55 protein-coding genes, 9 tRNA genes, 2 riboswitches and 1 other annotated feature (1 of these 67 running past the window's edge) are annotated in these 57,671 nt (G+C 37.2%); of the genes, 56 read left to right on the plus strand and 8 right to left on the minus strand.

Features of this window, described 5'->3' with window-relative positions:
- Positions 1-6 precede the first annotated feature (6 nt).
- The 20 genes from AS180_RS05985 to AS180_RS06080 all read left to right on the plus strand — a co-directional run bounded on the left by AS180_RS05985 (position 7) and on the right by AS180_RS06080 (position 8,277).
- Positions 7-90, plus strand: a tRNA-Tyr gene (locus AS180_RS05985).
- Between the two features lie 6 nt (positions 91-96).
- Positions 97-170, plus strand: a tRNA-Trp gene (locus tag AS180_RS05990).
- A gap of 9 nt (positions 171-179) precedes the next feature.
- Positions 180-255: transfer RNA gene (locus AS180_RS05995), tRNA-His, on the plus strand.
- A 7-nt stretch (positions 256-262) separates the two neighbouring features.
- Positions 263-337: transfer RNA gene (locus AS180_RS06000), tRNA-Gln, on the plus strand.
- Positions 338-345: 8 nt separating this feature from the next.
- Positions 346-420, plus strand: a tRNA-Gly gene (locus tag AS180_RS06005).
- Positions 421-435: 15 nt separating this feature from the next.
- A tRNA-Cys gene (locus AS180_RS06010) sits at positions 436-509 on the plus strand.
- 18 nt (positions 510-527) lie between these two features.
- Positions 528-616, plus strand: a tRNA-Leu gene (locus AS180_RS06015).
- 28 nt (positions 617-644) lie between these two features.
- Positions 645-726, plus strand: a tRNA-Leu gene (locus AS180_RS06020).
- Between the two features lie 117 nt (positions 727-843).
- Positions 844-1,257 carry a phage integrase N-terminal SAM-like domain-containing protein gene (locus tag AS180_RS06025; protein ID WP_025911186.1) on the plus strand — a complete coding sequence of 138 codons (414 nt, stop codon included), beginning with the start codon at positions 844-846 and terminating at the stop codon, positions 1,255-1,257.
- 160 nt (positions 1,258-1,417) lie between these two features.
- Positions 1,418-1,798: a hypothetical protein gene (locus AS180_RS06030; RefSeq protein WP_139109158.1), complete on the plus strand. Its 381-nt coding sequence runs from the start codon at positions 1,418-1,420 to the stop codon at positions 1,796-1,798.
- Positions 1,782-2,033 (plus strand): hypothetical protein, encoded by a 252-nt coding sequence (locus tag AS180_RS06035; RefSeq protein ID WP_025911188.1) that lies wholly within the window; start codon positions 1,782-1,784, stop codon positions 2,031-2,033. Before AS180_RS06030 ends, AS180_RS06035 begins: the two co-directional genes overlap by 17 nt.
- 98 nt (positions 2,034-2,131) lie before the next feature.
- Positions 2,132-2,368: a hypothetical protein gene (locus tag AS180_RS06040; RefSeq protein ID WP_025911189.1), complete on the plus strand. Its 237-nt coding sequence runs from the start codon at positions 2,132-2,134 to the stop codon at positions 2,366-2,368.
- Positions 2,369-2,381: 13 nt separating this feature from the next.
- Positions 2,382-2,756 (plus strand): hypothetical protein, encoded by a 375-nt coding sequence (locus tag AS180_RS06045; RefSeq protein ID WP_025911191.1) that lies wholly within the window; start codon positions 2,382-2,384, stop codon positions 2,754-2,756.
- A 13-nt stretch (positions 2,757-2,769) separates the two neighbouring features.
- Positions 2,770-2,973, plus strand: coding sequence for a hypothetical protein (locus AS180_RS06050; protein ID WP_025911192.1), 204 nt, complete (start codon positions 2,770-2,772; stop codon positions 2,971-2,973).
- 414 nt (positions 2,974-3,387) lie between these two features.
- A complete protein-coding gene (locus AS180_RS06055; protein WP_025911195.1) occupies positions 3,388-4,236 on the plus strand; it encodes an HNH endonuclease in 849 nt (282 codons plus the stop codon).
- A gap of 20 nt (positions 4,237-4,256) precedes the next feature.
- Positions 4,257-4,706 (plus strand): SMI1/KNR4 family protein, encoded by a 450-nt coding sequence (locus AS180_RS06060; protein ID WP_035321231.1) that lies wholly within the window; start codon positions 4,257-4,259, stop codon positions 4,704-4,706.
- A 264-nt stretch (positions 4,707-4,970) separates the two neighbouring features.
- The gene (locus AS180_RS06065) at positions 4,971-5,282 is read left to right on the plus strand and encodes a hypothetical protein (RefSeq protein WP_025911198.1); all 312 of its coding nucleotides are present in this window, start codon (positions 4,971-4,973) and stop codon (positions 5,280-5,282) included.
- 14 nt (positions 5,283-5,296) lie between these two features.
- Positions 5,297-5,623: an Imm8 family immunity protein gene (locus AS180_RS06070; RefSeq protein ID WP_025911199.1), complete on the plus strand. Its 327-nt coding sequence runs from the start codon at positions 5,297-5,299 to the stop codon at positions 5,621-5,623.
- 499 nt (positions 5,624-6,122) lie between these two features.
- Positions 6,123-8,051: a fructose-bisphosphatase class III gene (locus AS180_RS06075; protein WP_062686542.1), complete on the plus strand. Its 1,929-nt coding sequence runs from the start codon at positions 6,123-6,125 to the stop codon at positions 8,049-8,051.
- A 152-nt stretch (positions 8,052-8,203) separates the two neighbouring features.
- Positions 8,204-8,277, plus strand: a tRNA-Gly gene (locus AS180_RS06080).
- 122 nt (positions 8,278-8,399) lie between these two features.
- On the opposite strand, the gene AS180_RS06085 is transcribed toward AS180_RS06080, so the two are convergent.
- Entirely contained in the window at positions 8,400-9,065 is a 666-nt protein-coding gene (locus AS180_RS06085) for a B3/B4 domain-containing protein (protein WP_025908455.1), read from the minus strand.
- A 109-nt stretch (positions 9,066-9,174) separates the two neighbouring features.
- On the opposite strand from AS180_RS06085, the gene queG reads away from it, so the two are divergent.
- The 11 genes from queG to AS180_RS06140 all read left to right on the plus strand — a co-directional run bounded on the left by queG (position 9,175) and on the right by AS180_RS06140 (position 19,686).
- Complete coding sequence (queG, locus tag AS180_RS06090; protein WP_025908456.1) at positions 9,175-10,311, plus strand: tRNA epoxyqueuosine(34) reductase QueG; 1,137 nt, start codon at positions 9,175-9,177, stop codon at positions 10,309-10,311.
- 75 nt (positions 10,312-10,386) lie between these two features.
- The gene (locus AS180_RS06095) at positions 10,387-11,277 is read left to right on the plus strand and encodes an amidase domain-containing protein (RefSeq protein ID WP_025908457.1); all 891 of its coding nucleotides are present in this window, start codon (positions 10,387-10,389) and stop codon (positions 11,275-11,277) included.
- A 58-nt stretch (positions 11,278-11,335) separates the two neighbouring features.
- Positions 11,336-11,836 (plus strand): tRNA (uridine(34)/cytosine(34)/5-carboxymethylaminomethyluridine(34)-2'-O)-methyltransferase TrmL, encoded by a 501-nt coding sequence (trmL, locus tag AS180_RS06100; RefSeq protein WP_090752733.1) that lies wholly within the window; start codon positions 11,336-11,338, stop codon positions 11,834-11,836.
- Between the two features lie 334 nt (positions 11,837-12,170).
- Positions 12,171-14,066 carry a PrkA family serine protein kinase gene (locus AS180_RS06105; RefSeq protein WP_025908459.1) on the plus strand — a complete coding sequence of 632 codons (1,896 nt, stop codon included), beginning with the start codon at positions 12,171-12,173 and terminating at the stop codon, positions 14,064-14,066.
- A 226-nt stretch (positions 14,067-14,292) separates the two neighbouring features.
- Positions 14,293-15,471, plus strand: coding sequence for a sporulation protein YhbH (gene yhbH, locus AS180_RS06110; protein ID WP_025908460.1), 1,179 nt, complete (start codon positions 14,293-14,295; stop codon positions 15,469-15,471).
- 120 nt (positions 15,472-15,591) lie between these two features.
- Positions 15,592-16,035, plus strand: coding sequence for a MarR family winged helix-turn-helix transcriptional regulator (locus tag AS180_RS06115; protein WP_062686543.1), 444 nt, complete (start codon positions 15,592-15,594; stop codon positions 16,033-16,035).
- A gap of 8 nt (positions 16,036-16,043) precedes the next feature.
- Positions 16,044-16,601 carry a TVP38/TMEM64 family protein gene (locus AS180_RS06120; RefSeq protein WP_062686567.1) on the plus strand — a complete coding sequence of 186 codons (558 nt, stop codon included), beginning with the start codon at positions 16,044-16,046 and terminating at the stop codon, positions 16,599-16,601.
- 17 nt (positions 16,602-16,618) lie between these two features.
- A complete protein-coding gene (gene asd / locus AS180_RS06125) occupies positions 16,619-17,467 on the plus strand; it encodes an archaetidylserine decarboxylase (protein WP_025908463.1) in 849 nt (282 codons plus the stop codon).
- Between the two features lie 91 nt (positions 17,468-17,558).
- Positions 17,559-18,587, plus strand: coding sequence for a spore germination protein (locus tag AS180_RS06130; RefSeq protein ID WP_062686544.1), 1,029 nt, complete (start codon positions 17,559-17,561; stop codon positions 18,585-18,587).
- A gap of 23 nt (positions 18,588-18,610) precedes the next feature.
- A complete protein-coding gene (locus AS180_RS06135) occupies positions 18,611-18,856 on the plus strand; it encodes a hypothetical protein (RefSeq protein ID WP_025908465.1) in 246 nt (81 codons plus the stop codon).
- 386 nt (positions 18,857-19,242) lie between these two features.
- The gene (locus tag AS180_RS06140; RefSeq protein ID WP_025908466.1) at positions 19,243-19,686 is read left to right on the plus strand and encodes a VanZ family protein; all 444 of its coding nucleotides are present in this window, start codon (positions 19,243-19,245) and stop codon (positions 19,684-19,686) included.
- A 38-nt stretch (positions 19,687-19,724) separates the two neighbouring features.
- On the opposite strand, the gene thiC is transcribed toward AS180_RS06140, so the two are convergent.
- Together thiC and AS180_RS06150 are read right to left on the minus strand one after the other, a co-directional pair.
- A complete protein-coding gene (gene thiC / locus AS180_RS06145; protein ID WP_025908467.1) occupies positions 19,725-21,491 on the minus strand; it encodes a phosphomethylpyrimidine synthase ThiC in 1,767 nt (588 codons plus the stop codon).
- A gap of 117 nt (positions 21,492-21,608) precedes the next feature.
- Positions 21,609-21,721, minus strand: a riboswitch (TPP riboswitch).
- Between the two features lie 54 nt (positions 21,722-21,775).
- A complete protein-coding gene (locus tag AS180_RS06150; protein WP_025908468.1) occupies positions 21,776-22,063 on the minus strand; it encodes a hypothetical protein in 288 nt (95 codons plus the stop codon).
- A gap of 173 nt (positions 22,064-22,236) precedes the next feature.
- Positions 22,237-22,479: a binding site (T-box leader), on the plus strand.
- A gap of 105 nt (positions 22,480-22,584) precedes the next feature.
- Between AS180_RS06150 and brnQ the strand changes: the two genes are divergently transcribed.
- The 6 genes from brnQ (at position 22,585) to AS180_RS06180 (ending at position 29,566) form a co-directional block, all read left to right on the plus strand.
- Positions 22,585-23,925 (plus strand): branched-chain amino acid transport system II carrier protein, encoded by a 1,341-nt coding sequence (gene brnQ, locus AS180_RS06155; RefSeq protein WP_025908469.1) that lies wholly within the window; start codon positions 22,585-22,587, stop codon positions 23,923-23,925.
- A gap of 148 nt (positions 23,926-24,073) precedes the next feature.
- Positions 24,074-24,898, plus strand: coding sequence for an undecaprenyl-diphosphate phosphatase (locus AS180_RS06160; protein WP_025908470.1), 825 nt, complete (start codon positions 24,074-24,076; stop codon positions 24,896-24,898).
- A 171-nt stretch (positions 24,899-25,069) separates the two neighbouring features.
- A riboswitch (cyclic di-AMP (ydaO/yuaA leader) is annotated at positions 25,070-25,216 on the plus strand.
- A 96-nt stretch (positions 25,217-25,312) separates the two neighbouring features.
- On the plus strand, positions 25,313-26,593 hold the full coding sequence (locus tag AS180_RS06165; protein ID WP_062686545.1) for a cation:dicarboxylate symporter family transporter: 1,281 nt from the start codon (positions 25,313-25,315) through the stop codon (positions 26,591-26,593).
- A gap of 236 nt (positions 26,594-26,829) precedes the next feature.
- Complete coding sequence (gene ytvI / locus AS180_RS06170; RefSeq protein ID WP_025908472.1) at positions 26,830-27,861, plus strand: sporulation integral membrane protein YtvI; 1,032 nt, start codon at positions 26,830-26,832, stop codon at positions 27,859-27,861.
- 242 nt (positions 27,862-28,103) lie between these two features.
- A complete protein-coding gene (locus AS180_RS06175; protein WP_062686546.1) occupies positions 28,104-28,694 on the plus strand; it encodes a DedA family protein in 591 nt (196 codons plus the stop codon).
- Positions 28,695-28,765: 71 nt separating this feature from the next.
- A complete protein-coding gene (locus AS180_RS06180) occupies positions 28,766-29,566 on the plus strand; it encodes an EcsC family protein (protein ID WP_062686547.1) in 801 nt (266 codons plus the stop codon).
- Between the two features lie 87 nt (positions 29,567-29,653).
- On the opposite strand, the gene AS180_RS06185 is transcribed toward AS180_RS06180, so the two are convergent.
- Positions 29,654-31,102: a GntP family permease gene (locus tag AS180_RS06185; protein ID WP_062686548.1), complete on the minus strand. Its 1,449-nt coding sequence runs from the start codon at positions 31,100-31,102 to the stop codon at positions 29,654-29,656.
- A gap of 253 nt (positions 31,103-31,355) precedes the next feature.
- On the opposite strand from AS180_RS06185, the gene AS180_RS06190 reads away from it, so the two are divergent.
- The 11 genes from AS180_RS06190 (at position 31,356) to AS180_RS06240 (ending at position 43,863) form a co-directional block, all read left to right on the plus strand.
- Positions 31,356-32,834, plus strand: coding sequence for a sigma-54 interaction domain-containing protein (locus tag AS180_RS06190; RefSeq protein WP_226372935.1), 1,479 nt, complete (start codon positions 31,356-31,358; stop codon positions 32,832-32,834).
- Positions 32,835-33,246: 412 nt separating this feature from the next.
- Positions 33,247-34,245: a biotin synthase BioB gene (bioB, locus tag AS180_RS06200; RefSeq protein WP_062686551.1), complete on the plus strand. Its 999-nt coding sequence runs from the start codon at positions 33,247-33,249 to the stop codon at positions 34,243-34,245.
- A gap of 113 nt (positions 34,246-34,358) precedes the next feature.
- Complete coding sequence (locus AS180_RS22335) at positions 34,359-34,523, plus strand: hypothetical protein (RefSeq protein ID WP_156413454.1); 165 nt, start codon at positions 34,359-34,361, stop codon at positions 34,521-34,523.
- Positions 34,524-34,784: 261 nt separating this feature from the next.
- Positions 34,785-35,372 (plus strand): glycerol-3-phosphate responsive antiterminator, encoded by a 588-nt coding sequence (locus AS180_RS06205; protein ID WP_025908478.1) that lies wholly within the window; start codon positions 34,785-34,787, stop codon positions 35,370-35,372.
- A gap of 37 nt (positions 35,373-35,409) precedes the next feature.
- Positions 35,410-36,531 carry an ABC transporter ATP-binding protein gene (locus AS180_RS06210; protein ID WP_025908479.1) on the plus strand — a complete coding sequence of 374 codons (1,122 nt, stop codon included), beginning with the start codon at positions 35,410-35,412 and terminating at the stop codon, positions 36,529-36,531.
- Positions 36,528-37,457 (plus strand): carbohydrate ABC transporter permease, encoded by a 930-nt coding sequence (locus AS180_RS06215; protein ID WP_025908480.1) that lies wholly within the window; start codon positions 36,528-36,530, stop codon positions 37,455-37,457. Before AS180_RS06210 ends, AS180_RS06215 begins: the two co-directional genes overlap by 4 nt.
- Entirely contained in the window at positions 37,454-38,266 is an 813-nt protein-coding gene (locus tag AS180_RS06220; protein WP_062686552.1) for a carbohydrate ABC transporter permease, read from the plus strand. The genes AS180_RS06215 and AS180_RS06220 overlap by 4 nt, the downstream gene beginning before the upstream one ends.
- 13 nt (positions 38,267-38,279) lie before the next feature.
- On the plus strand, positions 38,280-39,620 hold the full coding sequence (locus AS180_RS06225; RefSeq protein ID WP_062686553.1) for an ABC transporter substrate-binding protein: 1,341 nt from the start codon (positions 38,280-38,282) through the stop codon (positions 39,618-39,620).
- Positions 39,621-39,688: 68 nt separating this feature from the next.
- On the plus strand, positions 39,689-40,417 hold the full coding sequence (locus tag AS180_RS06230; RefSeq protein ID WP_061784705.1) for a glycerophosphodiester phosphodiesterase: 729 nt from the start codon (positions 39,689-39,691) through the stop codon (positions 40,415-40,417).
- Between the two features lie 394 nt (positions 40,418-40,811).
- Complete coding sequence (locus tag AS180_RS06235; RefSeq protein WP_025908484.1) at positions 40,812-41,687, plus strand: cation diffusion facilitator family transporter; 876 nt, start codon at positions 40,812-40,814, stop codon at positions 41,685-41,687.
- A gap of 154 nt (positions 41,688-41,841) precedes the next feature.
- Complete coding sequence (locus AS180_RS06240; protein ID WP_062686554.1) at positions 41,842-43,863, plus strand: methyl-accepting chemotaxis protein; 2,022 nt, start codon at positions 41,842-41,844, stop codon at positions 43,861-43,863.
- Positions 43,864-43,910: 47 nt separating this feature from the next.
- Here the strand turns inward: AS180_RS06240 and AS180_RS06245 are convergent, their stop codons facing one another.
- Both AS180_RS06245 and AS180_RS06250 read right to left on the minus strand, forming a co-directional pair.
- Positions 43,911-45,101 (minus strand): dicarboxylate/amino acid:cation symporter, encoded by a 1,191-nt coding sequence (locus AS180_RS06245; RefSeq protein WP_062686555.1) that lies wholly within the window; start codon positions 45,099-45,101, stop codon positions 43,911-43,913.
- A 143-nt stretch (positions 45,102-45,244) separates the two neighbouring features.
- Positions 45,245-46,150: an RluA family pseudouridine synthase gene (locus AS180_RS06250; RefSeq protein ID WP_062686556.1), complete on the minus strand. Its 906-nt coding sequence runs from the start codon at positions 46,148-46,150 to the stop codon at positions 45,245-45,247.
- Positions 46,151-46,301: 151 nt separating this feature from the next.
- Here AS180_RS06250 and AS180_RS06255 point away from each other — a divergent pair, with 151 nt between their 5' ends.
- From AS180_RS06255 to AS180_RS06285, 7 genes are all read left to right on the plus strand, one after another.
- Entirely contained in the window at positions 46,302-46,703 is a 402-nt protein-coding gene (locus AS180_RS06255; RefSeq protein WP_025908490.1) for a DUF5365 family protein, read from the plus strand.
- Between the two features lie 125 nt (positions 46,704-46,828).
- Positions 46,829-48,367 (plus strand): bifunctional GNAT family N-acetyltransferase/carbon-nitrogen hydrolase family protein, encoded by a 1,539-nt coding sequence (locus AS180_RS06260; RefSeq protein ID WP_025907832.1) that lies wholly within the window; start codon positions 46,829-46,831, stop codon positions 48,365-48,367.
- Positions 48,368-48,457: 90 nt separating this feature from the next.
- Positions 48,458-49,012 (plus strand): glycerol-3-phosphate responsive antiterminator, encoded by a 555-nt coding sequence (locus AS180_RS06265; protein WP_025907831.1) that lies wholly within the window; start codon positions 48,458-48,460, stop codon positions 49,010-49,012.
- Positions 49,013-49,229: 217 nt separating this feature from the next.
- The gene (locus tag AS180_RS06270) at positions 49,230-50,057 is read left to right on the plus strand and encodes an MIP/aquaporin family protein (protein WP_025907830.1); all 828 of its coding nucleotides are present in this window, start codon (positions 49,230-49,232) and stop codon (positions 50,055-50,057) included.
- Positions 50,058-50,122: 65 nt separating this feature from the next.
- Positions 50,123-51,613 carry a glycerol kinase GlpK gene (gene glpK / locus AS180_RS06275; protein ID WP_025907829.1) on the plus strand — a complete coding sequence of 497 codons (1,491 nt, stop codon included), beginning with the start codon at positions 50,123-50,125 and terminating at the stop codon, positions 51,611-51,613.
- Positions 51,614-51,838: 225 nt separating this feature from the next.
- Positions 51,839-53,518, plus strand: coding sequence for a glycerol-3-phosphate dehydrogenase/oxidase (locus AS180_RS06280; RefSeq protein ID WP_062686557.1), 1,680 nt, complete (start codon positions 51,839-51,841; stop codon positions 53,516-53,518).
- Positions 53,519-53,710: 192 nt separating this feature from the next.
- A complete protein-coding gene (locus AS180_RS06285; protein WP_061784701.1) occupies positions 53,711-55,462 on the plus strand; it encodes a phospho-sugar mutase in 1,752 nt (583 codons plus the stop codon).
- A 31-nt stretch (positions 55,463-55,493) separates the two neighbouring features.
- On the opposite strand, the gene AS180_RS06290 is transcribed toward AS180_RS06285, so the two are convergent.
- Together AS180_RS06290 and AS180_RS06295 are read right to left on the minus strand one after the other, a co-directional pair.
- Positions 55,494-56,057, minus strand: a complete 564-nt coding sequence (locus tag AS180_RS06290; RefSeq protein ID WP_224840310.1) for a biotin transporter BioY — start codon at positions 56,055-56,057, stop codon at positions 55,494-55,496.
- Positions 56,058-56,246: 189 nt separating this feature from the next.
- Positions 56,247-56,504, minus strand: a complete 258-nt coding sequence (locus tag AS180_RS06295) for a YhdB family protein (protein WP_025907825.1) — start codon at positions 56,502-56,504, stop codon at positions 56,247-56,249.
- A 247-nt stretch (positions 56,505-56,751) separates the two neighbouring features.
- Between AS180_RS06295 and AS180_RS06300 the strand changes: the two genes are divergently transcribed.
- A protein-coding gene (locus AS180_RS06300; RefSeq protein WP_025907824.1) for a SpoVR family protein crosses the window boundary here: on the plus strand, positions 56,752-57,671 show its 5' portion. Its footprint extends 490 nt past the window's final position; 920 of the gene's 1,410 nt are visible here — the first part of the coding sequence; its start codon is at positions 56,752-56,754; its stop codon lies off the right edge, out of view.

Here is a 57,671-nt window from a genome sequence, read left to right on the forward strand (position 1 = left end):
TTTTCTGGAGGGGTAGCGAAGTGGCTAAACGCGGCGGACTGTAAATCCGCTCCTTCGGGTTCGGCAGTTCGAATCTGCCCCCCTCCACCATCTTATAGGGGTATAGTTTAAAGGTAGAACTACGGTCTCCAAAACCGTCAGTGTGGGTTCGATTCCTACTACCCCTGCCAATTAATACGGCGATTGTGGCGAAGTGGTTAACGCATCGGATTGTGGTTCCGACATTCGTGGGTTCGATTCCCATCAGTCGCCCCATTTTTATTGGGCTATAGCCAAGCGGTAAGGCAACGGACTTTGACTCCGTCATGCGTTGGTTCGAATCCAGCTAGCCCAGCCATACAATATGCGGAAGTAGTTCAGTGGTAGAACACCACCTTGCCAAGGTGGGGGTCGCGAGTTCGAACCTCGTCTTCCGCTCCATATTTTGAATAAAGTGGCGGCATAGCCAAGTGGTAAGGCAGAGGTCTGCAAAACCTTTATCACCGGTTCAAATCCGGTTGCCGCCTCCATTATTCACAATAAGTCCTGCCGGGGTGGTGGAATTGGCAGACACACAGGACTTAAAATCCTGCGGTAGGTGACTACCGTGCCGGTTCAAGTCCGGCCCTCGGCACCATTTATATTATTTCTGCCTTTTTTATTTTGCCAGTGTGGCGGAATTGGCAGACGCGCACGACTCAAAATCGTGTTCCTTCGGGAGTGTCGGTTCGACCCCGACCACTGGTACTTTAGCTTTACTTGAATCTTATAATGACAAGACTTCAACGAATACGTTGAAGTCTTTTTTTGTGTTTTTCTTAACACGACAAAAATAAACCAAAATCGTGTGTATAGGAGGTTTTTATGAGTAGACGTGGAGAGTTAAATGAAAAAGAGTTAAACATTATTAAAAAGAAAGTAAACGATGAAGAAGCATTTGAAAAGTTCTTTAGAGACTGTTATCTAAGAAATTTAAGACCTGCTACTGTCAAATATTATAAGAACGAATTTCAAGCGTTTAGAAGGCGTATCGATAAAGAACTTGTGGAATGTAATTACAAAGATATTGAAGACTTTATTCTAATGAGTAAACAATCTATTAAGATTACCACTATTAATACTCGATTGCGTGCACTTTGTTCATTTTATAATTTTTTGTTTAAAAATAAGCTTATTGATAAGAACCCCATGAAAAATATTAAATTGCTGAGAGATAGGCAAAAAAATATTGAGACTTTAGACAATAAGGAAATAGAGTTATTATCGGTAAAAAAATAGAGCAATTGCTTGGACAAGCGCTGTAAGAAAAGGGTATACAAAGTTACTAAAGGCACCTGTTCCACAACTATTCCCACAGCTTCTCCCACTTGGACCGTCTTTACCACAAAAAACAATGGAACAAGCTCTTAAAGATGCAAAACTTTCGTTTGTAAAGTTTATGAAAAACAGTAAAGACGTAAAAGAAGTGGATGGTGTAGAGAAAGCAAAAAAAGTGTCACATACAGACCAACTTTCCAAAACAAAGGATGCCAAAGCCGTTCATAAAGTAAATACTTCAAATATTACAATTAAAGATGGAAAACTGAAAAATCTAGATAATGTTGAAACTGTTAAGTCTATTGATGTATTTGATGAAGTTGAAGGGAAAATTAATGGAAAGTATCATCTTTATGACAACGGGCAGATTATTTTCGAACATCCTGCAAAAAATGGAAATGTTATTTATAAAGAAGTTCGAAAGGTTCCTAATGATCGCGTGGGTGAAGCAAAAGAGCTTGATTCTATGTTTTCAGGTACAAAACTTGAGATATTATATTAATCCAAAAAGCTTGGGTAAAAAAGCAGTTCTTGGTTTCACCAAAAAAATCTCTACAAAAGCAGCTAAAAAAGAAATTGGCAAGGTTACGAAAAAAACCTATAAAAATTTGCAGTCTGATGCTGAAACAAAACAATGGAAGTATGAAGATGGTAAGCCGATACGACCAAATGCGAAGAAAGTAGAGAACGTTAAACAGGAGAAAGCCACTCATGACAAATCCGTCCCTAAAAAATAGATTCACCTTCAGATTTTGCTGATAGAGAAAAGTTAGAGGGGCATTTTGAAAAACATGATGGTGAATTTGAAGGAATTTATAGTAATGTAGACGAATACTTGGAAGGCGCAAGATTTGTAATTGAGAATGGGATTAAAGTCAAATACAACTATAGAGGGGAAATTAGAACCGGGTATATTCAGAATATAGGAAGTAGTAGAAAAGGATTTGCAAAATTTGAGTTTGTTGGCACTAATAATAATGGTCAAATCACTACATATCATACTCAAAGTGGTAAAAAGTTTTGGAAAACTATTAACGGTAAGAATGTTCCGGTCATTAACCCTGCAGAGTAAAGGAGCTAATTAAATGAAATATTTCGCTAAAGTGAAGAAATTAGATGAACATTTGGAAGAAGAGGTTACTTTAGATATAGACGGTGTAGTATTTACAGCATTTATCGATATTTGTCCGTATGAAATTAAGGAAGGTCAAGATTATCCAGTAAATATAAGTTTTACAATTTTCAATGATTTACATATTCGTTTAATTGAAAATAGAGTCAAAGAGTTGGAGAGAATTCAGGAATCATATAGGTATCTAATTCGAGGAATTGTTCGCGAAGGTTTTGTTGATGCTGGTCTGCGCGTGGTAGATGAAGAGGGTTACCTTGATGATTATCCAGAGATAATTGGTGAATACGCGGAGATTAAAGTAGATCGAATCGGTGTGGAATTTTTATAATGCACATTAGTGGATGACACTCAATATAGAAACTGAAAAAATCCTATATAAAGGTAAAGCTTATTCTGTGTCTGCTGCTAATAAAGCTAAGGAAGATTTTTCTGGTAAAAATAACAATTCAACAAAAGGATGGAAGTTTTGGAAGTATATAACTGACTCCGGAGAAGAAAGATTTATGGATGACTATAGAAGAAACAAAGCCCCTGCTACTTTATAATTAAAGAGGCAAGGCTTTGTTTTTTTAAAGTAGTTATTGGAGAATAAATACAATATTAGAATCCATCATTTGAATAAACTAAATTGATATAAACAACAAACTTTCATAATAATCCACCATGTATATATTGTAGGGACTGATGAGAATTCATTGTAGTTATATAATTGTTCTACACGTAATGCTTTACATCCAAAAGTTGTTCAAAATTGGATGGCTCATACTTATGAAACAGTAAAAAATGGTGTTTTAGCTTGGAGTATTACGGTACAAAAAGAATATAGTAAAGTTGAGAATAAGATATTACCGAGAGCGCACCCCCCCCTTTAATGAATAACAATTTGTCTCTTGCACAAAAAAGAATGCAAGCAGCATTTCAAGACGTGAAATATATAGTTGGAAGAGGAAAGCAAGCTATTGAAAGTATATATGCTGCTGTTGATCCCAATATTCACCCAAGAGTATAGGAGTGCTAAGGCTGTAACAAGTACTTCAGATTCGAGCAAATCATCTCATCACAAGCACAAGAAACCAGATAAAAAGCCATCTGTCTGGAAGCAGATAACAACAGGAGCATGGGACGGAGCTAAAGGTGCTAGTGCGGTTGTCAAGGGTGGGTTGAAGCAAGCTGCAAAATCAGAAGCAGCAGCTGCTGTGAAGAAAGCTACTGTGAATGGAACAAAACATACCAAAACAAAACATACCAAAACAAAAGTACAAGCAGGTTACCAATCTCTTACTCAACAGCACTTAAACTATGAAGTGGCTGGTATTGAAAAAGTTAACATTCCTGATTTCCAACATGTAGAAACACCGGATACTAAAAATCAATTGTATCAGGCTGCACCATATACATACACAAATCTTCATACTGGGGAAGAAAAGACAGTTAGTCTTCGTATGGGACATAAAAAGAATCATGTTCATCCAATAACAGGTGTTCCTTACGATAGCGATGGTTTTCCAATTTTTGATTTTAAATTTCAAACTCATATTGATCCATCATTTTATTTGAAAAATGATACAGCTCAATTTAAGGAAGCTGCTAGACTACTATATGAGGAAACAAAAAAAGATCCAGTACTCGCTAGTAAATTCACAGAAAGAGAAATACAAATGTTTGGAAAAGGTATAAAACCTAAAGGTTATACCTGGCATCATCATCAAGACGAAGGTAAAATGCAATTAGTAGATGAGTTTATTCATAGTAAGACTGGTCATACAGGCGGAAGGCATATCTGGGGCGGCGGTAAAGAATACCGATAATAATTAGGAGGAGAAAATTAATGGATATAGAGTGGTTATTTTGTTCAGAACAAGAAGCTACATTGAAAGATGTACTTGAAGTAGAGAAGAAATTTGGTATTAAGTTTCCAATTGATTACATAGATTGTATTTTAGAAAACCATGAAGGTTATCCCTCTCTAAATGCGTTTGATTATGGAAAAGTAAAGGGCGCAGCATTTAACCATCTATTGAGCTTTAATCAACAAGAGATAGATTATCTGGTTCAAGTGCGTGAGAATATCGAAGATAGATTGATAGATAAAGTATATCCTTTCGCTGATACACCAGGTGGTGATTATCTTTGTTTTGACTATCGAACAAATGAAGCAAACCCATCTATTGTTTATTGGGATCATGAGTTGGCGTATGAAGACCCCGAAGAAGGGGTGTTCTTTGTAGCAAATACGTTTACCCAATTATTAAGTAAATTATATAGTGAGGAAGAATAATAAAAGGGGCCCAAGTTAATGCTTGAGGCTCCTTTTATTACTTCATATAAATTAACCGCGGATTTAGCTAGCGATTTGATTATCTGTATCTTTAAGAACATTTACATAATCATCTAAGAGTTTAGCAACTTTAGTAAGAAGGTTAGACATTTCTACTAAAATACCATTCAAAATCTTAGATTGCTAGATGAATTAGTAAAGGCTTATTTCTTTAATCAATAGGATAATACTAAACCTAAAAGTAAATGGTGGCACGAAGGTTATGTGGAAGACATGAGTTCGTACGATATACTGAATGGAGCAAAAAAATCTCCAAAAGGTTTATCGACATTAGGTAGTGCTACTCGAGAAAATGCAATAAATGCTGGAAAGGGTTGGGTAGGACCAGGTGCTCGAGAGATTATAGTAGATGGGAAAGTAATTGGTTATGGTACAAAAGATCGTGCTTTTAGAATACAATTTAAGCCAAAGGAAAATATGTGGAGAGCAAACTTTCAAGATAATAGTTTTGTAACCACTGTAGGTGGAAAGAAAACTGTTCAAATAAAGAATGTTCACGTAGACATTACTGATTAAGGAGTTGTATAGGAATGCTTGTCATTAAAGCCCTTACTAATATTCATGAAGATTGGGGAGAATCATTCGAAGATTTCTGTATTTATTATCAATTAGACGTTGGCTTAGAAGGTGTTGAGGGAGCTTCAGATATGTTTTCTTTTGAAGTTATAAGTCCTGCAAGACTCAACAACGTAATTGAAGATATCGAAATTGGTCGTGGATATTTAATAATGAAAGATTATGATCAAAATAAAGTAGAACAAACAGTGAAAAGACTAGTAGAAATGAGCAGAGAAGAAGATTTAGATGATGCTTTAAAAAATTTATCTAAATATTTTAGATGGGATATGGATAATTAAATTATAAAAAGAGTGTCTAATTGGATAGTAATTTAGTTAGAAGGCTCTCTTACTTTTTCAATAATTAAATGTGTGTATTTGTGTACTCTAATTGGGCTACTTATTTATTACTAACTAAAAAACTATAGTTAATTGAATAAATTAATTAAGTGAACACATATTTTTTTACGCAAATTTTACGCATAATTTTACAAAACCTTATTAAATCAATACTTTGACCGCCATTTCAACCCCGACCACCGGTATTAGTTTTACATAAAAGAACGTAATGTTAAGACTTCAACAGAGATGTTGAGGTCTTTTTTGTGTTTAGTCTTTTCAAAGCAACTGATTAAGTTTGAATTAAATAAAAATTGTAAATTAGTTAACAAAATGTAATTGATCTCTCTAGAAGTCGAGTGTGAAGAGGTGTACAATAAGTACTAAAGATGAAAGACTCACGCAGTAAGCTTCTGTAAACGCTGAGGTGATAAGTTAGTTTGAAAGGGGATACATAGTTTTGAACGTAAATTATTTAGATCTACTGGCTAAGAAGTATGACACAGAAGAGAAAGTGGTAACGGAAATTATTAACTTAGAAGCAATTCTAAATTTGCCAAAAGGAACAGAACACTTTGTAAGTGATTTACACGGCGAGTATCAGGCCTTTCAACACGTATTACGGAATGGGTCGGGAAACGTAAAAGAAAAGATTAAAGATCTGTTTAAGGATACATTATCTCAACAAGAAATTAATGAATTTGCGACGCTTGTTTATTATCCAGAAGAGAAGCTGAAGATTATTAAAGCAAACTTTACTCGCAAACAAGAACTACGTGATTGGTATACGACAATGATTAATCGCATGCTTGATTTAGTTTTGTATGCATCATCGAAGTATACACGTTCAAAGGTGCGTAAAGCACTCCCTGAGCAGTTTGCTTATATTATTGAAGAGCTTTTATATAAGACAGATGAATTTACAAATAAAGAGCATTACTATCATAAAATTGTGCAGCAAATCATTTCATTAGGACAAGCTGATAAACTTATATCAGGACTGGCTTATACCATTCAGCGGTTGGTTGTCGATCATTTGCATGTCGTTGGAGATATTTATGATCGTGGTCCAGAACCTGATAAGATCATGGAAACTCTTATTAACTATCATTCCGTCGATATTCAGTGGGGAAACCATGACGTTCTTTGGATTGGAGCTTTTGCAGGTTCGAAAGTATGCTTAGCTAATATTGTTCGTATTTGTGCACGTTATAATAACTTAAATATTATTGAAGATGCGTATGGTATTAACTTACGACCACTTCTAAACCTAGCAGAAAAATATTATGATGATAATCCTGCATTCCGTCCAAAAGAAAATGTAGGTTCGCAACTATCTGAGCATGAACGTTTACAGATTACAAAAATTCATCAAGCTATTGCGATGATTCAGTTTAAGCTTGAAATGCCAATTATTAAAAGACGTCCGTATTTCAATATGTCAGAACGACTTTTGCTTGAGAAAGTTAATTATGAAACAAATGAAATTACACTTGGAGATAAAACGTATCCTATTGAAAATGGATGCTTTGCAACGGTAAACCCTGAAAATCCACAAGAGCTCTTAGAAGAAGAGGAGCAGGTTATTGAGAAATTATTGTTTTCAGTTCAACATTCTGAAAAGCTAGCAAGACATATGAACTTTCTTATGAATAAAGGAAATCTCTATTTGAAATACAATGGGAACTTACTCATCCATGGATGTATTCCTTTAGATGAAGAAGGAAATATGGAAAAGATGGTGATTGAAGGCAAGTTTTATTCAGGTCGTCAACTGTTAGATGTGTTTGAGCAGTATTTGCGTTCGGCTTTTGCAGGCCCGGATAAAACGGATGATTTAGCAACTGACATGGTCTGGTATTTATGGACGGGCGAATATTCATCTCTATTTGGAAAACGAGCGATGACGACGTTTGAGCGCTATTTCATTAAAGATAAAGCAACGCATAAAGAAAAGAAAAATCCATATTATTACCTTCGTGAAAAAGAGGATATGTGCCGTCGAATATTAGCTGATTTTGGATTAAATCCAGATCATGGTCATATCATTAATGGTCACACGCCTGTTAAAGAGATAGAAGGTGAAAACCCTGTTAAAGCAAACGGTAGAATGATTGTCATTGATGGCGGGTTTTCAAAAGCATATCAATCACAAACCGGAATTGCAGGATATACGTTATTGTCTAATTCTTATGGCATGCAGTTAGTTGCTCATAAGCACTTTAACTCCAAAAAAGATATCTTATTGGACGAAGCTGATGTACTATCCGTTAAGCGACTAGTTGATAAAGAATTGGAACGAAAAATGGTAAAAGAAACAAATGTAGGTGAACAGATATTAGAAGAAATTTCAGTTTTAAAAGCTTTAAGAGATTATCGATATAGCTAAGAAATAGGCTTTGCAAGGTAACTTGTAAAGCCTATTTGTTTATGAAAACTTAATAGTTCGTTAATATTTTCACATAAATTTAACAGAAGGGTTGCAATTTATGTCGAAAGATACTATAATGAATGTTGTTAAGAGATAGCACAACTTCATTTGCGGGTGTAGTTTAATGGTAAAACCTCAGCCTTCCAAGCTGATGTCGTGGGTTCGATTCCCATCACCCGCTCCATACATATTGTGATCACAACGCAGTATCTTGTTTACCAAAAACAAGGTGTTGCGTTTTTTATATTTTTAGGGTTATAGTGAATAAAAAAGACGTTTATCTAAATTAGATAAACGTCTTTGTGGTTAGTTGATAAGCGAATACGAAGCTTCTCCACCATGAATTTGTGTAAACATGGTGCTGAGAGATTCAGTTAGTTTTAAGGAGCTTTCAGTAGATAGAGAAGGTTTTAAGAAGATTATCTGAAGTGCTTCAGATGTCTGTTCAGAAACTGGAGCTCGGTTGGAGTCAACATAAGGACTTCCAAAAGGACCTTGTTCATCTGCTAATACAAGCTTATTGTATAGAGACACTTCTCGACCATTAATTGCAAGGTAACTTTCATCTTCATTCCCAAGTCGTAACGAAATGTCTCCATTTAAACAGCTTTTATCGTAAATGCCTAAAGGAACTTCGTACTGAAGGGAAAAGAAGTTATTTAAGTCTACAGCTGAATTAATTGTGGGTAAGTACGTTTGTTTTTGAATTCGACGAAATAATGCTTCAATGGATGGACGATATTTGCTTGGATCGGTTCCAAACTCCTTAAATATGCATCTCCACTCCTTGATTCCTTCAAAAGAAGTGATGGTTCTATCTTGTAAATCAAAATAAATGGATTCTTGAAAGAGTCGTAACCTTCCTTTTAACATTTGTGGAGCTTCGCTTACTTCGATATTTCGATAATGAATAATGCCTAGTTTAATATCATTATTTTTTTCTTTAATTTCTGGTGAAATGATAACGTTCATATAAAATACCACCTTTTCATTAGTGAGTTATGTATAGAGTAGAATTGTTCCAGTGAAAATGATAGTAAAAGCAATTCTACGCATTGAATTTTAAAGGAGAATAGCATAAATGGATTTTCAACAGTTAAAAAAAGAAGTGATTGCCTATAGTAAAGAAATAGGTATTGATAAAATTGGTTTTGCTAGTGCGTCAACGTTTGAGACGTTAAAAGATCGTTTATTAAGACAACAAGAATTAGGCTACGCTTCAGGGTTTGAAGAACCAGATATTGAGAAGCGTACGAATCCAACGCTTTTGGTTCCAAAAGCGAAGTCAATCATTGCTATTGCTCTTGCATACCCTTCTAAAATGCCTAATGCACCAAGAAGTACAAAGGAAGACCGAAGAGGCATTTTTTGTCGTGCTTCTTGGGGACAAGATTATCATACCATTTTACGAGACAGGCTCCAAAAACTTGAATCGTTCTTAAAAGAAAAAGTTCAAGGTGTTGAAGTGAAATCTATGGTAGACACGGGCGAGCTCTCTGATCGAGCCGTTGCCGAGCGAGCTGGGATTGGCTGGAGTGGAAAGAATTGCGCGATTATTACGCCGGAGTTTGGTTCATACGTATATTTAGGTGAAATCGTCACGAATATTCCATTTGAACCGGATCAACCAATTGAAGACCAGTGCGGTACTTGTAATAAATGTGTTGAAGTATGCCCAACAGGTGCATTAGTTACAGGCGGACAGCTTAATTCTCAGCGTTGTATTGCATTTTTAACACAAACAAAAGGTTTTTTGGTAGATGAGTTTCGAGATAAAATTGGCAACCGCTTATACGGCTGCGATACGTGCCAAACGGTATGTCCTGAGAATAAAGGTAAAGACTTTCACTTTCATCCTGAAATGGAACCAGATCCTGAGATTGCAAAGCCGAAGTTAAAGCCGTTATTAACAATGAGCAATCGTGAGTTTAAAGAAAAATATGGCCATGTATCTGGTTCTTGGCGTGGAAAAAAACCAATTCAACGTAATGCAATTATTGCACTTGCTCATTTTAAGGATGAAACAGCTATACCTGATTTAATTAAAGTAATGAAAGAAGATGTACGTCCTGTAATACGAGGAACAGCAGCTTGGGCCTTAGGGAAAATTGGAAACGATGAGGTGCTACCTATACTGGAACAATTAAAAGAAAAAGAGCAGGATGAGGAAGCCAAGCAAGAGTTTGAAAAGGGAATTGCGCTGTTAGTAAAGTCATAGAAGATGAAATTGTTGTGTTAAAAGGTAAGCTGTTCATCATAGCGTATAGTAAAAGCAGAGAAATGTGGTGAACAGATGCTAGCAAAGAAAAATGTCCTATATACATTGATGAAAGCCAAAGCAAATAGCTACGTGAATCAAGTAATCAGCGAGGACTTTAAGCCGTTTATCGAACAGGAATACGAGCTTAAGCAGTCTTTACTGAGAAAGAGAAAAGTAGAGGTTGTGAAGTGTACGGTTAAAGGAGCTATTCATGACGTTCAAAATGAAAATGAAGAGACAAAGGTTACTTATCAAATACACAAACGATTTTTATGTAAACAAGATGATTTATTTTACGTAGAAGAAGAGGTAGAAGAGCGGTGCGCATTGTTTTATAAAGATACGCTAATTCATGATAAATTGCTTCCTATTCATATAGATGAAATAGATGACTTAGAATTTAGTATGGATGATAAGGAAGAAATAGCTGATCGAAATGGGTACTATGACCGTCTAGCAGCGGTACAGTATGCAGAAACATATTGGAATACGCCTAATCCAGCTTATAAATACTTTGAGGTGAACTGTACGAATTACATCTCTCAGTGTTTACGAGCAGGAAAAGCCCCTATGAGAGGTCAACCTAATCGAAGTAAAGGCTGGTGGCTAAGTAAAGATAATTGGAGCTATAGCTGGGCGGTGGCGCACTCGATGCACAGTTATCTCCAAAACTCAAAACAAGGGCTGCGAGCCATTAAAAAAAGCTCAGTTAAAGAGTTAACAATGGGTGATGTTATTTGCTATGATTTTGAAGGAGACGGCAGATGGAACCACACGACAATCGTTGTGGCAAAAGATGCAGACGGGATGCCTTTAGTTAATGCTAATACGTATAATAGCCGCATGCGCTATTGGGCTTATGAAGATTCGACAGCTTATACGCCAAATATGAAGTATGCGTTTTTCCATATTACCGATCAATAAATATCCCTTTTGTTTTGAAAAGTTAATGGTATAATGATGAATAGATTTGTATTTAGAGGTGACTATTTTGGGACTACATGTTGTTTTATATCAACCAGAAATTCCAGCTAACACTGGTAATATTGCGAGAACTTGTGCAGCAACGAACACAACTTTACACTTAGTTCGTCCATTAGGCTTCTCGACGGATGATAAAATGTTAAAGCGCGCCGGCTTAGATTATTGGGATTATGTTGAGGTTATCTATCATGATTCGTTAGAAGAAATTTTTGAAAAGTATCCAGAAGCAGCATTTTACTTCATCACTAAATTCGGAAAGAAGCCGCATTCATCCTTTGACTATAGCAATGTAGAAGATGATCACTTCTTTGTGTTTGGTCGCGAAACAAGTGGATTACCTGATGAAATCATTGAAGCGAATATGGATAGATGCTTGCGTTTACCAATGACGAAAAACGTTCGGTCTTTAAACTTATCAAACACGGCAGCTATTTTAATTTATGAAGCGCTGCGACAGCAAGAGTACGGCGACTTATTAAGAGAAAATCCCCTTGATTAAGGGGATTTTCTTTTTTTTTACAAGGATGACTGTTCTATGTAGGTTCATTCTATTTGCGCTTTACCCCAGGCTTGTCATTATACCCAGCCGTAAAAATTGCTGATAAAAAAGCAAGTGATACGCCTAAAACCAATAGTAACCTCATGGATAGAGCCTCCTTTATTTTTCTGTCATGCTCCTCCTAATTATTATAGCTAATTCAGGGCACGCTGTGAATCTTTAATGTAGACAAAATTCTGAATTTCTTAATTTAAAAAGCATGTTCAAACATTTTACTGCATAGATTGTATTAATCTTGTTCACTAGCACCAGAACTAGTAGGGGAGGTCCTTTAATGGATATATTAAAGAAAATTGAAAAATACCGTGAAGCAGAGAATCGACTTAAATGGGAAGGTACATTTGAAGAATATTTAAAACTAATTAAAGATGAGCCTTTAATTGCTCAGCCAGCGCATTCAAGGGTCTACAATATGATTAAAGATGCAGGAATTGAAGATGTCAATGGGAAAAAGCAATATAAATTCTTCAGTGAACAAATGTTTGGTCTAGAAGAATCGCTTGAAAGGCTGGTTGAAGAATACTTCCATCCTGCAGCGAAACGATTAGATGTCCGGAAGCGTATTTTATTACTTATGGGACCAGTTAGTGGAGGGAAATCAACGCTTGTTACCATGCTAAAAAGAGGATTAGAAGCGTATTCTTTAACAGATCGTGGTGCTGTCTATGCAATCAAAGGATGCCCAATGCATGAAGATCCACTTCATTTAATTCCACACCATCTGCGTCGAGATTTCTATGAAGAGTATGGCATTCGAGTTGAAGGAAACTTATCGCCTTTAAATACAATGAGATTAGAGGAAGAGTATGGCGGCAGAATTGAAGACGTTATTGTCGAAAGAATCTTCTTCTCTGAAGATAAACGTACGGGGATTGGTACATTCAGTCCATCTGATCCAAAATCTCAGGACATTGCTGACTTAACAGGAAGCATTGACTTTTCAACCATTGCTGAATACGGATCAGAATCAGATCCACGAGCATATCGATTTGACGGAGAGCTAAATAAAGCGAACCGAGGAATGATGGAGTTCCAGGAGATGTTAAAGTGTGATGAGAAGTTCTTATGGCATTTATTATCTCTTACCCAAGAAGGGAATTTTAAAGCAGGACGATTTGCTTTAATTAGTGCAGATGAATTAATCGTCGCACATACAAATGAAACGGAGTATCGCTCCTTTATTTCGAATAAGAAAAATGAAGCCTTGCATTCACGTATTATCGTCATGCCGGTTCCATATAACTTAAAGGTTAGTGAAGAAGAGAAAATCTATGAAAAAATGATTCGAGAAAGCGACGTATCGGATGTGCATATCGCACCACATACGCTGCGCATTGCTTCCATCTTTACAACGCTAACAAGATTAAAAGAGCCTAAAAAAGGCGATATTGATCTATTAAAGAAAATGAGGCTATATGATGGCCAATCTGTTGAAGGTTACAACGATGCAGATGTGGAAGAGTTGAAGAAAGAACATTCGGATGAAGGTATGAGTGGAATCGATCCACGTTATGTAATTAACCGTATTTCATCAACTATCATTCGAAAAGATATTAAATCAATTAATGCGTTAGATGTATTGCGTTCACTAAAAGAGGGGTTAGATCAGCATGCATCTATTTCAGCAGAAGACCGTGAGCGCTATCTAAACTACATTTCATTAGCACGTAAAGAATATGATGAAATCGCGAAAAAAGAAGTTCAAAAAGCATTCGTATATTCATATGAAGAATCAGCGAAGACGCTGATGGAGAACTACCTCGATAACGTTGAGGCATATTGCAATAAAAACAAGCTGCGCGATCCGTTAACAGGGGAAGAAATGAATCCAGATGAAAAGCTAATGCGCTCAATTGAAGAGCAAATTGGCATTTCAGAAAATGCGAAGAAAGCGTTCCGTGAAGAAATCTTAATCCGTATTTCTGCGTATGCTCGTAAAGGGAAACGCTTTGACTATAATTCGCACGAGCGTTTACGTGAAGCTATTCAGAAAAAATTATTTGCGGACTTAAAAGATGTAGTGAAAATTACCACATCAACGAAGACACCAGACGAACAGCAGCTGAAAAAAGTAAATGAGGTAGTTGCTCGCTTAATTGATGAGCATGGCTATAATTCCGTTTCAGCGAACGAACTTTTACGCTATGTAGGAAGCTTATTGAATCGATAAAGAATGATAAAAAACATGGCACCGCTGATATGTGCCATGTTTTCTTTATCTTTTATATTAGCAAAATAGGCATTTATCTCATTCACAGTAGATGCTTTTTCATATGATAGTGTACAGCCGGACTTTTTAAAAGTCGAAGCTAAATTAATTAGCAAGTATACCATTTTGAGACATAGGATAGAATAACCAACCTTTCAAAAGCAGCTTGAACAAGGAGGGGAAATACGTGGGTAAAGAGATTGATAAGAGTTTTGCGATTTCCAAGGAAGACTGGTCCCTCCACCGTAAGGGTCATGACGATCAGAAGCGACACCAAGAAAAAATCCAAGAAGCGATAAAGAATAACTTACCGGATTTAATTACAGAAGAAAACATTGTCATGTCAAATGGGAGAGACGTTGTTAAGATTCCAATTCGTTCATTAGATGAGTACAGAATTCGCTACAATTATGATAAGAATAAACATGTTGGTCAAGGTGATGGGGAAAGTAAGGTAGGAGATGTGGTAGCCAGAGATGGATCTGGCGGTGATGGAAAAAAAGGTGCTGGCAAAGGTCAAGGTGCAGGTGATCAAGCTGGAGAAGATTACTTTGAAGCAGAAGTATCGCTCATGGAGCTACAAGAAGCACTGTTTGCACAGCTTGAACTTCCGAATTTACAGCGAAAAGAATCTGATAACATTGTTGTTGAACACATCGAATTTAATGATATTCGACGTACTGGCTTGATGGGGAACATTGATAAAAAGCGCACGATGATGTCTGCGTACAAGAGAAATGCAATGACTGGTAAGCCTGCATTTCACCCAATTTTCCCTGAAGATTTAAAGTTTAAGACGTGGAATGAAGTAACAAAACCTGAATCAAAAGCAGTTGTGCTTGCGATGATGGATACAAGTGGGTCTATGGGGATTTGGGAAAAGTATATGGCGAGAAGTTTTTTCTTTTGGATGACTCGCTTTTTACGAACAAAGTATGAAACTGTCGAAATTGAATTTATTGCCCATCATACAGAAGCCAAAGTTGTTTCAGAAGAAGACTTTTTCTCTAAGGGAGAAAGCGGTGGAACTATTTGTTCATCAGCTTACCGTAAAGCACTTGAATTGATTAATAAAAAGTACGATCCTAGCCGTTATAATATTTATCCATTTCACTTTTCAGATGGCGACAATTTGACATCCGACAACGCAAGGTGTGTTAAGCTTGTAAACGAACTAATGAAGGTTTCTAATATGTTTGGATATGGAGAAGTAAATCAATACAATCGTCATTCGACTTTAATGTCTGCATATAAGAATATTCAGGATGAACAGTTCCGCCATTTTATTCTTAAGCAAAAAGCAGATGTATTTCATGCGATGAAAAGCTTTTTTAGAAAAGAGCCAGAAGGAACAAAATATGCATAAGGTATCACTTAAGAAGCCACTTCTATACAAGAAGGGGCTTCTTGTAGTTGACAGCTATTCGTCTCCGTTATATAGTTTATGTAGTTAAACTATTTAAGTATATAAACTAGGAGTGTCTAAATGGAACAAGCTGATAATATAAAAAAAGCTATTTCTATATTTAATAAAGTAAACGATTATTTAATGAAGACGTACTTTTCTTCGCTAATTAATGATATTACGCCAAAGCAATTTAATGTGCTGAGGTCAGTTTATGATATGCAACCTGTAAACGTGCAGACGATTGCGAAAAAATATAATTTGTCAATGAGCTCTGTTAGTCAGCTTATTACTAAATTAGAAAAAGAAAGTTATTTGCATCGAGAACTTAATCCTGAAAATCGTCGGGAAATCCTTTTAACGCTTGGTCCTAAAGGGCAGGAATACTTTGATGAATATGAGCGAATTGATCAATTTATTATAGAGCGCTACTATTCCCCTTTATCTATGGAAGAAACACAGCAGCTAAAAGAAATTGCTAACAAGCTTTATCGAGTTGTAACAGGAGAAAACAGCGACAAATGAATGCGGATATCCAAGAAATTACGGTTCAGCTATTCGAAAGCTATGATAGTATTGCATTTATACTAAGTATTTTGTTGAATGTGCTCATTAGTATTGCTGGTGTTTTACCAAGCGTATTTTTAACAGCTGCTAATTTGGTTGTTTTTGGTTTTTGGGAAGGAATGGTTATTTCGTTTATTGGAGAATCAGTTGGAGCAGTTGTTTCGTTTTGGCTCTACCGAAAAGGTTTTCGAAAGTTAACTGCTCATAAGCAGTTGTCTTCTCCTAAAATTCAACAGCTTTTACATGCACGGGGAAAAGAAGCATTTCTACTTATTCTTTCTTTGAGACTATTACCTTTTGTCCCTTCAGGACTTGTTACATTTATTGCGGCTATTGGAAAGACTTCTTTAGGGATTTTTATTTTAGCAAGCTCAATTGGAAAGCTTCCTTCAATTCTTATTGAAGGCTATTCTGTTTACCAAGTCATGAGTTGGACAAGCACTGGGAAGGTATTGGTTTCTTTCATAGGCTGCGTACTTATCATACTTGTAGTTCGAAAACTTTATACACGGTCTGCCATATGAAAGGAATGTTATAGGAAATGATTAATCAAATAGCAAAGCAAATCATTGAAATATTACCACAAAATGCGATTTCACGTGGAGTAGGGGTGTTAGGACGCTCAAGTATTAGCAGATATATCATCAAGCCATATAGCAAAATTTATAAAATTAATCTAGATGAAATGGAACAATCTTTAGACTCTTATCCTAATTTCACTTCATTTTTCACGAGAAAGCTAAAAGCAGAAGCCCGAGAAGTCGTAGCCGATCCATATACTCTTTCCAGTCCAGTAGATGGAAAAGTAGCAGAATATGGCGATATTAAGGAAGGAACTCTTATTCAAGCAAAAGGGATTGATTATCGAGTAGAGCAGCTGATTGGGTGTACGAAAGAAGAAGCTGAAAGGTTTGACGGTGGAACTTTTTTAACCATTTATTTAAGCCCTAGCGATTATCACCGCATTCATATGCCGCTTTCAGGAGCGGTCACAAAAGCAACATATTTACCAGGACGTTTGTTCCCGGTTAATCGTATCGGAGTCGAGCATGTTCCTGGGCTATTCACAAAAAACGAGCGATTGATCACATATGTGGATACGCAAGCTGGAACAATAGCGCTTGTTAAAGTAGGCGCATTTATTGTTGGAAGTGTCCAGGTACCATACGGAAATCATACGACTAATGTAAAGAATGGAAAATATTATACGACATCTGTTAACGATACCTTTTATGAAAAAGGAGAAGAAGTGGGGTTATTTGAGTTTGGCTCAACGGTAGTCCTTTTGTTCGAAAGAGATAAGGTAAAGCTAACGAATACATTGGAACGTGGAACAAAATTAAAATATGGGGAACCGATTGGAACGTATAAGTCAGGAGATTTGGGATAAACACCAAATCTTCTTTTTATGTTTAAATTACATAATATTTCCAAATTCAGAAACGCTGAAAGTCTAACTATTTAGAATTGAGGTGGATTTGATGCTGATTAAACGTTATCCCAAAAAGAAAAAACAAAAGCAAGCAAGCGTACCAAAGCAAGATCCAGCATCTATCAACATTCCGCTCAAACTAACAATTGAAGAAAATAAAAAGTATATTCAAGAGTACTTAGACTATACAAGTGATTTAGGTGAGCGCTGGTTAACTTTTAATGGTAAAAAAGCGCTTTTAATGTATTTTATACCGCTCATGGATTCGGTGAAATTAAACGAACATGTAATTAAACTAATGCTTCTTGAAAAGGAAGGAGACCCAAAAGAGGTTATTCAAATCGGTTCCGTTAACGAATCTCAAGATTTGCATGAAATCATTACGTTGCTCTGTCGCGGAGGAGCTATTTTATTTCTTGAAGATACACCCATTTTATATGTAATTGATGCTACGCTTCCTGCATCTAGGGAAGTTAGCCAAGCAATCGATGAAAAAGTTGTGCGCGGTTCTCATGAAGGGTTTGTTGAAAATCTAGATAAAAACATAAACTTAATGCGTCAGCGTTTTTTAGATGGAAGCTTAATCGTTAAATACCTTGAAGTCGGTACAATTTCGCGCACGAGAGTAGCTGTTTTATACCTTAAAGGAATTTCAAATCCAGAATACTATGAAGAAGTATTTCGACGATTAGAATCAATTGACGTGGACGCTGTGGAAAGCGGGAGTATTATTGAAGAAGCTCTTGAAAATTCACCGTTTTCACCTTTTCCACAGCCGCTTAATACAGAAAGACCGGACCGCGTGATGGGGAATTTATTAGAAGGAAGAATTGCGATTATGACAGCTGGAAACTCATCCACAATTGTTGCGCCTTCTTGCTTTTTTACATTCTATCAATCACCAGAAGATTATAATACGCGCTCTTTGTACGGCTCTTTCTTTCGATTGTTGAGAATCTTTAGTTTTTTTGTGGCAATCAGTCTACCAGCATTATATATTGCTACGATTTCATTTCACTATGAGCTTATCCCTGTTGATTTAATTTTAACGGTGAAAAGCAATCACTCGTACCAGTAGAGACTCTTCAAACGATTTGTACATTGTTATTTGATGAAGGAAAAGGGTTAGCTCTACTTTATGCAAAATTTAATAAGGAAAACATGTCTGTAGAAATAAAGGGAATTGCGTTATTTAATGGGGAAAAATTTTCGGGAATAACGTTAAAAGATGAGGAAGCAAAAGCATTATTATTATCAAATAAAAAGAACAAATATATGACGATGACAGATAAGGTAAAGATGAATGGAAAAAAGACTATGCTCAAATCGATATTAAACCAGATGTAACTGTTGAAGTGATTCATCGAGGAATCATTAATTAATTACAAGAGGTTGAGACATAAGTGCTTCAAACAATGATATACCCCAACTATCACAAGTTAACTGCTTTTGATAGCTTGGGTATTTTTTTGTTGGTTCAAAAACAAATTCAAAAAACTAGCGTAAGGGAACGAACTTGTGCTTACAACCTAGCTATTATAACAAAGTAATGATTCGCCTTTGAGAAGGAATCATTTCATTGTGTCCCAGTCTCTTTTATTTTTAAAGTTTGGTATCCAGAAAAAGAGGTAACGTGATAGGATAAAGTAAGCTGAATGTTTCATAAATACATAGCATGTACAATATGATAGAAGTAAAAGCAGACGGTAAGGACAGAGAAGGTGTGGAAAAACATGACGGATAATACAAAGAAAAAAGTAAAACAAGGATTGCTTTTCTTGTTTATTATATATGGTGTGACACTTATTTACGTCACGCTCATTAAAGAAAACGAGCAAGTATATGGGCAAGCCATGAACTTAAGCTTATTTAGTACAATTAAGCTCATGTGGGCCAGTGGAAATCTTGAGCTAGCATTCGTGAACGTAATAGGGAATATTGTAATGTTTGCTCCAATTGGAATGTTTATACCGCTTTTTATGAAATCATTTGACGGATTTATTCAAGTGGTTGTCACAGGGTTCTTAATCAGTTTCACTGTTGAGATTTTACAATATGAGTTAACAGAGCGAGTTTTTGATATTGATGATATTCTGCTAAATTCAATTGGAACACTGGTCGGATGGATTTTAGTTAAGCTGCTCTTTTTCTTTAAAAGACTTATTTTAAAACGATAGACACCGAGATAAGTAGTTGCTTACCTCGGTGCTTTTTATTAAGAATAAAGTTTAGATCCTTTTTCAATAAATTCCTGTGATTTTTCTTTCATGCCTTGTTTAGCGAAATCAACGAGCTGTTTTTCATCCGCTAGTTGTCTAATATCATGAGAAATTCTCATTGAACAGAACTTAGGTCCACACATGGAACAAAAGTGAGCGGTTTTAGCACCTTCTGCTGGTAGTGTTTCATCATGGTATTCTCGAGCTCGGTCAGGATCTAACGATAAATTAAATTGGTCATGCCATCTAAACTCAAATCGAGCTTTTGAAAGTGCGTTATCACGAATTTGGGCACCTGGGTGACCTTTTGCAAGATCAGCAGCATGAGCAGCAATTTTATAGGTAATTACACCTTCGCGAACATCTTCTTTATTCGGGAGGCCTAAATGTTCTTTTGGGGTTACATAACAAAGCATTGCTGTACCAAACCACCCAATCATTGCAGCTCCAATACCAGACGTAATGTGGTCATAGCCCGGTGCTATATCAGTTGTTAGTGGTCCCAGGGTATAGAATGGTGCTTCGTGGCAAACTTCCATTTGTCGGTCAACGTTCTCTTTAATCAGATGCATTGGCACATGTCCAGGACCCTCAATCATTACTTGAACATCATGCTTCCATGCAATTGTTGTTAATTCGCCAAGCGTATCAAGCTCTGCAAATTGAGCTTCGTCGTTCGCATCAGCAATTGAACCAGGGCGCAGGCCATCTCCCAGTGAGATTGAGATATCATATTGCTTACAAATTTCGCAAATCTCTTCAAAGTGTGTATACAAAAAGTTTTCTTGGTGATGTGCTAAGCACCATTGAGCCAAAATGGAACCACCCCGTGAGACAATACCGGTTGTTCGCGTAGCAGTTAGTGGAATATAGCGCAACAGTACGCCTGCATGAATTGTAAAGTAATCAACCCCTTGTTCTGCTTGTTCAATGAGTGTATCACGATAAACCTCCCAAGATAGGTCTTCTGCTATACCATTAACTTTCTCTAAAGCTTGATAGATTGGGACAGTGCCAACAGGAACGGGTGAATTTCGAATAATCCATTCGCGCGTCTTATGAATGTCTTTACCAGTTGAAAGATCCATAATTGTATCTGCTCCCCACCTTGTAGCCCACGTCATCTTTTCAACTTCATCTTCAATTGATGAATGAACAGCAGAGTTTCCGATATTTGCATTAATTTTCACGTGAAACTTTGTTCCAATAATCATTGGTTCAACTTCTGGGTGGTTAATATTGCAGGGAATGATTGCACGCCCTGCTGCAACTTCTTCACGAATCGTTTCTGCACTCATTTGCTCACGAATTGCGATAAATTCCATTTCAGGCGTGATAATTCCTTTTTTTGCATAATGCATTTGGGTGACGTTTCTGTCATCCTTTGCTTTTTGTGGTGAATAATTAATAAGGGGAAAGCTTTTCGTTTCGTTCCGTTGATCGCCTTCTTTATAGCCGTTATCTCTTGCTTGAACGGTACGGCCAGCATAGGAAAAAGTATCGTTTCGTTCTGCAATCCATGGTTTGCGTAAAGGTGGCAGTCCTTTTTCTAAATCTACACTATAGGCTGGATCGGTGTATACGCCGCTTGTATCGTAAACGCGAACGGGGGTGTTTTGCTCTTCACCGCGGTCGTTTACAGTGGGGGAAAGGTGGATTTCGCGCATCGGTACTTGAATATCACTTCGAGTCCCTTGCACGTATACTTTTTTACTGTTTGGAAACGGCTGTTGCATTGAAATGATTACTTGTTCTTTAGACATACTTATTCCTCCATTATGCTAGTAGATTTTGAGAAAATAAGCTATACCGAACAAAAAAATCGGGCTCTATGTAAGAGCCCGATGGAATAGACAAAAAAGAAAACAGCATAAAACACCGTTCTTTCAAGACTACTTCCCTACGTTGGTATAACCCAAATCAGGTTCAGAGGGTTAAAGAGCACAATAACTCTTCTCTCAGTCTGTGTAATCAGACACCCCTAGTAGAAAATCATTTAATTGACGACTTCATTCTACCATCATTAGGGAAAAATGCAAGCGGTTATTTATCTTTTTGCTGCTTCAAATGCAATAACAATAGCGGTAATAATATGCATAACCATTCCCACAACTGGGATTACGCCGACAAATGATGTCACCATCCCCAAAATATTTCCGTAAGCTGAACGACCTTCTTTATGAGATAAAAATAGAGCAATTGCATGCAGGAAAAAAGCAAATACTAAAGGTCCCCATGAAAAGCTTATGATGAATGCACCACCAATTAGAGGAATACCTAAAAATGCTTCATACCCAGCCGTTAGCCATTTCATAACACGTACATTTCCGCTCATGTATAAGAGCCTCCTATTAAGTAATATAGTAGTATATACGAACGAATTAGCTAGAAGTTTCATTTTATAGACTGACTATTAATGGGAAAAAATATAATTGATAAAATATTTTAATTTTTGTATACAAATCTTAAAAGTTTTGTTAAAATATTTTTATTCAATTAAAACACCTTATAAATTCGTTGAAGAGAACGAGTAGGTTATGAAAACTGTTCCCCAGAGAGCTAACGTTTGCTGAAAGTTAGCGTACAGTTCCTAGCTGAAAATCATCTCTGAGAAAATATGCTGAAGCCTTATAGTAAGTATATTCGGACGTCCACCGTTAGAAGGAACACGTATGAACACGTACGTTGGCGAGTGCTGCTGTTTTTAGTAGAACGAGGGTGGTAACGCGAGAATTATATCTCGTCCCTTTTTAGGGACGGGATTTTTTTGTGTATAAAAAGGAGTGATTCGAGTGGAAAGTGATATTGACATTAGACAGAAAAATCAGAAATACAAACAATCTAGGAGGAACTCACATGAATGCTTTATCAAGAAAAGATACACTGTTTATTAGTTTAATGCTATTCTCATTATTTTTTGGAGCAGGAAACTTAATTTTCCCTCCATTTTTAGGACAGTCTGCTGGAAGTGAATTGTGGCCAGCTGTTACAGGCTTCATTTTATCGGCTGTGGGGCTACCAATCCTGGGTGTCATTGCTGTAGCAAAATCAAATGGTCTTCATTCATTAGCAAACCGAGTCCACCCAGTTTTCGCCGTTGTATTTACGGTCATGATTTACTTAGCAATTGGACCTTTTTTAGGAATCCCACGAGCAGGAAGCTTAGCATTTGAAATGGGCGTACAGCCTTTTTTACCTGAAGGAGTAAATGTAAAAGCCGCGCTGTTTGGATATACGTTTTGTTATTTTGCACTTGCTTACTGGTTAGCTTTAAAGCCTTCAAAGCTTGTTGACCGCTTTGGAAAAGTATTAACGCCAGTTTTATTAGTTCTTATTTCACTTATTTTTATTCGTGCCCTTTCTTATCCTTTTGAGCCGGCTGGTCAACCTGCAGGTAATTATGTCACAAAAGCATTCGCTACTGGATTTACCGATGGTTATGCGACCATGGATACAATCGCTGCGCTAAACTTTGGAATTGTCATTGCAATGGCTTTGAAGCAAAAAGGAATGACTAGTGCGAAAAGTATTATGTCATCATCCATTCGTGCAGGAGTAATTGCAGGAACGTTGCTAGCTATTATTTATCTTATGCTGGCATATTTAGGATCTGTTAGTCATGCCAATGCAGCAAATGGAGCAATAACGTTAACGAACATTGTATTTACGCTTTTTGGACCGTTCGGAGCTGTTCTATTAGGAGTTGTATTTACGCTAGCTTGTTTAACAACTTCTGTTGGATTATTAACCTCATGCAGTCAGTATTTTGAGCAATTAGTACCGAAAGTATCATATAAGGTTTGGGTTAGTACAATTGCCGTATTTAGTTTACTTGTTGCAAACTTAGGATTAACCATGATTCTAAAAATTTCAGTTCCAGTTTTAACAGCTATTTACCCTGTTGCTATTATGCTAATTGTTCTATCATTAACGAATTCTTTAATCAAAGGAAAGCAAGGTGTATATGCTTTATCTATTTTATTCGTTGGAATTGTAAGCGTAACGGACGCTTGTCTTCAGTCAGGGTTAAACTTAGGTGCTTGGGGGGAACTTGTAAAGACTTTGCCATTGTATAACACAGGATTTGGTTGGTTAGTACCAGCAATCGCTGGGGCTATGGGCGGTTATCTTCTTAGCTTATATAATCTAAAAGGTAAAGTAGTTCACTCAAAACAAGTTAAATCATATAGTAAATAAGATTGTCCATAAAAAAGCCCAAACTGGGCTTTTTTTGTTCTTCAAATAAAGATTGTGTTTTTATCAGCAAACAATTATGATAAAAAGCGAATATTCACGTTTGCTATGAAGATGAAAAAATTATGTAATCTTGAAAGGTAGAGTAAAAATGTGGGAAATTATTGTTGCGATTATTTTAGGAATTGTAGAAGGTCTAACTGAATTTGCGCCTGTATCATCGACCGGACACATGATTATTGTAGATGATTTATGGCTGAATTCAAAAGAGCTATTTTCACCAGAGGTTGCTAATACATTTAAGATTGTCATTCAATTAGGCTCGATCCTAGCCGTTGTTGTTTTGTTTAGAAATCGTTTTATTAATCTATTAGGGTTAAATCGTAAAAATGAGAAATATGAACAGGTAACAAATCGATTAAAACTTTCTCAAGTTATCGTTGGTTTGCTTCCGGCAGCTGTATTAGGATTCTTATTTGAAGATTTTATTGACAAGCATTTGTTCTCGTTGAACACGGTGTTAGTCAGCTTAATTGCAGGAGCAATTTTAATGATTATTGCAGACCGCTTTGCTTCAAGAATTCCAAAAACAGAAACGGTAGATCAAATGACTTATCGTCAAGCAATTGGTGTTGGATTATTTCAATGTATCGCTCTATGGCCAGGGTTTTCACGCTCTGGTGCTACGATTTCAGGTGGGGTACTTTTGGGTATGAGCCACCGAGCAGCTTCTGACTTTACTTTTATTATGGCTGTTCCTATCATGGCAGGAGCTAGTGGGTTATCATTAATCAAAAATTGGCAGTATTTCACAATTGATGCATTGCCTTTTTTCATTGCTGGTTTTATTAGTGCTTTCATTGTAGCGCTTGTTTCCATTCGCTTTTTCTTAAAATTAATTAATCGAATAAAATTGGTACCTTTTGCTATTTATCGTATTGTATTAGCAGTTGCTATTTATCTTGTATTCTTTTAAGAATGCTAAAACAGCCTTGGTTACATTTAGAGCCAAGGCTGTTTTATATTTTGGCATTTATATAGTTAAAAAGTTTTGAGTCATAAAAATAAATTGACAAGCTTTCGAAAAACAGATAAATTATTCTTATTGAATAAAATATTAATTCTGTATAATATTTCAGAAAAATAATTTAATAAGAAGCTTAGTCTACATTAGAGCGGGGGAACCACAAATTTGGTATATCATATGCCTTGGGGTGAATCTTTCCTGAGTGAAAGTAGGGTACTCTCAAACCCGAATCCGACAGTTAACCTCGTCTGCTTATTGAGAGAAAGAACATTGTCTTTTTGTCGACCATTCTTTCTTTTAGAATGGTCTTTTTTTAATTTTCAGAAAAAATAAAATCGCTTTACAACAGAGAGGAGAGCACATATGAAAAAATTGCGGTTTGGCATGGCAACACAAATTTTTGTTGGTTTAATTTTAGGTATTCTAGTTGGTGTTATTTGGTTTAATGATCCAAGAGTAGCAACGTATTTACAGCCTCTGGGCGACTTATTCTTACGCCTGATTAAAATGATTGTTATTCCAATTGTTATCTCAAGCTTAATTGTTGGTATTGCGGGCGCTGGTAACGGCAAGCAAGTAGGCCGATTAGGTGCTAAGACTATCATTTACTTTGAAGTCATCACAACGTTTGCAATCATTATAGGTGTTTTATTGGCTAATGCTTTCCAACCAGGTGTAGGAGTGGACATTGAATCTGCACAAAAGACTGATATTAACCAGTACGTAGAGACAAGTGAAGAACAAAGTGAGAAATCCGTTGCAGAAACGTTCCTTCATATTGTTCCAACGAACTTCTTCCAATCATTAGTGGAAGGTGACATGTTAGCCATCATCTTTTTCTCCGTGTTATTTGGATTAGGTGTAGCAGCTATTGGGGATCGTGGAAAGCCTGTTTTACAATTTTTTGACGGCGTTTCTCATGCGATGTTCCATGTTGTTAACATGATGATGAAAGTTGCTCCTATCGGGGTCTTTGCTCTCATTGGTGTAACTGTTTCTAAGTTTGGTTTAGAATCATTAATGTCTCTAGCGAAACTTGTTATTCTAGTTTACGCTGGTTTACTGTTCTTCTTAATTGTGGTTTTAGGAGCGGTTGCGAAATGGGCTGGTGTAAATATCTTTACATTAATGCGTTATTTAAAAGATGAATTGCTGTTAGCATATAGCACATCAAGTTCAGAAACGGTATTACCGCGTATTATGGGCAAATTAGAAAAAATGGGATGTCCAAAAGCTATTGTATCGTTTGTTATCCCAATTGGTTATACGTTTAACTTAGATGGATCTGTGCTGTATCAAGCAATTGCCGCTATTTTCTTGGCACAGGTTTATGGAATTGACTTAACCATTGTCGAACAGCTAACGCTAATCCTAGTGCTTATGATTACTTCAAAAGGGATGGCAGCCGTTCCAGGAACATCATTTGTTGTATTATTAGCAACGTTGGGTACGATTGGAATTCCAGCCGAAGGTCTTGCATTCATTGCCGGTGTGGACCGAATTATGGATATGGCTCGTACAGTTGTAAACTTAATGGGTAACACAATTGCAGGAATTGTTATGTCTAAGTCTGAAGGCAAGTACAATCCTATAAAAGCTAATGAAGTGATGAAACAGTCGAGAGAGGCAAAAGTAGCTAGCTAATGTATCTTCTAATCTCGTAACAATGCTTAATGCATAAGGCTACTTACCGGTTCTATTTTTATGAACAGGTAAGTAGCTTTTTTGATAATTTTTTGATTAGTTCTTTATTAATAAAGAAATTAAACCTATAATTATAGTAGGTAACAACAGATATGTTTTTAAATAAACAAGCTGAGCGTGCTCTAGTATGTGGCATGTGAGTGAATTTAGGAAGAAAGCGTGGGAGGCATTTACATATGTGGAAGAAGCGCATAGCAATTATTGTATCGATTATTGCAGCTTGTTTTTTAATTCCTTATAGCTTACCAATTGTCTTTGCATTATTAACAGCAATTGTTCTAGAAGGTCTTATTCAAAAGTTGCAGCATTCTTTGAAGTTTAGTCGAATCTATGCTGTATTAGTAGCGTTTTTATTATATGTTGTATCCATAACATTAATTGGTTTCTTTATTATTCGTACAATTGTAACGCAAGTAGTGGCTCTCTCAAAAGTTACGCCTTCTTTTGTAAAAGAGCTTTATGAAACAACAATTTATCCTAACATTATTAAGTGGAAGTATTATTCAAACGCTCTTCCTACAGAAGTCATTTCATCCATTGAAAACGCAATCGAAAGCACCATTAATTCATTGGATACACTATTAAAAGGAACCGTTGAGTTAATTATTAGCTTTGCTGCAACCGTTCCAGGCTTCCTGCTAGAATTTCTGATTTATTTAGTTGCTTTAGTATTCATTAGCTTAGAGCTACCGAACATAAAAGAAAAAGTAAAATCGTTTTTAACAGATGAAACGAAATATAAAACAAAGATTGTTATTACGCAATTAATGCAAGCAGGTGTTGGCTTCATTAAAGCTCAGATTGTATTGAGTCTTTTAACATTTGTGATGGCTTATGTTGGGCTATGGCTATTAAATGTTCCGTACACGGCTTTATTGAGTCTTTTAATCGTTATCGTTGATATTCTACCAATTCTAGGAACAGGTTCCGTTCTAGTTCCATGGGGAATATTTGCTTTAACTCAAGGTCAAGACTCGTTGGCAATTGGTCTATTTATTTTATTTGGGGTGATTACCGTCGTTCGAAGAGTTGTAGAACCAAAAGTTTTTTCAACAAACATGGGGATTTCTCCTTTAGCTGCGTTAATTAGCCTGTATATTGGATTTAAATTGCTAGGGTTTGTGGGGCTGTTTTTAGGTCCAGCTCTTGTCATCTTATATGATGCGCTTCGAAAAGTTGGCGTCATCCAAATTAACTTTAAAATTTAGGAGACTGAGACATAAGTAGTTCAGTCCTTACTATACCTGAACGATTGAGAGTTCATAACTTTTAATCGTTCAGGTTTTTTGTTGGGATTTTTTACAGAACGACTCGTTAATTCGTTAGATTGACAGCATTCGTTCTTTTTTTACTTTTCAATTAAAGGGGATTAATATACAATTATGACTTGTGAAGCTTTAAAATATCACGTTTTGTTATAGAGCAGTAAGTTAACTAAGGAGGAAGTCGTTTGTTAGAAACAATTGTTTTATCACTAGTAGAAGCGCTTAAGCAACTTTCGTATTTCGGCGTTATCTTAGCGCTAACGTTTGAATTTGTCCCAGCAGAGCTAGTCTTACCACTCGTAGGATATTGGGTATATCAAGGTGACATGAACCTTTATTTAGCTATTTTAGCAGGAACAGTTGGAGGCGTGTTTGGACCATTAACACTTTATGCTCTTGGTCGCTATGGTGGGCGTCCACTTGTCTTAAAATATGGAAAGTATTTTCTAGTAAAAGAAAAGGAAATCGATGCAGCAGATCGATTTTTTAATAAATATGGGGCAGGAGTAGCCTTTTTTGGTCGCTTTATTCCTGGAGTACGTACAGCCATCTCGCTTCCTTGCGGAATGGCAAAAATGAACGTTTGGCAATTTTCCATTTACACGTTTGTAGCGATGTTACCAATTACTGCCCTTTACGTATATCTGGGTTATAAGTTAGGCCCACAATGGGAAGATGTTGGACCTATTGTATCTCAATATATGCAGCCGATTGGAATTGGACTATTAGTTATCATTGTTATTTTCTTTATGTTTAAATATGTGAAAAAGAAATAAAAAGCATAAGGGAAAAGAGAGCGTCCAGCAAATAAGTTGTCTGGGCGCTTTATGTAGAAAGGGGAAAGCATGTGGAAACGACTGAACAGCTGGCTAAAGAATTAAAGAAGATTGAAAAGTGGGAAAAAAGTCAAAAGGGACTATTCTTTTGGGAAAAGCTGCTTCGTTTACCTTTTGCAGCGCTTGATAAAGTCACGCCTAGGTTTATCCACGAAAAAATAGAAAAGCTTCTTGACGAGGTTGCTAAGTACATTGATAACGGAGGCCAATATTTAGCTAATACTTCCGCTACGTTAGAAAAAGCATCTAAACGTTTAAAAGAAAAAGATTTAACGTTAACGGATATTCAGCAGTTATCTATTCAAGAAATGGATGAGTTAGCAAATGCCTTTGTGGAGGCACGTCAAAAAAATGCTAAAATTCAAGGTGCTACGACTGGAATTGGTGGTATCTTCACGCTGGCTATTGATGTACCGTTTGTACTAGGGCTAACTTTAAAAACGCTACAAGAAGTAGCCGTTTCCTATGGATACGCCCCGACAAAACAAGAAGAGCGTGTGTTTATGGTAAAGTGCATGCAGTTCTTATCCTCTGACATTGTAGGTAAGCGAGCAATTTTAGAAGAGCTATCAGAAGGAAAGCGAGAACAAAGCTTATCGCAGCTTCAAGGTTGGAGAGAGGTATTTACGACTTATCGAGATAACTGGGGATGGAAAAAGCTTTTTCAAATGATTCCTATAGCAGGTATGATCTTCGGTGCTTATGTAAATAAGCAGGCGATTGGAGACATTGGAGAAATAGGGACGATGCTTTATCGTAAACGCCGCATCTTAGAACGATTAGAACAAGAAAAGAATTTACAAGAGTCATAATAAGACATTTCCTGCGAAATAACATTATTTCTAGGGAAATATGTCGATAAAAAAGCATCCTTGCTACTAAGAAGGATGCTTTTTACCTTAAACAATACCGAAGAAAGTGTAAAGTGCAATGATGACAAAAACCGCTAGCGTTTTAATGATCGTAATTGCAAAAATATCTCGATATGCTTGACGGTGAGTCAAACCTGTTACTGCAAGAAGCGTAATAACAGCACCGTTATGTGGAAGTGTATCCATACCGCCTGATGCCATCGAAATAACGCGGTGCATTACTTCAGGTGGTATATTAAACTGATTAATTGCCGCTAAATACTTTTCTGACATAGCGCTTAATGCAATTCCCATACCGCCTGATGCAGAACCAGTTATACCAGCCAATGTTGTTGTAGTCACAGCACCGTTAACAAGTGGATTTGTAAATGTCTCGGAAATTCCTTTACTAATAACACCAAAGCCTGGAAGAGCAGCAATAACGCCTCCAAAACCATATTCAGCACCCGTGTTCATAGAAGCTAACAATGCCCCGCTGATACTGGTGTTAAGACCTGCTTGAAAGTTTACTTTTATCTTTTTCCAATCATACAGTAGTGTCGCAGTAATCCCTACTACTAGAGCCATTTGAACTGACCAAATAGCAAGTACAGATGAAAGCTCAACTTTTCCAAAGGAGTCAAGACCAATGGCAGTAAAATCAAAGCCATTTGGATACCAAACAGGCAAAGCCATTGTAAATACTTTATTCATAACACCTACTAAAATGAGTGGTACAAACGCTAAGATTTGACGAGGCAAGGTTGGTTTTTCACTTTTCGTACTTGTTTCTTCTTCTCCCGTTGTTACATCATTTTCTAGCTTCTCAGCTGCAGCTGCGGTTTCGTGGTCAAAGCCGTAGTACCCTTCACCAGCAGCTTCTGCTTTTTTACGACGAGCTTCTAAATACTTCATCCCTACAAGTAAGACGAAAATGGCTCCAATAATACCGAGCATCGGTGCAGCATAAATATCAGTTTTGAAGAAAGTAGTTGGAATAACGTTTTGAATCTGTGGAGTACCTGGTAAAGCATCCATTGTAAACGTAAAGGCACCTAATGCAATCGTTCCTGGAATAAGCCTTTTAGGAATATTGGCTTCTCGAAATAGATTCGCTGCAAATGGATAGATAGCAAAAACAACAACAAATAAGCTAACTCCACTATAAGTTAGAATCGCTCCCATGATGACAATAGCTAAAATTGCACGCTTTGCACCAACAACTTGTACAATTGTTTTAGCAATCGTTTCAGCCAACCCTGACATTTCAACGACTTTACCAAAAATAGCCCCTAGTAAGAAAACGGGAAAATAAAGCTTGATAAATCCTACCATCTTTTCCATAAAAATATTTGAAAAGAAAGGTAATACATAGCTTGGCTCAGTTAGCACAACAGCAAAAAGTGCACAGATCGGTGCAAATAAAATAACTGAAAATCCGCGATATGCGACAAACATTAAAAGACTAAGTGATAAAAGGATAATAACTAGTTCCATTTCAAATCCCCCCTATAGCGTTCTTTATTTTATTAAATCGATATAATCCTCCTTTTATTTTTTAAAAAAATGTAAGCGTTTACTTAATGAAATATATTTGCAAGATTTGTGCCAACTTCTAAAAATCAGACAATAATAAACAAAGTCTGGATATTTGAATAGAAATATAGAGAAGTATAATTTTCATTTCCGAAAAACCGGAATATGAGAGATGTTTACTTCCGCAAATCCGGAAAAAATCCGTTTTTCCGGAATGAAAACAATTGTACAAGGAGAATTTGGTATAATAGATAGTAGAAGCGTGTACATAGGAGGAGCGATGGTGGCTAATAAAAATCGAATTCCTGATAAATGGTTTGAAGAGATTTTAAATGTAGCAACAGAATGGATCGTTGTAGTAAATGTTCAGGGTGAAATCCTTTATATAAATAAAGCTTACTGTGAGTTTTTACATACGACTGTTGAACAAGCAATTGGACGCTCTGTTCAAGAAGTGATTGAAAACTCAAGAATGCATATTGTGACTCAAACAGGCCAAGCAGAAGTAGCTAGCATTCATTTTATTAAAGGGAATGAGATGATTGCAAATAGATATCCTTTATATGTAGACAATGAATTAGTTGGAGCTGTGGGAACGGTAATGTTTCGGAATGCTAAAGATTGGCTAGCTTATTCTGAAAAAATACAGCCTCTATTAGAAGAATTAAATTATTATAAGAAAAAACTTGAGCACGAATCGGAAAGTAAATATAGTTTTCAAGATCTTATTGGAGACAATGAAAGGTTTCTCTCGGCTAAACAGTTAGCTGAAAGAGTGGCCAACAGTAAATCTGCTGTTTTGTTATTAGGAGAATCTGGGACTGGGAAAGAATTATTTGCTCACGCAATTCACCAAGCGAGTTCGCGGTGCTTCTTTCCGCTTGTTCGAGTCAACTGTGCATCTATTCCTCAGCAACTTTTAGAATCTGAACTGTTTGGGTATGAAGAAGGTGCGTTTACAGGTGCTCGTAGAGGAGGGAAAAAAGGAAAATTTGAGCTAGCTCATAGAGGTATAATCTTTTTAGATGAAGTAGGTGATATGCCTCTTCAAATGCAAAGCAAGCTGCTGCGTGTGGTACAAGAGAAAGAGCTAGAACGAGTTGGGGGTCAAAAAACCATCGATATTGATGTGCGAATTATTGCCGCTACCCATCGAAATTTAGAAGAAATGGTGGAAAAGGGTGAGTTTCGAGAAGATTTATATTATCGCTTGAATGTTATTAAAGTTGATATCCCACCTCTTCGCGAGCGAAAAGAAGATTTACCTGAAATTGCTTATGTGCTGTTAAAAAAACTAGAGCGGCACTTTCATCGCCCTAATCTCAAATTATCAAACGAGGTGTTACAGCAGTTACAAAAGCATTCGTGGCCTGGCAATATACGTGAATTAGAAAATGTATTGGAGAGAGCTGTTAATATTTTAGATGGTCAAACTATTCTCTTATCTCATTTACCTTTATATCTTCAAGACCTTGAAGGAGGCAATCAAGATATAAAAAAAGAAAGCAAAGGCTTAGTGATGACAGAAAAGGATGAGGTCCCATCATTAAAGGACGTGGTGGCACAAGCCGAAAAAGAAGCAATCGTAAAAGCTTTAAAAAGTACGAATGGAAACAAACAGCAAGCAGCTAAGCTCTTAGAAATTGGTAAAACAAGCTTTTATGATAAATGTAAGCGATATGGAATTGATTAAAAGCATGATGCGCATAAATCATCATGCTTGTTTTGTTTAAAGCAAAAAAGTACTTTTATTTCGTTAGTTATTTACCATTGAGAGAAAGTGGTTTTACACATAAAAAATTTGCGGTATTTGTATCCAAATCAATCAATTCAATCACCTATTATTCAATGGCACGAAAATGAAAGTGCAGAAAATGCCTCACTCTATTTAATTAACACATTATTTGCAGTTCCGCATGTTAGTATTAACTTAAAGCACTTAAGCTATGAACACTCTCAGCTATTATCTTATTGGATTACATTTTGGAAGAGTCATAGCAACCTTCTAAATGTTAACTTATTAATATATTTTGTTGACATTTATCTATGGTAAATGTTAACTTTTATTTTATATAGATTAACATATTTAGAGGGAGGGGATTGCCATGAAAGCAGCCTATATAAAGGATTGGGGAAAACTAGCTAATCAGGTTATTGAAGAAGGATACACCCTAACAAAAGAAGAAGCTCATCAAATACTAACTGTTCCAGATGAACAAATTTTAAACATTATGAATGCCGCTTATCAAATTAGGCACCATTACTATGGACGGAAAGTAAAGTTAAATATGATTATTAATACAAAGTCGGGACTGTGTCCGGAAGACTGTGGTTACTGTTCACAGTCTATTATTTCAGAGGCACCAATTGATAAATATGCTTGGTTAACACAAGAAAAAATCGTTGAAGGTGCATTTGAAGCAAAGCGCCGTAAAGCGGGTACATACTGTATTGTTGCATCAGGACGTCGTCCGACGGATAGAGAAGTAGAGCACGTTATTGGTGCTGTAAAACAGATTCGTGAAGAAACGGATTTGAAGATTTGCGCCTGTTTAGGGTTTTTAAATGATGATCAAGCCTCTAGGCTAGTAGATGCAGGCGTACATCGCTACAACCATAACTTGAACACACACGCTGATCATTATGATGAAATTTGTTCTACACATAGTTATGACGATCGAGTTGATACCGTGCAAAAGTCAAAACAAGCCGGATTATCTCCTTGCTCAGGTGCTATTTTTGGAATGGGTGAGACGGAGGAGCAGCGAGTAGATATAGCTTTTGAGATAAATAGGTTAGATGCAGACTCTATTCCGTGTAATTTCCTAGTTTCAGTGCCAGGCACACCGTTAGAGAATCAAAAATCCCTTACTCCGATGCAGTGTTTAAAAATTTTAGCGATGATGAGATTTGTAAATCCGACAAAGGAAATTCGTATTTCCGGCGGCCGAGAAATTAACCTTCGCTCGTTACAACCATTAGGGCTATTTGCGGCTAACTCGATTTTTGTTGGAGATTATTTAACAACAGAAGGACAAGAGCCAACGTCAGATTGGCAGCTGATTGAAGACTTAGGGTTTGAGATTGAAGAGTGTGCACTATAAAAAGTAGAGGCTGGGACATAAGTAATTCAGCTAATGATAAACCTGAACGATTGAGAGTTTCTCACTTTTAATCGTTCAGGTTTTTTGGTTGTGAAAACAATGTTGGAAACAGGGTGGAATGGAGCGTAGGACACTCGACTCCTGCGGGGCGAAAGAGAGGGAAAACGGAGATCCCGCAGCGCAGCGAGGAAGCTCAGGTTCCTCCCCGCGGAAAGCGAGTGGCCGTAGCGCAATGGAACGAGCGTGTTCAGACAAACCAAAAAGATTGGAACAGCTAGTGTTCGTCTCTTAGAAGCAATCATTTTGTTATGTCCCAAACTCTCTTTTTTTTTGTTTACAAAACATCTATTCCATCTTTACAAAACTATACACTTTCTTCACAGTGGCTTTATATAGACAAGCTAACATAATAACTGTGAAAGACAAGTGAATAGATAACCGGTTATGAATAAGAGAAGCCATGAAAAAAACAATAGAATGAAAGATCTATCCGTTTTTTTATGGCTTTTTTATTTACTTTATCTGAGGTGATTGTACGCATGGATAGAATAAATGAATTCGAATTTTATTTAAATAGAGATCGAATGATTGCATCCGTTAAAACGCCGAAAAGTCTAGAGCTCTTTTTAGAATCAGAAGTGAAAGCGGCTTTTCTTCTTACAGGTAACATTAGCGTCATTAAAAGGTATGTAGAGCTATTAAAGGAACATGACCGCTTTGTGTTTTTACATTTGGAGAAGATAAAGGGAATTAGTTATGACAAAGAGGGTCTCAAATTTATTGCAAAGTTCGTAAAGCCTACCGGAATTGTGACAACAAAGAGTTCTCTAATCCAGCTTGCGAAAAAAGAAGGTTTGATTGCTATTCAGCGTTTGTTTTTAGTGGATACCGACGCGGTAGCAAACGGGCTGAAAGTGGTTGAAGAAATCCAGCCAGATGCTCTTGAAATTATGCCAGCTTTAATACCCGAAATGATTGAAAAGTTAAAAGTAAAAACCTCGTGTCCACTCATTACAGGAGGGCTCATTCAAAATCAACGACATATCGATCAAGCATTACAAAGTGGAGCAGTAGCAGTATCGACAGGTAGAAATTGGTTATGGAAGACACAAAATAGTCATGAATAATTGTCTAGGTCCGTAAAGTAAAAAAGGGAGTGATGATATGAAGAGAGTACAACTGCAAAATTTTAAAAAATCATATGATCAAAAAACAAATGTCATTAGCGATATCAACGTCACCATTGAAGCAGGAGAATTTTTCGTCTTGGTTGGACCATCTGGATGTGGAAAAAGCACGATGCTCCGCATGATTGCTGGACTTGAAGAAATTACAGAAGGAAATTTGTTTATTGGAGAAGAAAAAGCAAATGGCTTGTTACCAAGTCAGCGCAACTTATCAATGGTATTTCAAAATTATGCGTTATATCCGCATTTAACCGTAGAACAAAACATCACCTTTGGATTGCATACAAAGAAGATATCTAAAATAGAGCAAAGAAAGCGCTGTCAAGAAGCTGCTGAGCTTTTGGGGCTTGACCAACTTTTGAATCGTAAACCAAAACAGCTTTCTGGTGGACAGCGTCAGCGTGTTGCGCTAGCACGAGCAATTGTTACGCAGGCACCCATATGTTTAATGGATGAACCATTATCAAATCTAGATGCAAAGCTTCGTGCCAAAATGAGGTCCGAAATTCGGCAGCTTCAGCGCAAGCTAGGTATCACAATGATTTATGTAACACATGATCAAACAGAAGCTATGACAATGGCAGACCGCATGATGATTTTAAACGGTGGACATATCCAACAGGTAGGAAAGCCTTTAGATATTTATAATTCACCTAACAATACGTTCGTTGCTTCATTTATTGGAGGGCCTCCTATGAATCTAGCAACGGTACAGGTGCATTCACATCAGCTGGTCTTTGAACAGGGCCAGTCACTTTCATACCCCATGTCTATTGAATTGATGACGGAATACAAAGATTTAATCGTTGGGGTAAGACCAGAAAAAGTGAAGCTGGCAAAAGGGGAAGAGCCAAGTCTGTTAGTAAAGGTTGTAAACGTAGAAATCTTAGGAACGGAAACACTAATTACTTTTACAGTTGGTTCAACTGAACAATGGGTTGCAAGATGGAATGGTCAATGGAACATTGCTGTCGGTGATGAGATTCCGATTTATATTGATCCGAAAGATATCTTTTTATTTCACTCTGAAACCGGTGAATGCGTGCATCAAGATACAAAGCATATTACGTCACATACGGTTGAGGAGGAGTTAGCATGAGTGCTATACCAAAGCTATCAAATGCTGAGGTGATACAACAAAAGCCTGCTTCTCGAGAACGTTCATCGTTGTTAGAAGGCTTAATTTACTTATTGCCGTCTATCCTTTTATTTGGCGTGTTTCTTTTCTATCCTATGCTTCGCACGCTGTATTTAAGCCTATTTATAACAGATAGTCAAGGTGTTCCCATAAGGTTTATAGGGGTGGATAACTTTGTGAATTTACTATCGAACCCTAATTTCTTACAAAGTATGAAAGCTACCTTTTTATTTGTTTTATACACGGTCCCCATTGGGATTATTATCGCTTTATTTTTAGCTTTAATCGCCAATGAAAAGTTAAAAGGAATTGGCTTTTTTCGCACGATGTTTTCATCGACAATGGGTATGAGCGTAGCGGCATCATCTGTTATTTGGATGTTTATGTACAATCCGGCCATTGGCATTATAAATAAAGTCCTCAATACGGTAGGGGTTCAAGGAGTTCAATGGCTGCTTGATCCAAAGTTTTCGCTTATTGCAGTTTCGATTTCAACCATTTGGATGAACGTTGGTTTTACATTTTTAATTTTGCTTGGTGGGTTGCAAAATATCGATGAAAAGCTATATGAAAACGCACAAATTGCAGGGGTAAGTTATTGGTATCAACTAAGGAAAATCACAATTCCAATGCTATCTCCAACACTCTTTTTTATCATTACCGTTTCGTTTATTAACGCGTTTCAAACCTTTGGGCAAATCGACATTTTAACCAAAGGAGGTCCGACAGATTCAACAAACGTAATCGTGTACTCTATCTATAAAGATGCCTTTATCAATTATAATGTTGGATCTGCAAGTGCACAGGCCGTTATCTTATTCTTTTGCATTCTGCTTTTAACCGTCCTTCAATTTAAACTAGGCGAAAGGAAGGTTCACTATCAATGAGCAAAATCAGAAAGTTTATCACGTATACGTTGCTAATTATATCGACTTTCATTATCGTATTTCCCATTCTATACGCTTTTTCCATCAGCTTTATGACCGGGGCACAAGTACTAGAAGGAAAGATTTTACCAACTTCCTTTACGTTCGATAATTACAGAGCGGCCTTTGAGCGAGTTCCGCTTTTAAACTATTTAGTTAACAGTTTTATCGTATCCATTTCAGTTATGTTTGGTCAGATTATTGTTTCCAGTCTTGCTGCTTTTGCTTTTGTGTTTATCTCATTTAAAGGGAGAGAAGCATTATTTTTTCTCTTTATCTCCACGATGATGATACCGTGGGAAGCGACGATGGTTCCAAATTTTTTAACTGTTCAAAAGTTTGGTTGGTTAAATAGCCATCTTAGCTTAACGATTCCGTTTTTTGCTTTAGCGTTTGGAACGTTTTTATTACGACAACAGTTTAAGACAATCCCTCATGAACTGTATGAAGCTTCTCAAGTTGCTGGAATTAGTCGATTCCGATTTTTTTGGAAGGTCGTACTACCAGTTTCAAAGACGAGCTTAGTTACATTAGGAGTCTATAGCTTTTTAACGACTTGGAACATGTACTTGTGGCCACTTCTTGTTACCAACACTGAAGAGGCACGAACAGTACAAATTGGTTTAAAGCAAATGCAAACACAAGAGATTTCAACTGATTGGGGGGTGGTGATGGCAGCGGTTGTTGTGGTGATTTTACCGACATTATTACTTCTATTCTTAGGTCAAAAACGACTTCAAAAAGGTCTTACACAAGGTGCAATTAAATAAGGGAGTGACAGTGATGAAAAAATGGTTAGCAATACTTAGTGCTTGTATGTTAATGCTTGTTGCAGCGTGTTCAAACTCGAGTAGTGGTTCTGAAGTACAAGAAACAAAGAAAACAGAGGATGGTAAAACAGAAGTTGTCTTTTGGCATGCGATGAGTGGTGACTTAGAAAAAGTTTTAAATACGATGGTAGACGATTACAATAAATCACAGGATGAAGTAGAAGTAAAACCAATGTTTCAAGGAACGTATGAAGAGTCATTAACAAAATTCAACACGGTAGCAGGCACAAAAGATGCGCCTGCTGTTATGCAAACATTTGAAGTAGGAACAAAATATATGATTGATAGCGGGAAAATTCAGCCTGTTCAGAAGTTTATTGATGAAGAAAACTATGATACCTCTCAGTGGGAACAAAATATTTCAAGCTACTATCAAGTAGATAGTGAACAGTATTCAATGCCTTTTAATTCGTCAACGCCTGTTCTTGTTTATAACAAAGATGCATTTAAAGAAGCTGGGTTAGATCCTGAAAAAGCACCAACGACTTATGATGAGCTACAAAAAGCAGCAGAAAAATTAACAAAGAAAAAAGGAAATCAAACAACGCAGTACGGGTTCTCTATTTTAAATTATGGTTGGTTTTTTGAAGAGCTAGTAGCTGCACAAGGCGGTTTGTATGTTGATAATGAAAACGGACGCAACGGTAACGCTGAGAAAGCAGTATTTAATGGAAAAGAAGGGTTAAACGCTTTTAATCTGATTTCAGATATGTATAACGACGGTACTTTTTATAATGTAGGTCAGAATTGGGATGACATTCGAGCCGCGTTCCAATCGAAGAAAGTTGCGATGTTCTTAGATTCATCAGCAGGTGTCAAAACGTTGATTGATAATGCGCCGTTCGAAGTGGGGGTAGCCTATTTACCAGTTCCAAAAGAAGAAGATCGCCAAGGTGTTATTATTGGGGGAGCTTCTTTATGGATGTCGAATGGAATCAGTGAAGAAACGCAAAAGGCAACATGGGATTTTATGAAATATCTTGCAACACCTGAAGCTCAGGCAAAATGGCATGTAGAAACAGGGTATTTTGCTATTAATCCAAAAGCATACGAGCAAGATATTGTAAAAAAGGAATGGGAGAAATATCCTCAATTAAAAGTAACGGTTGACCAATTGAGCCAGACAAAGCCGTCTCCAGCAACACAAGGTGCGCTGATTTCTGTTTTCCCAGAATCTCGTCAGAAAATTGTATCGGGGATGGAAAGTTTATATCAGGGTGTTAAACCACAAGAAGCTTTAGATCGAGCAGCAGAAGAGACCAATCGTTCTCTTGAAGCAGCGAATCAAAAATAAGAAATGGTATAAGGCCCGTTTATGAAAAATCAAGCGGGCTTTTATTCTACATAATAAGGGGAATCGGTATGATCAAAAAAACAAAGGTGTATGCTCATAGAGGGTTTAGCAGCCAATTTCCAGAGAATACGATGCGAGCATTTGAAGAAGCTAGGCAGAGAAACGTAAGTGGTATTGAATTAGACGTACAGCTCACAAAAGATGGAGAAGTCGTTGTTATTCATGATGAAGAAATAAATCGAACTACTAATGGTATCGGCTATGTTCAAGACTTTTTCTTAAAGCAAATTATTTTATTTGATGCCGGAACTTGGTTTCATAAGGCGTTTCACCAGGAGGCTATTCCTACGCTTCGAGATGTGTTTGAATGGATAGTTAGTACAAAGAGTCAGTTAACCCTTAATATTGAGTTAAAAAATGATGTGATAGCGTATGAAGCTCTGGAAGAAAAGGTGCTAGAGCTTATAGAAGAGTATGAGCTTGTGAACCAAGTCATTATCTCATCTTTTAACTACAAAAGCTTGGTGAAAGTTAGGTCTATACATCCACATATTTCACTAGGATTTCTATTTGAAGGAATCGATAACAAAGCGGTTGAAAAAGCTTTGACTATTCAGGCAAGTGGCCTTCACTGTGAGCCTCAGTATGCATTTTCAGCAGAAGGAAAAAGAGCACAAGCGTCTGGACTAGAGCTTCGCGTATATACGGTTAACGACAAGCATTTGTTTCTTCAGCTTATCAATGAAGGTGTAGAGGTTATTATGACGGATGATTTGGAAATGAGTAGCAGGATATAAGTAAATGAGAAAGGCTGGGACATAATTATTTCAGTTGATGAGATATCCAAACTGTTGAGAGGTAAATCCTTTTGGTAGTTCGGATATTTTTGTTGGTTTCGAAAATAAGTTAAAAAACTATTAGAATAGAAGGATTGTCTGTAGCATGATGGAACGAATTTGTTCTTACAATCTAACTATTATAGAGACGTCATGATTCGTATTTGAGAAAGAATCATTTAGTTATGGCCTAGCCTCTTTTCAAGTTGCACAAATGCAACTTCTTTTCCACAAAACTAAATAGTTTAATAGGATCTATTTACGTGTTAAGAGTCAACAATGTTTCTATAGACCCACACGAAACTCGTTTGGTACACTAGTTTTGCTCATTTTGTTGAGAAAGGTTGCGAACAGTGTGGAAAATTATTATGAACAAGCTCAAAAAGGTGCATGGGTTAGCATTGTCTCATATATTACATTATCAATTTGTAAGTTAGTCATTGCATTCATTACTAGTTCATTCGCTTTAAAAGCGGATGGTTTAAATAACGTAACGGATATTGTTGCTTCAATCGCTGTATTAGTTGGATTGAAAATCTCTCAAAAGCCTCGAGATCATGATCATCCATATGGACATTCGCGTGCAGAGCATATCGCTTCTTTAATCGCGTCATTTATTATGATGGTTATTGGTTTACAAGTTCTTGCTGATGCAGGACAATCTATCTTTCTAAAAGAAGTGGAAGCTCCTAATCTGTTAGCTGCATGGGTAGGGCTGGCAGCCGCAGTTATTATGTTCTTTGTCTATCGTTATAACATTATGCTTGCTAATAAGCTAAACAGTCAGTCGCTTCGAGCCGTAGCAAAAGATAATTTATCAGATGCATTAGTCAGCATTGGCGCTGTTATTGGAATTGTCGGCTCTCAGTTTGGATTACCGTGGATTGACTTGGTAGCAGCTATCATTGTTGGACTCATCATTTGTAAGACGGCTGTAGAAATCTTTAAAGAAGTGACACATTCCCTTACAGACGGGTTTGATCAAGAGCAGTTGTTGCATTATAAAGAAGTTATTTCTGAAGTTCACGGAGTTAATGAAGTTCACGATGTTAAAGCAAGAATGCTAGGGAATCACGTTGTTTTAGATGTAACGGTGAAGGTCGATCCTTATCTAGATGTCATTAATAGTCATCAAATTGCTGATAAGATAGAACATATGATGAGCGACGAGTATCAAATTAAAGATACGCTGGTACATATTGAGCCGGATGTATCAAGAAAGTTAACGTGAAAAGAGTGTTTTTCTTTAGGGAAAGCACTCTTTTTTCTTTTGAGAAAAATTGATTGTTAGAAAAAAGTATTTTAAAACTCTTCACATTTTCAGACAAGTATCCGTTATAAAAGAGGACAGTGAATTAATGAATGTAATGTAGAAGGGTGAGAGCATGAAAAAATTAAGCACCAAAATGATTTTATTCTTCACATCGATTATCATCATCTTATTATTGCTGGTTTCAGGAATTGTTTATCAATTTACGAAAAAGCAAATTGAACACGATGTGCAGGTACAATCACAAACGCTCGTGGGAGAGCTCAAAACAAATATCGGTAATTATTTGAAAATGTATAGTCGTAAAGTAGCTGAGTATAGTGAAAACGACGTACTGGTTAATTTTCTAAAAGAAGAAAAAGAGCCACAAAAAGACAGCTACTTTAGCTGGCAAACGGTTCAAAAGGAATTTCAGCAAGTCAGTGAAAAATATCCAAATATGGCGCTTCAGTATATTGGAACAGAAAATAAAGGAATGTACACGGTTCCGACGCTAGAATATGATGCAGACTATGATCCAACTGCTAGACCTTGGTATAAACAAGCCGTTGAAAGTCCTGGAGAAGTTATTTATACAGAGCCTTATGAAGATGCATCTACTGGCAAAACTGTCGTGACTATTGCTAAAACCATTGATGATCCCAAAACAAATCAACGCTTGGGTGTTATAGCAATGGACTTAGAGCTGAACGCATTAAACAGCATGATTACAGAAGCTGAAGTGAATTATGGTGGATACGGCTTTTTATTTGACCGACAAGGTGTCGCATTGGCTCATCCTACAGAAACAGGAAACAACTTGAGACAAGAAGAGTTTATGGATGCTGTTTATGCAAAGGATAAAGACTTCATTCGCTATGAGTTTAAAGGAGAAGAGCGTGTTTTAGCTTTTGATACAATCGAAGACACGGGATGGAAAATAGGAAACGCCTTTATTTATGATGAGATGCTCAGCAGTGACAAGCAACTTCTGAACATCATTATGATTATCGCGGCTGTTGGGGTCTTATTATCAATCCTACTAATCTTCTTTATTTCAAAAAGCATGACAAAGCCAATCGTTCGATTAAAAGAAGAAGTTGCGAAAGTAGCAGAGGGAGATTTAACGGTTCATATTGAAACCAAATCTAAAGATGAAATTGGTCAACTGACCAATTTGTTCAACGTGATGGTAGGGCGCAATCGCCAATTGATTGCAGCCGTTCAAGAATCTGTGGAAACAGTCAAGGTTTCTGTGGAAAATTTAAGTGCAGTATCAGAAGAAGCGACGGCATCTAGTGAAGAGATAGGAAGAGCGATTCATGAAATTGCAAGCGGAGCGACGCAGCAGGCTTCTGATGCTGATTCAACCAACCATAAAACGATGAGTTTATCAGCTCAAATTGAGCAGGTAATTGACAAAAATACGAAGATTAATACGCTAACTAATGAAGCCATTCAAGCAAATACGCATGGCTTACATCAAGTACAGTCGCTGCGTGAACAAACGAATCAATCTGCTAAAACGATTGAATCAGTTCAAGTTGTTATCAATGAACTGACGGATAAAATGCAAGAAATTGAATATGTTATTCATACGATTAATGATATTTCAGATCAAACAAATTTACTTGCGTTAAATGCGAGCATTGAAGCTGCTAGAGCAGGGGAACATGGAAAAGGGTTTGCTGTAGTGGCGGAAGAAGTACGTAAATTGGCTGAACAGTCATCTACTGCAACAGAGAAGGTTCGTCAAACAATTGCTAGTATTCAAAAAGAAGTTGCCGTGGCTCGTCAAGAATTTGATCACACAAAAGAGCTTTCAGTAGCGCAAGAAGGAGCTGTAACGGATACAGAGCAATCGTTCCATGATATCGCTCAAAATATTGAACAGGTCGTTACATCCATTCAAGATGTAATGAATAATATGCAAGAAATTGATACCCATAAAGATGGTGTGGTAGCATCGATTCAAAGTATTGCTGCCATAGCGCAACAGTCAGCTGCAGGAACAGAAGAAATTACTGCATCGACTGAAGAGCAAATTCGAGCTATTTCCACCGTGTCTGAATCAGCTGAACATCTTCAAGAGCTAAGTGAAGGGCTAATGAAAATGATTCATCAATTTAAAATTGAAGAGAGCGCAAAAGCAGAATAAACAGCTAAAAAGCACAGCCTCACAGGCTGTGCTTTTTAGTGTCAAATTCAGCTAGCTTTTTGAATGGATTCAGCTTTGGGTTTCTTAGAAGTAAAGCGATTAACTAATTGTGAAATCGCTCCGTCTCCAGTTACGTTACACGCTGTTCCGAAGCTGTCTTGAGCCATGTATAGTGCAATCATGAGAGAAGCCATCGTCGCATCAAAACCTAGCATTGTTTGCAGTAAACCTAAAGAAGCCATAACGCCACCACCTGGTACACCCGGTGCAGCAATCATTGTAACACCTAACATTAAAATGAAAGGTAAGACTGTCCCAAACGCCACTTCTGTACCATTGATGTACAGTACCGCCATTGCACATGAAACAATGGTAATAGTGCTTCCTGACAAGTGAATCGTTGCTAGTAATGGAATTGAAAAATCAGCTACTTTATCGCTTACTCCGTTCTTTTTCGCACGTTCCATTGTAACGGGAATTGTTGAAGCGGATGACTGCGTACCAAGTGCTGTAAAATAAGCTGGCATCATATTTTTTAATAAAGCAAGCGGGTTTTTCTTAATCAACGTGCCAGATACACTGTATTGAATAAGTAAAATAGCAAAATGCAGAATTAAAATCATCAAAAATACCTTTGCAAAAACGCTCACAATTGTTTGCACTTGACCACCTTGTGTCATGTTAGCGAAAATCCCCAGAATGTGAATGGGCAATAAAGGAATAATGACTTTACCGATGAGTAGTTCCACAACCGAACGGAAATCAATCATTACTTTTTTTAATGAATCATTTTTAATAGCGGCCATGCCTAGCCCCAGAGTAAAAGCTAAAACAAGTGCTGTCATCACTTCCATTGGAGCCGGAATTTCAAGCTCTAAGAAAGGTTTTAATAATGCTTTCTCAGGGTTTTCAAACGCAGAGGATTGAATGGAGTTATTCAACATAACCGGATATAAATTATGGGCAACAAGATAAGCCAATAATCCAGCTATTGCTGTGGATCCATAGGCTAGAGCAGTTGTTAATCCGAGATACTTTCCTGCTCCCTTTCCAATCTCTCCGATTCCTGGAGCAATGAATGCAAGAATAATGAGAGGAATTGCAAATTCTAAAAAGTTTCCAAATATTTCATTAAACGTAGCGAATATACGAACAAACCATCCCGGCATAAAGCTTCCGATTACAACACCGGCAAAAATGGCCAGAATAATCCGTGGTAAAAGCCCAATTTTTTTCATGATGTCCTCCTGTGAAGTACAAATGTTTTCTAAGAATGTATTATACAGAAAGAGTAACGAAATGTTAAGAGGAAATTTTGTTCAGGGCAAAGATAAAACAGCTTTGTTCTACACGCTTAGTGTTGAACAAAGCTGTTTTATCTTTAAAAATACTGGTTGTAAGGAATTAACGGAGCTTGATTCGTTTTTGCTGTTATGCAAATATGTTCATCTGTAAACGGGTGCCAAAAGGCTAGTTTAAAGGCATGTAAAGCTTGCTGTTGACCACTTTGTTTGCGTCCACCATACAAGGTGTCACCGATTAAAGGATGGCCAATAAAACTTAAATGCACGCGAATTTGATGCGTGCGTCCACTTTCAAGCATAAGTGAGACGAGCGTTTCGTTTTTTGACTTATTTTGTGTCAACACTTGAAAATGAGTAACTGCAGCTTGCCCGGATTTTGAGACTCTTCGCCTTGTAGAGTGATGACGGTCTTTCCCAATTGGTTCTGAAATTGTTCCTTGTTTTCTAGCAAATAGTCCATGTGCAAGAGCAACGTATGATCGCTTAATTTTTCTCTGCGCAAGCAGTTGGTCGAATACAGAACTAGCAATACGGTGTTTTGTAAATAGAATAGCTCCTGACGTATCGCGGTCAAGCCTATGAACGTGTCGGGGTTTTGTATATAAACCTTGCTTAGAAAAATAATAAGCAGCGGCATTTAACAGCGTCTTAGTATCCTCAGGAGATGAAGGGTGCGTATCCAGGCCCTGCGGTTTATTTATAATTAACACATGAGGGTCTTCATACAAAATCTCAAGCTGCAGAGGATACGGCTTAATCGTATGCTCTTCTGGACTGTAAAGATGAAGGTCGGCTTTATCTCCTTCTTGTAGCACGTAATTCCACGATAGCGTTTCCCCGTTTATTTTGATGCTTTTATTCATTCGAAATAAATGCAGCGTTTTTTTAGGAAGATGCCACTTTTCTTTTAAATATTCTTCAATTGTTAACTGATTGTCTTGCTTAGTAATGGGAATTGTTACCCATTCACTCTGTACATTCACGCTTATCTCATCCTTTTCTTTCATGAATTATGGTAGATTTCAACAAGTGCGGAAGTTCCTTTTTTTAGGAGGAAATAACTACCTTACCTTCTTTGTTTTTATTTATGTTATCCTACGTATATAAACTTGTTTTATAAAAGGAGGGGCAACGTTGAAAATTGCATGTGCAGCTCCAGCTGAGATGGAACATTACATAGAAGAATTAACGGAACAACTTCTATACGATTTATTACCTCAATATGTATCAGATGAACGGCTACAGCATATTCATAATCATTATTTACTTGGTCATCATGATGAGTCTAACCCATTATATAATGGATTACTTGATGAAGCATTGCAAGTCATTAGTAGTTTACAAACGGTTATTGCTTTAGTTGAATCGATTCAACATCGTCCAATTGAAAAGAGTGATCGTGATCGATTCAGTAAAAATGTTAGAATACTCAGTAAATTTGGGTTTATCTTTCCTTTATCTATTGAACTATTTGAACGAGAAAATTTACTTGTATCCTATTCACAGACCTCATCGCAAACTGAATATTATCATTAAAATAGGAGCATCCGCTGGATGTTCCTTTTTAGGATGTTGAATAGTTAGAATTTTTAATTTTGTTTAATATAATGAAAAAAAGGGAAACTAAATTCTCAGTTATGTGCGAAAGAGGGTTGTTAAATATGTCAACAATAGATTTGTCAAAGTTTGAGAAAAAAATGATTATCCGAAACATTAAACACTCTGATATAGATGCAATTTTAGCACTTCAAAAACTATCATTCCCAGGGATGGAGCCGTGGAAGCGTGAACAGTTAGAAAGCCACCTAGAAATTTTTCCAGAAGGTCAAATTTGCGCAGAGTTTGACGGTGAAATTATTGGTTCATGTTCAAGCTTGATCGTCAACTTTGATGAGTATGATGACCAGCATACATGGGATGATATTACAGACGAAGGGTATATTACAAATCATAATCCAGAAGGCTATAACCTATATGGGATTGAAGTGATGGTTCATCCAAATTATCGAGGCATGAAAATTGGACGACGACTATATGAAGCGCGCCAAGATTTAGCACGTGAACTGAACTTAAAGAGTATTATTATTGGGGGGCGCATTCCTAACTACCATAAGCATTCAGGAGAAATGTCCCCTCGTGAATATGTAGAACAGGTAATTCATCATAAAATCTATGACCCTGTTTTATCGTTTCAATTAATGAACGGTTTTACTTTGATGCGCATCAATCCTGGCTACCTGCCAGATGATTTAGCTTCTAATAAATACGCAACGCTCATGGAATGGAATAACGTAGACTATGTACGACGTTCAAAGCGTCATTTTAAAACATCATTCCCAGTGCGTATTTGTGTTGTGCAGTATATGATGAAGCAAATCAATTCGTTTGAAGAATTTGCTACTCAAGTGGAGTACTATACAGACGTTGCGTATGATGCAAAAGCAGATTTTTGCGTATTCCCAGAAATATTCACAACGCAGCTTATGTCATTTTTAGATGAGCAAATTCCAAGTAAAGCAATTCAGCGCCTTACAGAGTACACGGAAGAATATATTGAGCTTTTTACAGGGTTAGCTGTAAAATACAACGTAAACATTATTGGCGGTTCACACTTTGTTGAAGAAGATGACGGTGATATCTTTAATATTGCGTATTTATTCCGCAGAGATGGAACAATTGAGAAACAGTATAAAGTTCATATTACGCCAAATGAACGCAAATGGTGGGGCATTAGTCCAGGAAATGATGTCGAAGTATTTGATACAGATTGCGGGAAAATCGCGATCCAAATTTGCTACGATATTGAGTTCCCTGAACTGGCACGTATCGCAACGGATAAAGGAGCTAACATTATCTTTACACCTTTCTGTACGGAAGACCGTCAAGGTTACTTACGTGTTCGCTATTGTTCTCAGGCACGCGCTGTGGAAAACCAAATCTACACCGTAATTGCAGGAACAGTAGGGAATTTACCAGAAACGGAAAATATGGATATTCAATACGCGCAATCAGCTATCTTTGCCCCTTCCGATTTTGAGTTTGCAAGAGATGGTATTGTAGGGGAATGTAATCCAAATATTGAGATGGTTGTGATTGGGGACGTTGATCTTGAGATTTTACGCAGACAGCGCCAGTCAGGAACAGTTCGTCAGTTAAAAGATCGTAGACATGACGTCTATAATATTAAATATAAAAAGTAAATTATTTTACACCATGCAAATGCATGGTGTTTTTTTTGCTCATCTTTTGTCATAATATAAAGAAATAAATAAACAGAGTGAGGGGAAAACATGAGTTTTCATGGACAATCCGTTTTGCCTGCTGTACGTGATATGAAGCAGTTGGAACGTTTTTTAGCAAGTGAATATGAGTATGGCGTTTTGTTAGATAACCAAGTGGGATTACTGCGAGGCATTATGAAAGAAGTTCATCGTCATCAAAAAAAAATGATTATTCATCTCGATTTAATACATGGCCTAAAGCAAGATGAATATGCAGTTGACTTTCTATGTCAAGAATTGAAGCCAGCTGGCATTATCTCCACTCGTACCAACGTGATCTTAAAAGCGAAACAGCGAGGTATTTATGCCATTCAGCGCGTCTTTTTGCTAGATAGTACAGCCCTTAAGAAAAGCTATGAGCTCATTAAAAAGGTCGAGCCAGATTTTATTGAGCTGCTACCAGGGATTATTCCATCACTTCTTAAAGAGGTAGCGGAAGAAACCGGGATACCAGTTCTCGCAGGTGGTCTTATTCGAACGGAAGAAGAAGTAAAGAATGCAATCGCTGCAGGTGCAGCTGCAGTCACTACTTCGAATAAACAATTGTGGAATACATTTAAATAAAGAGTTATGAAGTTTGAATTTTTTGTCGGAAATGTATTGACAACGCTTTCAATGGCTAGTAAACTTGTAAACAAGTTAATACATGTGACGGAGAATAGGAGATCCACGATATAGCTCTTTAAATTTATATACATGAATTTAGAGGGAAGTATGGTGGATTTTTTTATTCTCTTATCGTTGTAAACGGTTTCTTATTAGACCGAAGGAGGGTTTTTATATGAGTCCATTTTTAGGTGAAGTAATTGGCACGATGATTTTAATTATATTAGGTGCTGGGGTTTGTGCCGGCGTTAATTTAAAAAAATCATATGCAGCAAATTCAGGTTGGATTGTTATTACGTTTGGTTGGGGACTAGCTGTTGCAATGGCTGTATACGCAGTTGGTAACATTAGTGGTGCTCACTTAAATCCAGCTGTAACAATTGGATTAGCCATTGTCGGAGATTTTTCGTGGAAGGAAGTACCACTTTATATACTAGCACAAATGATTGGTGCAATTTTAGGAGCAACATTAACATATTTACACTATCTACCGCATTGGAGAGAAACAGCTGACCAAGGAACAAAATTAGGTATTTTTGCAACAGGGCCAGCTATCCCAAATCCATTTTCAAACTTATTAAGTGAAACAATTGGCACATTTATTCTAGTGGTTGGCTTATTAACAATTGGAGCAAACGAGTTTACAGAAGGATTAAACCCATTAATTGTAGGTTTTCTTATTATAAGTATTGGTTTATCACTCGGTGGTACAACTGGTTATGCTATTAACCCTGCACGTGACTTAGGTCCCCGTATTGCACATGCAATTTTACCGATTGCAGGAAAAGGATCATCAAACTGGGGTTACGCTTGGGTACCTGTGTTAGGACCTGTAATAGGTGGATCGTTAGGAGCAGTATTTTACCTTGCAGCATTTAAAAACCAAACAGGCAGTGCATTATGGATTGTATTAACAATTGTAGTAATAGTATTTGCAGGAATATATGGTTTATCAAAAGAAAAAAATGCACCAGGAATGGTAAAGAAAAGCGCTATTAAATAAATGAATGCGTTTTAATCAGAGCCAGAGTAAAATAAAAGAAATGATACGAAAAGGGGAAATAAAATATGGAAAAATACATTTTATCATTGGACCAGGGAACAACAAGCTCTCGTGCAATGTTATTTAATAAAAAAGGAGAAATTGTTCACGTTGCTCAAAAAGAGTTTACTCAATACTTTCCTAATCCAGGTTGGGTAGAGCATAATGCTAACGAGATTTGGGGCTCTATTTTATCAGTTATCGCTTCTTGTTTATCAGAATCAGGGGTAACGCCTAAACAAATTGAAGCAATTGGAATTACAAATCAGCGTGAAACAGCAGTTGTGTGGGAAAAAGCAACAGGTAAGCCGGTTTATAATGCAATTGTATGGCAATCTCGTCAAACAGCAGGCATTTGTGAAGAGCTGAAAGAAAAAGGATACAACGATACGTTTCGTTCAAAAACAGGTTTGTTAATTGATGCGTACTTCTCAGGTACAAAAGTAAAATGGATTTTAGATAATGTTGAAGGTGCACGCGAGAAAGCTGAAAACGGTGAGCTTTTGTTCGGTACAATTGATACATGGCTGATTTGGAAGTTATCTGGAGGAAAAGCTCATGTAACCGATTACTCGAATGCGTCTCGTACACTAATGTTTAATATTTACGATTTACAATGGGATGATGAGCTATTGGATATCTTATCAGTGCCAAAATCAATGTTACCTGAGGTCAAGCCATCATCAGAAGTGTATGGGCATACGGTTGATTACCATTTCTTTGGTCACCACATTCCAATTGCAGGAGCAGCAGGGGACCAGCAAGCAGCTTTATTTGGACAAGCATGCTATGAAAAAGGAATGGCGAAGAACACGTATGGAACTGGGTGCTTCATGTTAATGAACACGGGTGAAAAAGCCGTTAAGTCTGATCATGGGCTTTTAACAACGCTAGCTTGGGGCGTAGATGGAAAAGTTGAGTATGCACTAGAAGGAAGTATCTTTGTAGCTGGTTCTGCCATTCAGTGGCTTCGCGATGGGCTGCGCATGTTTAAGGATGCAAAAGAAACAGAAAAATATGCTAATCGCGTAGATTCAACAGATGGTGTATACATGGTTCCTGCTTTTGTAGGTCTGGGCACACCGTATTGGGATAGTGATGTTCGCGGTGCCATGTTTGGCTTAACGCGAGGTACAAAAAAAGAGCATTTTATTCGAGCTACGCTAGAAGCATTAGCATATCAAACAAAAGACGTGCTAAGCGCAATGGAAGCTGATTCAGGCATTACATTAAAAACCCTTCGTGTAGACGGTGGAGCAGTTAAAAACAACTTCTTAATGCAGTTCCAAAGCGACTTGTTAAACGTGCCGGTTGAGCGTCCTGAAATTAATGAAACAACGGCGTTAGGAGCAGCTTATCTTGCAGGTCTGGCTGTAGGCTACTGGAAAGATCGCGAAGAGATTGCGCAGCAGTGGAATATGGAAAAGTCGTTTGAACCTGATATGGAAGAAAGCCGTCGTGAGGACTTATATGCAGGTTGGAAAAAAGCAGTTAACGCAGCGATGGCGTTTAAATAAAAGTAAATGTAAATATTGTTATTTTGCGTTTTAAAATTGAAAAATTCCTACTGAGATAGAGGAAAAACCTTTAAAATGAATCATGGTTATGCTATACTAAAAACAAGTTAATAATTTGGTTGGAGAATCGGAGAGACCACGAATCCATATGTTATACATATGCGATTTGTGGTCTCTTTTTTTAGATAACTGTAAAAAAATGAAAAAAGAAAAGGGGAATGACAAATGTTTTCAAGCAAAACGCGTGTAAATAAATTAGAAGAAATGACAACTCAAAAATATGATTTACTTGTTATTGGTGGAGGTATTACAGGATCAGGAATTGCTTTAGATGCAGCAAATCGCGGAATGAAAACAGCATTAGTTGAGATGCAAGACTTTGCATCTGGAACATCAAGTCGTTCGACAAAGCTCGTGCACGGTGGTCTGCGTTATTTAAAACAGTTTGAAGTTAAAATGGTTGCGGAAGTTGGGAAAGAGCGTGCAATTGTGTATGAGAATGGTCCGCACGTAACAACACCAGAGTGGATGCTACTACCGTTTCATACAGGAGGTACGTTCGGAAAGTACTCAACATCTGTAGGACTACGCGTATATGATTATCTAGCAGGTGTTAAACGCTCTGAGCGCCGTAAAATGTTCAGTGCTGAAGAAACATTAAAGCGTGAGCCTCTTGTAAAGTCACAGGACTTAAAAGGTGGCGGCTATTATGTTGAATACAAGACAGATGATGCACGACTAACAATTGAAGTAGCGAAAGAAGCAGCAAGTCGCGGTGCAGATTTAGTGAACTACACAAAAGTAGAGGAATTTATTTACGACAACGGAACGGTTATTGGCGCAGTTGTTGTTGATCAAATCACGAAAAAATCGTACAAAATTCATGCGAAAAAAATTGTTAACGCAGCTGGTCCTTGGGTTGATTCTCTACGTGAAAAAGACAATTCAAAAAAAGGAAAGCAGTTACAGTTAACAAAAGGCATTCACTTAGTAATTGATCAAAAGCGTTTTCCACTGCAACAAGCTATTTACTTTGATACACCAGATGGGCGGATGGTGTTTGCTATCCCGCGTGATGGTAAAACGTACGTTGGAACAACGGATACAGTTTATAAAGAAGATGCAAGACATCCACAAATGACTGTGAAAGATCGTGAATACGTAATTGAAGCAATCAATTACATGTTCCCAACAGTAAACATTACTGTTGATGACGTTGAATCAAGCTGGGCTGGTGTGCGACCATTAATTCATGAAGAAGGAAAAGATCCATCTGAGATTTCACGTAAAGATGAAGTATGGACATCACATTCAGGTCTAATTACGATTGCTGGAGGTAAGTTAACTGGGTATCGCAAAATGGCAGAGCTTGTGGTAAACACAGTTGCAGAGCAGTTAAAAGCAGAAGGAGCTACGTTTAAGCCAAGTCAAACAAAAAATTTACCAATTTCTGGAGGATATGTGGGTGGTTCTAAAAACTTCCCGAAATTTGTCGAGGAAAAAGTGAAAGTTGGCGTAGAGCTGGGGTTGTCACCTGAAGCAGCTACAAAGCTTGTTAAGCGTTATGGTTCTAACATTGATGTATTATATCGCTACATGACAGACTACAAGGATAAAATGAAGGCAAGTAACTTACCGACAAGCGTATTTTTACAAGTACAGTATGGAATAGAAGAAGAGATGGTGACAAAGCCAATCGATTTATTTATCCGTCGTACAGGCGCGTTATTCTTTGATATTGCTTGGGTTCGTGAGTGGAAAGAAGCCGTTATTAAATACATGGCACAAGAGCTAAGCTGGACGCCTCAGCAAACGTCTGAGTATAGCCAAGAGCTTAACAAACATTTACATGATGCAGTTGTGCCAGTTGATGAAAAAGGTAGCCAAATCGCTGATATTTCATGATACAATAGTACTGTATTTCAATAATTGTCAATTGCGTAAGAAGTAATAGCAGGAAATTCGATTCTTTCATCGGATTTTTATCATATTGCGTTACAATATTGACAAGGTATGACATGTCATTTTAAAGGGAAAGGCGACATTTGTCGTTTTTCTCTTTTCATACATAAAGGTATTGATGAGGAGGCTTTTTTCATGAACTGGAAGCAAGTATACACATCTTGGATTGAAAATGTACATTTAGATGAAGAGTTAAAGGAAGCGTTAGCAAACATTAAAGCGGATGAGAAACAGCTGGAAGATTGTTTCTATAAAAACTTAGAGTTTGGTACAGGTGGAATGCGTGGCGAAATTGGTCCAGGTACTAACCGTATGAACCTGTATACAATTCGTAAAGCATCAAAAGGATTTGCAGACTACATTGCTGCTGCAGGTGAAGAAGCGAAAACGCAAGGAGTTGTTATCGCTTACGATTCAAGACATAAATCGCCAGAATTTGCGATGGAAGCTGCTAAAACGCTTGCAACTGAAGGGATTAAAACATACGTATTTGATGAGCTTCGCCCAACGCCGGAGCTATCTTTTGCAGTTCGTCAATTAGGTGCTTTTGGTGGGATTGTTATTACAGCGAGTCATAATCCCCCTGAGTACAACGGTTATAAAGTATATGGTCCAGATGGTGGTCAGCTGCCTCCAAAAGAAGCAGATGAGCTTGTAGGATACGTAAATGCTGTTGAAAACGAACTTGAGCTGTCAGTAAAAGAAGAGCGAGAGTTAAAGTCAGCTGGTTTGATTGAAATGGTTGGTGCTTCCATAGATGAAGCGTATAATGAGAAGCTCAAAACCATCTTATTAAATCCTAGCTTAGCACAAGAGATAGGTCCAGAATTAAAAGTGGTCTTTACACCACTTCACGGTACGGCTAATAAACCGGTTCGAAAAGCGTTAGAAACAATCGGTTATACGAACGTAACTGTTATTGCAGAACAAGAGTTACCAGATCCTAATTTCTCAACAGTAAAATCACCGAATCCTGAAGAGAAAGCAGCGTTTGAATATGCTGTGAACAAAGGAAAAGAAATCGATGCAGATTTATTGATTGCTACAGATCCAGATGCCGATCGATTAGGAATTGCTGTGAAGGATTCAAGCGGTGAATATGCATTGCTGACAGGAAACCAAACGGGAGCAATTTTACTTCACTACTTGCTTTCTCAGAAAAAAGAACAAGGTGTGCTTCCTGAAAACGGTGTTGTATTAAAAACAATCGTAACATCAGAAATAGGAGCTGAGATTGCTCGTTCGTTTGGCTTACATGTTGTCGACACGCTAACAGGGTTCAAGTTTATTGGAGAAAAAATCAAGCAATACGAGCAAACAGGGGAATACGAATTCCAATTTGGTTATGAAGAAAGCTATGGTTATTTAATTGGTAGCTTTGCACGTGATAAAGATGCGGTGCAAGCTGCTGTGTTAGCAGTTGAAGTATGCGCGTATTACAAAAAGCAAGGTATGACGCTTTACGAAGCACTTCATCAAATTTTTGAAACATACGGTTTCTATCAAGAAGGATTAAAGTCATTAACGTTAAAAGGAAAAGAAGGATCTGAACAAATTCAACATATTCTTGCGACGTTTAGAAATGAGCCACCAAAAGAGATTGCAGGTCTTAAAGTATCTGTTCTTGAAGACTATACGCTAGGAACTCGTCAGTTTGTTGAAAGTGGAAAAGTAGAAGATATTGAGCTTCCAAAATCAAACGTACTTAAATATGTACTAGAAGATGGTTCATGGTTCTGCTTACGTCCATCTGGTACAGAACCAAAAGTTAAGTTTTATTTTGGTGTCGTAACCAAGGATGAGCAAGCGAGCGCTAACCAGTTAGCTGAGGTTCAAAAAGCCGTTATGAATCAAGTAGAAGAAGTTATTAATCGCGTGAACGCTTAAAAAAAGGCTGAGCTTATTTGCTCAGCCTTTTCTATACAGCTTTATTTGAATGAATTCCTTTGTAATAAGGAGAAGCTGTTAAAGCTTTATAAATTCGAGGCGCAATTAACGCCGCTATAATCGTAAAGATAATGTCTTTTACACCAAACCAAAGCATAACTTTCCAAGCTGTTGCGTAGCTCATTGCTGGAGCTTCTAACCAATAGTTAACGGCCATGTACATATACGTTGTTCCAATGATATAGATAATGGCAATACCTGCAAGCGAAGCGCTTATAAATACTGAAAGGTGAGGTTTCCCTTTCCATTCAATAATTTTCCCCACCACATAGGCAGCAACGATATATGATAATAAAAAGCCGCCCGTACTGCCAAATAAAACACTAGCTCCTGATTTAAACTGAGCAAATACAGGTGCTCCTGCAAGCCCCACAAGGAAGTATACAATCATGGAAATAGCCCCTAAGCGACTTCCTAATAAAATCCCTGCTAGTATTACGAAAAATGGCTGCATAGACAGTGGAACGCCAGCTACCTGTAAGAATGGTGCCCAAGATGTAATATTTGCACCAATAGCCATGAGAGCTGCGAACATCCCTGCTAATGTTAAATCAAGTGTACGAAAACGAAGTTTTCCACTCAAAGTAATCTTCTCCTTCATATGTAAGATAGTCAATGATACTCAAATTGTACGTGTAAATGATTATTTATGTCAACTTATTTTTTATTCAGGTTCACAAAAAAGAAAGAAGAGGAAAGCCTCTTCTTTTATCTATAGGTAATGTTACGTTAAGGGATCCACTGCCATAAAATCATTCAGGTTGTGCTCTGAAAGCTCTGAGGCATGGTCAATATAACGCAATAACGAATACAGTTCTTCTTGAATTACTCGATAGTTTCGTTCAAAGTTGTAGGCGTGTAAAAAATGTTCGATTTTCTTTGAAAGAAAATCATCTTCAGTACGAACCATTAAAATTAACAAGTTATCCCATTGTGATCGATTCGTGTAATATAAAGCACGGTCATAATCAATTGTGTCCATTAACAGTCCTCCTTTTGAGGAGTTGAAATTAGTGTATGACATTTACGAAATTTGTTCCCCTGTAAATGTTGGTCAAAAGACCAATGTATAAATAAAGGTTAGGGGGCCAAAATGAAATTAGAATCGATTATTTTTTCTAAAAGTAAAACACTACCTTCCTAATTTCTTATAAAGAACCTGATTCAAAACACATGATTTGTGTCATTAGGACATAGATTGAATTAAGGGATATAAAGGGGGAGTTGTAGTGAAGGAAGCGGACTATAAACAACTACATCGAGCGATTGACGAAATTACTGAAATTGCAACAGGTTTTGGTTTAGATTTTTATCCAATGAGATATGAAATTTGTCCAGCTGATATTATTTATACATTCGGTGCATATGGCATGCCTACAAGATTTTCTCACTGGAGCTTTGGAAAGCAGTTTTATAAAATGAAGCTCCACTATGACCTTGGTTTAAGCAAAATTTATGAACTGGTTATTAACTCAGATCCTTGCTATGCATTCTTACTTAACTCAAATGCACTGATTCAAAACAAGCTTATTGTAGCCCACGTTTTAGCTCATTGTGATTTCTTTAAAAACAACAGCCGTTTTGCAAACTCGAAGCGAGATATGGTTGAAAGCATGGCTGCAACTGCAGATCGTATTAAAGAATATGAAGTACAATATGGAAAGCGAGAAGTGGAGAAGTTCTTAGATGCCATTCTATCGGTTCAAGAGCATATTGACCCATCCTTAATGAGAGCAAAGCTGTCATGGAGCATGGATGATGTAGAAGAAGAACAGGAAGAGGTGTCATCACCATACGATGATTTATGGAACCTGGATTCACGCGGGAAAAAGAAGAGCCGTCAAGTAGAAATGTTTAAGAAATTTCCACCTCAACCTGAGAAGGATATTCTTTTGTTTATCGAACAATACAGCCCATATTTAGAAGAATGGCAGCGCGATATTTTAACGATGATGAGAGAAGAGATGCTGTATTTTTGGCCACAGCTTGAAACAAAAATTATGAACGAAGGCTGGGCATCCTATTGGCATCAGCGAATCATTCGTGAGATGGACTTAACAAGCGATGAGGCCATTGAGTTTGCAAAGCTAAATGCAGGTGTTGTCCAACCGTCCAGAACAAGCATCAACCCTTATTATTTAGGCTTGAA

The organism is Priestia veravalensis, from assembly GCF_001457055.1.
GTDB classification, from domain to species: Bacteria; Bacillota; Bacilli; order Bacillales; family Bacillaceae_H; genus Priestia; species Priestia flexa.

Bases quoted from the DNA above. Each gene is read 5' to 3' on its own strand.
- AS180_RS06025 (WP_025911186.1), top strand. From the start codon at position 844: ATGAGTAGACGTGGAGAGTTAAATGAAAAAGAGTTAAACATTATTAAA.
- AS180_RS06030 (WP_139109158.1), top strand. From the start codon at position 1,418: ATGAAAAACAGTAAAGACGTAAAAGAAGTGGATGGTGTAGAGAAAGCA.
- AS180_RS06045 (WP_025911191.1), top strand. From the start codon at position 2,382: ATGAAATATTTCGCTAAAGTGAAGAAATTAGATGAACATTTGGAAGAA.
- AS180_RS06050 (WP_025911192.1), top strand. From the start codon at position 2,770: ATGACACTCAATATAGAAACTGAAAAAATCCTATATAAAGGTAAAGCT.
- AS180_RS06060 (WP_035321231.1), top strand. From the start codon at position 4,257: ATGGATATAGAGTGGTTATTTTGTTCAGAACAAGAAGCTACATTGAAA.
- AS180_RS06070 (WP_025911199.1), top strand. From the start codon at position 5,297: ATGCTTGTCATTAAAGCCCTTACTAATATTCATGAAGATTGGGGAGAA.
- AS180_RS06085 (WP_025908455.1), bottom strand. From the start codon at position 9,065: ATGAACGTTATCATTTCACCAGAAATTAAAGAAAAAAATAATGATATT.
- queG (WP_025908456.1), top strand. From the start codon at position 9,175: ATGGATTTTCAACAGTTAAAAAAAGAAGTGATTGCCTATAGTAAAGAA.
- AS180_RS06095 (WP_025908457.1), top strand. From the start codon at position 10,387: ATGCTAGCAAAGAAAAATGTCCTATATACATTGATGAAAGCCAAAGCA.
- AS180_RS06105 (WP_025908459.1), top strand. From the start codon at position 12,171: ATGGATATATTAAAGAAAATTGAAAAATACCGTGAAGCAGAGAATCGA.
- AS180_RS06115 (WP_062686543.1), top strand. From the start codon at position 15,592: ATGGAACAAGCTGATAATATAAAAAAAGCTATTTCTATATTTAATAAA.
- asd (WP_025908463.1), top strand. From the start codon at position 16,619: ATGATTAATCAAATAGCAAAGCAAATCATTGAAATATTACCACAAAAT.
- AS180_RS06130 (WP_062686544.1), top strand. From the start codon at position 17,559: ATGCTGATTAAACGTTATCCCAAAAAGAAAAAACAAAAGCAAGCAAGC.
- AS180_RS06140 (WP_025908466.1), top strand. From the start codon at position 19,243: ATGACGGATAATACAAAGAAAAAAGTAAAACAAGGATTGCTTTTCTTG.
- thiC (WP_025908467.1), bottom strand. From the start codon at position 21,491: ATGTCTAAAGAACAAGTAATCATTTCAATGCAACAGCCGTTTCCAAAC.
- AS180_RS06150 (WP_025908468.1), bottom strand. From the start codon at position 22,063: ATGAGCGGAAATGTACGTGTTATGAAATGGCTAACGGCTGGGTATGAA.
- brnQ (WP_025908469.1), top strand. From the start codon at position 22,585: ATGAATGCTTTATCAAGAAAAGATACACTGTTTATTAGTTTAATGCTA.
- AS180_RS06160 (WP_025908470.1), top strand. From the start codon at position 24,074: ATGTGGGAAATTATTGTTGCGATTATTTTAGGAATTGTAGAAGGTCTA.
- AS180_RS06165 (WP_062686545.1), top strand. From the start codon at position 25,313: ATGAAAAAATTGCGGTTTGGCATGGCAACACAAATTTTTGTTGGTTTA.
- ytvI (WP_025908472.1), top strand. From the start codon at position 26,830: ATGTGGAAGAAGCGCATAGCAATTATTGTATCGATTATTGCAGCTTGT.
- AS180_RS06185 (WP_062686548.1), bottom strand. From the start codon at position 31,102: ATGGAACTAGTTATTATCCTTTTATCACTTAGTCTTTTAATGTTTGTC.
- AS180_RS06190 (WP_226372935.1), top strand. From the start codon at position 31,356: ATGAAAACAATTGTACAAGGAGAATTTGGTATAATAGATAGTAGAAGC.
- bioB (WP_062686551.1), top strand. From the start codon at position 33,247: ATGAAAGCAGCCTATATAAAGGATTGGGGAAAACTAGCTAATCAGGTT.
- AS180_RS06205 (WP_025908478.1), top strand. From the start codon at position 34,785: ATGGATAGAATAAATGAATTCGAATTTTATTTAAATAGAGATCGAATG.
- AS180_RS06210 (WP_025908479.1), top strand. From the start codon at position 35,410: ATGAAGAGAGTACAACTGCAAAATTTTAAAAAATCATATGATCAAAAA.
- AS180_RS06215 (WP_025908480.1), top strand. From the start codon at position 36,528: ATGAGTGCTATACCAAAGCTATCAAATGCTGAGGTGATACAACAAAAG.
- AS180_RS06220 (WP_062686552.1), top strand. From the start codon at position 37,454: ATGAGCAAAATCAGAAAGTTTATCACGTATACGTTGCTAATTATATCG.
- AS180_RS06225 (WP_062686553.1), top strand. From the start codon at position 38,280: ATGAAAAAATGGTTAGCAATACTTAGTGCTTGTATGTTAATGCTTGTT.
- AS180_RS06230 (WP_061784705.1), top strand. From the start codon at position 39,689: ATGATCAAAAAAACAAAGGTGTATGCTCATAGAGGGTTTAGCAGCCAA.
- AS180_RS06240 (WP_062686554.1), top strand. From the start codon at position 41,842: ATGAAAAAATTAAGCACCAAAATGATTTTATTCTTCACATCGATTATC.
- AS180_RS06245 (WP_062686555.1), bottom strand. From the start codon at position 45,101: ATGAAAAAAATTGGGCTTTTACCACGGATTATTCTGGCCATTTTTGCC.
- AS180_RS06260 (WP_025907832.1), top strand. From the start codon at position 46,829: ATGTCAACAATAGATTTGTCAAAGTTTGAGAAAAAAATGATTATCCGA.
- AS180_RS06265 (WP_025907831.1), top strand. From the start codon at position 48,458: ATGAGTTTTCATGGACAATCCGTTTTGCCTGCTGTACGTGATATGAAG.
- AS180_RS06270 (WP_025907830.1), top strand. From the start codon at position 49,230: ATGAGTCCATTTTTAGGTGAAGTAATTGGCACGATGATTTTAATTATA.
- glpK (WP_025907829.1), top strand. From the start codon at position 50,123: ATGGAAAAATACATTTTATCATTGGACCAGGGAACAACAAGCTCTCGT.
- AS180_RS06280 (WP_062686557.1), top strand. From the start codon at position 51,839: ATGTTTTCAAGCAAAACGCGTGTAAATAAATTAGAAGAAATGACAACT.
- AS180_RS06285 (WP_061784701.1), top strand. From the start codon at position 53,711: ATGAACTGGAAGCAAGTATACACATCTTGGATTGAAAATGTACATTTA.
- AS180_RS06290 (WP_224840310.1), bottom strand. From the start codon at position 56,057: ATGTTCGCAGCTCTCATGGCTATTGGTGCAAATATTACATCTTGGGCA.
- AS180_RS06295 (WP_025907825.1), bottom strand. From the start codon at position 56,504: ATGGACACAATTGATTATGACCGTGCTTTATATTACACGAATCGATCA.